Here is a 57671-nt window from a genome sequence, read left to right on the forward strand (position 1 = left end):
TTTTAATCGTCATGGACTAATTGCAGGTGCGACAGGCACAGGTAAAACAAAAACCATGCAAGTATTGTGCGAGCAATTATCACAAGCAGGGATCCCTTCACTTGTTATGGATATTAAAGGAGATGTATCAGGATTGGCTATGCCTGCTGTTACAAGTGAGTTTTTAAAAAGTCGTAGTCAGTTGTTAAATATACCCTTTGTACCAAAAGCTTATCCTGTTGAGTTATTTACTTTGAGTGAGAAACTTTTAGGCATTCAATTACGTACGACACTAATGGATTTCGGCGCACTTTTATTCGCACGACTTTTAGCGCTTAATGAAACCCAAGCTAGTATTATTACTGTTATTTTTGAATATGCAAAAGTAAATAATTTACCGTTTATTACTTTAAATGATTTCAAAGCTATTTTAAATTTTATTCAAACGGAAGAAGGGAAAGCTGACTTTAAAGCCCAATTTGGTAATGTTGCTAGTACATCGATTAATATTATTTTACGTAAAATTATTGATTTGGAGGCGCAAGGTATTCAGGAATTTTTTTCTAAGCCGGCTTTTAAAATAAACGATTTACTGCGCATTAACGCGCAAGGGGAAGGCATTATTTCTATTTTGCGTTTAATGACTATGCAGGAGAATCCTAAGCTATTCTCCACATTTATGATTAAGCTCTTAACAGACGTTTATCAAAAACTACCTGAAATTGGCGATCCACCGAAGCCTAAGTTAGTTTTATTTATTGATGAGGCGCATTTAATTTTTAACCAAGCTAATCAAACCTTATTACAGCTGCTAGAAACTACCGTCAAGTTAATCCGTTCCAAAGGAGTGGGTATTATCTTTTGCACCCAAACACCTAGTGATATTCCTGCCAGTATACTAAGTCAACTCGGTTTAAAAATTCAACATTCTTTACGGGCATTTACAGCAAAAGATAGACAAGCGATAAAATTAGTCGCACAAAATTTTCCACCCTCAGATTATTACAATATAGAAAATTTATTAACTTCCCTTGGCATAGGTGAGGCATTAGTAACAGCGCTTGATGATCGGGGCCAGCCAACACCTGTTGTACATTGTATGATGCGCCCGCCTGCATCACGTATGGGTTCTTTAACCAATCAGGAAGCTGACTCCATTATCATTAAATCTGAATTATTAGCTTATTATAAGGAGACTAAAAATGAAAAATCAGCAGCAGAAGTGTTAGCTAGTAAGCGAAATTCAGAACCCAGTAAAATGAATAAAAACAAGCAAGAAAAAGAACCGCCGTCAATCATCACGACGCTTGGTAAAAGCAGTTTATTTCGACAAATTGTGCGGCAGACTTTTCGTGAGCTAACTAGAGCACTTCTACGGGCAATGGGTTTAAAGAAATAATATTGTAATAGACTTCTAATCATTAATTTATATACGAATATCGAGAATCTCTAATTGCTTAAGTAGCAACGTTAAAGACTCAACTAAATTTGTATTAAGCGCTGCCAATGAATGTGGTTTTTCAGTTAAGCTTTGTTTACATTCTAACTCAACGCCTAAATAATCTTCTGCTGCATATTTTTTTCTGAGGCTTGTAGTAAAGCCATCACTATTACCTCGATATGGGTAATTTAGCCGTACTCGCAAATGTTGATGATTCTGTTTTAGTATTTGTTGCCATAGTCGAGCAAGCTTTTGCTCAGTAGGTCGTTTAGGATCATAAAGAAATCCAATATCAGTCGTTCTATTTACACCATTTAAACTTGGTGTAAAACTGTGAATAGATAAATGCCAGACTTGATATCCTTTAACGATAGCGTCTTGAATGCGCTCTTCAGCTGATTGGCGAAAAGGTAGGTAATAATTTTTTATTAAATATTCTTTTTCTTCGGTAGAAAATTGTTGTGATATTTCAGAAAAACAGGTTTTATGTTTAAGGCTACGATTACAATCAATCAATAAGCGACTCACGGTAGCAGAGATTAAGGGGTAATTAAATACATGGCTTAAGTGCTTAGCGATAGCGAAAGCGCCAATATCAAGGCCTCTATGGGTATCTAATAATAATTGATAATCTCTAAAATAATGCTCAAACGCTGACGGTACTGTATTGACTGCGTGTTCGCAGCTTAAAATAACTTTTATTTGTTTCACGTTGGATTAAATTGTTGATTTGTTAATAAACAATGACTAAGTTGGCGATAGATACTTGATAAAATAGTTTTATCAATGTTTGGTCCGCTAGCCTTTAATAAACGCTCACTCAAATTCCCTTGACTTAAAATATATTCTAAAACACGTTGACTTGTATCATCTAGATGATGACTAATTTGTTCAATAAGTCGTGACCATGCTTCATTGCAATTTTTAACAGGATTTTTTAACTGCCATTGTTTTATTAATTCTGGATCAGTGATCGGTACGGCCAATCCATGCACTATAGTTTGGTCAAATAGCGCCCGTAATTGTTGGGTAGGATAGGGGTTTTCTAAAAAATAATTTGAGTTTTGAATCCAGTTTTTAAGAATATAAAAAACGGCCTTTGCAATAGCAATATCCGCTTTGACACATTCTTGCGTATCTAAAATACGAATTTCAATCGCTTTACAATTAAATTTGGGAATTGCTGCCCTGGAGTTTAGCCACTCATGCTGAAGAATTCCTTCAGGATCAAAAGGGCGGATAGCTTTATACATAGGTTGTAAAACTTGTCGTTGGTACTCTGCTTCTGAACTTATAAATTCTGGAATAATATGGCCACTTATAGCGGGAATTTTAAGTTGATTTTTACCATAGAAATCGAGTCGCGTATCTAAAATATTAGTTATACCGCCTTCAAGGAAAGGTGAGCTTGCTGCTAAGGCAGGTAATAAAGGTAATAATATACGAATTGCATTATGTAGCTGATTAAACTCAGCATCATTAGCAAAAGGTAAGTTAAGATGCATACTTTGTAAATTTGACCAGCCATGGCCTTCGCAATTAAAGATAGTATCGAATTGTTGATAAAGTTCTTTTTTATCATGTGGCCAGCGTTTAGTTTCTTTAAAAGGATTCATCCATGGATGGGCGCCCGTAGGCAGCAACTGGAGATTGTATTTATCTAAAAGTTTACTTAGCTTCTCAACTGTCTTCTGAAAATAAGCTTCCAGAGGTTCAGATAGAGGGCGAGGACCATTATTTTTTAATTCAAGGACATGTAAAACCAATTCATTGCTAACTGCAATTTCACCTAAGCTGACTTCATTAACTATTTCACCAGCAAGTTCTTGCAAAATAAAATCACTTCTCGGCTGAATATTGAGTGAGGTTTTGTCAACTAACATATATTCAATTTCAATACCAATGACAGAAAAAATAGAATAATTAGACATAACCATGCTTCCTGCGAATTCGTTGAAGAAAAACATTCATAATTTGCTGATAAAGGGCTTCACCTAATATTTTATCTTCCCAACCGTAGTCAATATTAGGATTGTCATTAACTTCAATAACGTAATGTTTACCATTATAACTTTTCATATCAACGCCATATAAACCATCACCAATTAAGCGCGTTACTTTTAAAGCAGTCTTAATAATGGCTTCAGGCACCTCATGGATAGGAAAGGATTCAATCTTACCTTCGCGCGTTTCCTTTGTTGCTTCTTCCCAATTATAAATTTGCCAATGGTTTTTAGCCATATAGTAGCGACAAGCAAAAATAGGGCGGTTATCTAATATGCCAATACGCCAATCAAATTCGGTAGGGATAAAGGGTTGAATTAAGACGAGATCAGAGGTTTTGAAAAATTGTGATAAGGATTTTTGCAGTGATTTACTATCTTCAATTTTAATCACACCATGTGAAAAAGCCCCATCTGGTTTTTTTAATACACAAGGGAAATCAACTTCAGGAACATCTTTATCATATTTACTTAAAAAAAGTGTTTCTGGTGTTAAAATTTGATGGCTACGCATTAATTCCGCTAAATACACTTTATTACTACATTTAACAATGGACTGCGGATCATCAATAACGACCATATTTTGTTGATGAGCATAACGCGCCATACGATAAGTATAATGATTGACTGCGGTGGTAGCCCGAATAAATAAAGCATCATACTCAGCAATTGATTTACTATCGCTTTTCTCTATAAAGTCGACATTTAGCCCCATTTCTTCACCTGTATGGGCAAAAAATTCTAACGCTTTTTTATTAGAAGGTGCATTAAGCTCAGTAGGATCAATTAAAATAGCTAAATCATGATAGCGTTGTTTTTTGCGCCATTGATGAAAACGTTTTTTAGATAAATAACTTTCTGCGGCCTCCTTTAAAAATTGCATGTGGTGAGTAGGTACATCTGCTATTGATAAGGCTTGTAAGTGTTTAATTCGCCATTGTCTTTTCCTCTCCAGGGTAAAACGTAGCAAAGGAAGAGGAAAAAGACCGTGTAACTTTTTAGCAAGTAAGACATGCCTTTTAGCCATATTTTGGCCAAAATAAAGACTAAAAACAAATTCATCTGTCTTAATATCATGTAAACTATGTTCTATTTCATCATCAATTTCCTGAGAGATTAACTTAGATAAGCTATTACTTAATACATCCTGAATGCTATCAACGGACGGAATTACTTTATGATCGCGTGCATGAGCTAAAAGGGAAACATAATAGCCTATACTTTGATGATTATATGATTGGCAAAGGTTAATCACACGTGTAGCTTTACTTTGAGTATATTCCTCTTTAGACAAATAATCTCTTGCATGAACAATAGGTGCCAAGTGGCTTAAAAATTCCCAACTGGGAGGTTCATCCGTTACTACTATTGTTTGCATCCATTACCTCCTTAGGTTGAATGATCAATAAATTGGCATCATAGGTTAATACACCTAACATGATTGAATTTATTAAGCGATTGATACTTACTTTATAGTAATTATCTTGTGATAGCGGGTTTTCGCGATGAGGATCAGCGACAACTATTAATTTCTGTGACTCATCATAGCCGCATAAAACAACAAAATGGCCGGCAGGTGTGCCCCGAATATCATCATAAAGTCCTTGGCCATTTTTAGTGTAAATTTCTCGTGCGCTTCGATATAAATAGGTTACGCTTAACCCTGTTAAGATAGGTATTTGTTGATCAAAGTATTTTTTTAACAGCTGAAGATTTAATGTTTTAAAGCGTATTTCGCCGCCTAAGGCCATATAATCTAAATAGGAACGACTGGCCTGTAAAAAACGCTTTGTTCTTTTATATTTCATTTGAGTTTTAATTTTTCTTGCTAGTAACTCAGGGCAGCCATCCCCATTATTTTCGAACCAAGTAGGATCAAAAACATTAAGATTATTAACATATAAAGTGACCTTAAAGCCTTGCTGTAGAGCATGCTTGCCTATCATGGAAGCTAATGTACCCCCTGAAATTGAGCGCTCAACCGTTTTAACTGTCTGCTCTAAGGGTATATTTAAGTTATAGTAACGATAAATCGCATGTAGACTTGTAGGACCGCAAGACTCATCATCTGGCTGGTTGTGAATTGTTAAATCAATCATAGCTGTTTTAGACAATTTCCTTAATTTATTTAAGTTAGTCTTAAGACAATCTCTTGTCAAATAATGGTTTTCTTTACTAAAGCTTCGTCGTTTTATCGTAAAAAATTTATCTTAAGAAGCATATTTAAGGTAAATGTGTAACAAAAACTATTAGCGGAATAAATAATCCAAATGATAAGATAAGCATAGCAGGAAATAGTAGATAATTCTTTTCTCTCATGTTTTGCTTTAAACTAGACACTTCATGTCTAACGTTAGGCTTGCTCAAAAGATAGGCCATTATTAGTAACCCATAAAAATAAACAGAAAAGCACGTTAATTTATAGAAAATATCAGGTGGCATTTGATGAGCAGCAAGATAACCTATAGGAAAATTAACAAAAAGAAAGCTAATTATCCATAAGCTCATATCAAGTGTAATCGGGGGGCCCTGTTCGATAGATTCATATAAATCAACAAGCGGCATGATTAAAAGAGGAAAATAATAAAGCCAACCTAGAGGGCTCAAAACTAGCATGACAACTAAAGTTAAGCAAAATGAGCGATGGTTATTTCTATTTCGTTCTAAATAATTAAGTCTTTTAATATACCAAATTAAACCACTAATAAAAGTAATATAATAAATTAACTGAACTAACCACAAATCTGGATTCCTACTATACGGATCTACTAAAAAACGAAATAAAAAACCATAAATAGAAGCATTCCAGGAATCACCATACCAAAGTACCCGTCCTAATAAAGAAAAATAGTTATTATAAATTTGGATTCCATAGGTGAAAACCGGAATCAAATGGGCAGTAAGACAGGTCATAATCATTATAATCAAAACTCGATAGCGCTTTTCTTTCCAAGCAAAAATAAATAGTAAAGCAGGAAATAGTTTAAGCGAGGTAATAATTCCCCATAATAAACCAGCATAAACATCATTGTTTTGACGGTAAAAATTATATCCAATAACTATAAAAAATAATAATAAGCCGCCTATTTGCGCAAGATTAGTAGACATTATTGTGGGATAAAATGCGATATAAATAACTAAACAATAAAGCCAATTTTTTCGAAAAAGAGCAGGCTTAAGCGTTAACTTAAAGGAAAAGTAGGCACCTATTAATCCTAATATAAATATGCTTACTGACCAAAGTACTACGGCTTCTTTGTAATTAAGGAATGCTAATGGCCTAAGAATTTCCATGAAAAAGGGAGGATTTAAATTAATAGGTAGTTTTTCATTAGTAGATAAGAAAGTGGCACTTAAAGAAGTATAAGGGTTAGAATGATTATTATAAGCGAGAGCTGAAGCATAGAAAGAGACAAAGTCTAACCGTAAATCTAGCTTAAATAGGAAATAAAAAAGCAAGATATAAGTAATCATCACTAAGAAAATAAAAAAAGCTTTAGATAAGTTAGGGAATATTTGTAACTTTGTCATATTGTTAGATTATTAAAAGGTAATTTTACACTTTAAGCACTTTTATTGATAATTCAAGCTTAAAAGTTGCTACTAGTTCAGCTGCATGAAGATAATGCGTATAAGCTTGAACTTCGATAATTCTATTAATTCGCTCTTTAGTTTCTTCTGATTGTATAAGCATTTCTTTAACACTGTCACCCATCTGACAAACAAAATAAACAGTTGATTCTGGCCGCTTAATAAATTGAGCTTGAAATGACTTAAATACGAGCGATATTTTTTTCTTCATTTGGTTAGCATAGTAAAAGCCATATAAACCACCTGCTAAATCAGCGCCAACCGCAAGAGCACCAAAATACATTGAATTTAAATGATTTTTACTACGTCGTTTTAAGGGTAATTGAATAACTAAATTTTTATCATTAATTTCGATAATTTTAGGCTTTAAGTAGCCAATTAAAGGCACTTGAAAACGACCAAAATACCACAGAAAAAACTTAAAACGAGTTAAGATAGTCATGAAACAATATCCTTTTGAAAAAGACTAATAATTAAATGTTAAGATGATTCTTTACCAATTTCTAAATGCGAAATAACTTTTTTAACGCCACGAACTACAGTGGCGCGTTTAATGATCGCTACAATCGATTTCCTATGCTTCACTTGGCCGCTTAAGGTAACTACACCATTTGTGGTAGTTGCGTTGATCCCTACCAAAGGAATAGAATCATCATCTAATACTTTTGCTTTAAGAACGGCTGCTTCAACTTTAGCGGTAATATAAGTGTCTGTTAAAGCTGTATTAACTTGCTTAATGACTAAATCTTCTACGTCAATGGATTTAACGCCCTTGGTTGTATTAACTAATCGTAATGCTTTAATAAACGCCTCATTATTCTTAACATACCCTTTTAAAGTAACCGCGCCATCCTCTGTAGAGACCGAAATTTTAAGTGGATTTAAATCTTTATCTTTAGTGAACTTTGCAGTGATTTTAGTAGTTATTACTGAATCACTAATAGTTTGTTCGATTTCTTGTAGTTTAGTTTCGGCATAACTTACATTAAATGTAGCTATTAAGAGAAATAGAGTAAGGATTATGTTAGTGAAGAAACGCATAGTAATAGCTCAAAGCAAACAGAGTAGGATTATATCATTTTTAAAATTTTATTCCTAAAATTAATAATTTTAGGAACAATTATCTTCAATTTTATATCAGAAAGAATTGTTTAATAAATTTTTAAAATTAGCAATACATGTAGTTTTTTTAAATAAAGCTAATCATCTAATTTGGTAACATTAAGGCTTTGAATTAAATAAGGTGGATCTTTAGCAGGAATGACAATAACAGAAAAATAAATAGTTGTTTTTAACTCAGGAATATTAAACCCTTGGTTCACTCGCCAAAAAATGACATTTTCAAATCCTTGCTGAGCTATAAATTGTTTTGTATTAACTGCACTGGGATGGAGAGTAAGCTGATTATCTCTGATTGTATTAATCTTATCGCCCAGAAAACTATTTAAATTCTGCCAAGCCTCTGGTGTATAATGTGATTTTACTGAATTTAGCTGACTATCCATTGTTTTATAGTTAAGAGATAATGTATTTAAAAGGGTTTGTTTTGTCCAGGCTAAAACGTTGGCATTATCAGCAAAGCATAGCGCTGGTAGAAGAATAATTATTAAAATAAATTTGCAGATATACTTAGGCATTTAAATTTCCTATTAAACCCTTAACATCAGTAGTATAGCAATTACTGAGGTTTAATATTTATCCTTATTGATCAAATGATGATATAAACTCGCAAAACATTTAATAACAGGTATATAATTTGTAATTTTTTATAGCAGATGGCTAGTCTTATGCAGTCAATTAGTATTCGAGGCGCAAGAACACATAATTTAAAGAATGTTGACGTTAAAATACCGCGCAATCAGTTAACAGTTATAACCGGTCTATCTGGTTCAGGAAAATCATCACTTGCTTTTGATACATTATATGCTGAAGGACAGCGTCGTTATGTTGAGTCGCTCTCAGCTTATGCACGTCAATTTTTATCAGTGATGGAAAAGCCTGATGTAGATGCTATTGAAGGTTTATCGCCTGCTATCTCTATTGAGCAAAAGGCAACATCTCATAATCCGCGCTCAACAGTAGGTACCATTACAGAAATTTATGATTATTTGCGTTTACTTTTTGCCCGGGTGGGTGAACCTCGCTGCCCCATTCATCAACTTAGCTTACATGCACAAACTGTAAGTCAAATGGTTGATCAAGTTTTAGCATTACCAGCAGATAGTAAAGCGATGATTTTAGCACCTGTGGTACGTGAGCGGAAAGGAGAGCATTTACAATTACTACAGCAGCTACAAGCACAAGGTTATATTCGAGCGAGGATCGATGGCGAGATTTATGAATTAGATGACCCACCGAAGTTGTCTTTACGTCAGAAGCATACTATTGAAGTTGTTGTTGACCGTTTTAAAATTCGCCCGGATATTAAACAACGTCTTAGCGAATCCTTTGAAAATGCGCTTAACTTGGCCGAAGGTATAGCACTGGTTGTTTCCTTAGATAACAGCTTTACCGATCTTATTTTCTCATCAAAATTTGCCTGCTCGGAATGTGGTTATAGTTTAAGTGAATTAGAACCAAGGCTATTTTCTTTTAACAATCCTTTAGGAGCATGTTCAACTTGTGATGGCTTAGGCGTTAATCAATTTTTTGATCCTAACCGTGTGATACATGATGAAACAGCTAGCTTAGCATCTGGCGCTGTTCGAGGATGGGACAGAAAAACGACTTATTATTATTCTTTATTAGAATCGTTATCTCATCATTATCGATTTGATCTTGAAACGGCTTTTTGCGATTTGCCAGAAAAAATAAGAAATGTTGTTCTGCATGGTAGTGGTAAAGAAGAAATTGAGTTTCGCTATCAACGACCACGCGGCGGCTATTTTCTTAGACGTCATGCTTTTGAAGGAATTATTCCTAATATGCAACGTCGCTATCATGAGTCAGAATCATTAGCAACCCGAGAAGAATTAGCTAAGTATCTTGCTTCGCGACCTTGCCCTGCTTGTTTTGGTACTCGCTTACGCGAAGAAGCGAGACACGTTTTTATTGATGATAAAAATTTACCCGAGCTTTGTGCTTACTCTATCGATAAAGCTTATGAATTTTTCAAGAGCCTACATCTAACCGGTTATCGTGGTGAAATTGCTGATAAAATTAATAAAGAAATTGTTGAACGACTTGGATTTTTAGTTAATGTTGGCCTAGATTATCTCTCCCTTTCTCGCAGTGCTGAAACGCTTTCGGGTGGTGAAGCGCAGCGTATTCGTCTAGCTAGTCAAATTGGCTCAGGGTTAGTAGGAGTGATGTATATTTTAGATGAGCCTTCAATTGGATTACATCAACGAGACAATGATAGGCTGTTAAAAACCCTAATGCATTTGCGTAATCTAGGAAACACGATTATCGTTGTTGAGCATGATGAAGATGCGATTCGGGCAGCAGATTATGTACTTGATGTAGGTCCCGGTGCAGGTGTTCATGGTGGTGAAATTGTTGCTTCTGGAAGCCCAACGGAAATTATTAAAAACCCAACCTCCTTAACTGGAAAATATTTATCTGGCGTTGAGAGTATTGCAATTCCTGAGCAACGGAGAGTAATAGATGAATCTCGAATGCTGCACTTATCTGGTGTTAATTGCAATAATTTAAATAATATTAAGGTAAGTATACCGCTTGGTTTGGTAACCTGTATTACAGGTGTCTCTGGCTCCGGTAAATCAAGTTTAATTAATGACACTTTATATCCCATTGCAGCGAATAAATTGAATCGAGCTAATTTATTATGTAACGGGGCTTTGGAAAGTATTCAAGGCTTAGATTTATGTGACAAAGTAATTGATATCGATCAAAGTCCTATTGGCCGCACCCCGCGTTCTAACCCTGCTACTTACACAGGTGTATTTACGCCCATTCGTGAATTATTTTCCAATACACCAGAAGCACGGGCGCGTGGTTATCAACCTGGGCGTTTTAGTTTTAATGTGAAGGGTGGGCGCTGTGAAGCTTGTCAAGGTGATGGATTAATTAAAGTTGAAATGCATTTTTTACCTGATATTTATGTAGCTTGCGATGTGTGCAAAGGAAAACGATATAATCGTGAAACGTTAGAAATTGAATATAAAGGTAAAAATATTCATGAAGTGTTAGAAATGACAGTTGAAGAAGCAAGAGAGTTTTTTGACGCCATTCCGGTCCTAGCACGAAAATGTCAAACGTTAATTGATGTAGGCTTGTCTTATATTCATATTGGTCAAAGTGCAACAACTCTATCAGGTGGTGAAGCACAACGTATTAAGTTAGCTCGAGAATTATCTAAACGTGATACAGGCAAGACGCTTTATATACTTGATGAGCCGACTACGGGCTTACATTTTCATGATACAAAGCAGCTATTAGCCGTATTATTTCGACTGCGAGAACATGGCAATACGATTATCATCATTGAACATAACTTAGATGTGATTAAAACGGCAGACTGGATTATTGATCTAGGGCCTGAAGGTGGCAGTAAAGGTGGGCAGATTATTGCCACAGGTACGCCGGAAGCGGTTGCTGAGTGCAAAGTTTCTTATACGGGGCAATTTTTAAAACCGCTATTAGCTAAATAATTGCAGCGCGATTACTGACGTTGAGGTGCTGCCTTCCTTTTGTTACTAAGCTTAACTTTAGCACTTCTTAAAAGGCAGCACGTTAATTTCAATTAACAATAAATTTTAATTATTCTTTTTATAGGAGAATATGTTTCTGATAGTAGCTTTATTTTACAACTACCTTAGCTTGGTAAGAATCTAAGGTAGAGGAAGTAGGAGATTCCTTCGATTCTCGTTTGCCACCGAAAAAGGAGCCATCTGCAATTCTTGCATTAGCTTCTGTTTTATGAATTGCTCTAGCCATCTCTTTTGCTTCTAATGATAATCCACTTCTCTTTGCTTGATCCCATGCGCCATCTTTTTTATTAATACGATGAATATAAAGTAGCCCCGGTATGACACCAGCTATAATCCCAAGTATTGATAATAATACCATACCTGTTTGCTTCCAAACTTTTGGCTTGCCTTGTACCTCATTGGCAATTTTTTTTAAATTAGCATATTCTTTCTCAGTTGGATTAACGATAGCCTTATAAGTTTGTATTAAGATTCTTTTTGCATCTTGCTCAACAGTAGGATTTTTTTGTACAACTTCCGTAATTGTTTGATTTAATTCCTTAATTTGGTTTTGTAAAAGAAGAGCATGATCTTCGCTATATAACCAACCTTCATGATTTTCAGTCCACCGATGATAAATATTTATAAATATATCAGCTGAAATTAATTGCGATTTATTATAAGTACCGTGATAACGTATTAAATTAATTTCTTCTGAGAGTAAATTTAACTGCTCTAACATTTTATCAATAGTAGTGTTGTATGTTGGGCATTTTGATCTTAACATAATTCAACCTTTTTGATCTAAAAAATGGCGTAAAATACCATAATAGACCTTATTGATCAAATTTAACCTAATCCGAGAAATTTTCTTTAGAAATTTCGCTTAAGAAGATTTGATTTGGTTTCTCTTTCGTCTAGACAGGATCTAAGTTTTTTAATAAATCCTGACCACTTGTAGGATAGATTTCCGCTTACGCGGACGAGAGATGTATGATTTTGTCTTAAGTAAATTATAGCGTATAGTAAATTATTACTATCAAACAATTATTATAAAGTATGGCTATTTGATCTTTTGAGCCCAATGCTTATCGTTAAGTATAAGGATGCGCTGATGAGTTTAAAAAAATACCATGAAAAAAGGAATTTTAATAAAACGCCAGAGCCTAAAGGCAAAGTTCAGCATACTCAGAAAAGTCTTTTTATTATTCAAAAGCATGCTGCAAGCCATCTACATTATGATTTTCGTTTAGAATTAGAAGGGGTACTTAAAAGCTGGGCTGTCCCTAAAGGGCCTTGTCTTGACCCTAACGTAAAAAGGTTAGCGATGCAGGTTGAAGATCATCCTGTTGAATATGGCTCTTTTGAAGGTATCATACCAGCGGGTGAGTATGGTGGTGGGACAGTAATGCTTTGGGATAGAGGCAAATGGCACCCCTTAGACGATGATCCTGTAGCAGCATATGAAAAAGGCCATCTTCGCTTTGAATTAAATGCTGAAAAGTTAAAAGGACGCTGGGATTTAATTAAATCTTATAAAGATAAAAAAGTTTGGTTCTTAGTTAAATATAAAGATAAAGAGGTAAAATCTTTAGCAGAGTACGATATTACTGATGAAAAACCAAATAGCGTTTTAACAAGCCAAACTTTAGAAGAAATTAAGGAGAATTATACTCACAGCTGGGATAAACAAGGCCTAAAGAAAGCTCCAAAAATTAAAAAGTCAGACATTGCTAAACAATTAGCTTCTGTATTATCAGAAAATAAAGCTAAATCAATTTTCCCAGATATCATTTCACCTGAGCTTGCAACCTTAGTTGATGAAATACCAGAAGGCCCTAACTGGCTTCATGAAATTAAATTTGATGGTTATCGGATTATAGCTTTTAAGGATGGAAGCACTATTCGATTAATGTCGCGTAATAATAAGGATTGGACAGCTAACTTTCCTAATATTGTTACTGAGCTTAAAAAATTACCTGTAAAACGAACAATTTTTGATGGCGAAATTGTAGTACTTGATGAACAACATAAATCTAATTTTCAACTTTTACAAAATTCAGTTAAAGCCAATAAAAAAGTACCCTTTATTTACTATATTTTTGATTTAATCTATGTTGAAAAATCTGATTTAAGAGAACAGCCTCTCTTAGAACGAAAAACAACTTTAGCTAAAGTTTTGGAGTCGAGTAATAAAGAAGTTCTGCGTTTTAGCGAACACATTATTGACCAAGGTGAGGAAGTATTAAAGCAATCTTGTGCGTTAGCTTTAGAAGGCATTGTCTCAAAAAAGGTTAACTCACTTTATTTAGAAAAGCGGACAGAAGATTGGGTTAAAGTTAAATGTATTAAGCGGCAAGAGTTTGTAGTTGGCGGTTATACTTTACCTAAAGGTGCTCGTCATTATTTTGGTTCATTATTGGTAGGTTTTTACGACAAGCAAGGCCAATTACATTATTGTGGTAATGTAGGCACAGGCTTTACCCAAGCATCACTAAAGTCGGTTTTTAAGGAATTAGAAAAACATCGTACAACAAAAAATCCCTTTAACTCACGTCCTCCAGATGCTTCTAAAGCATTATGGGTAAACCCTATTTTAGTTGCAGAAGTTGAATTCACTGAATGGACTAACGATGAACGCTTGCGTCATCCTAGTTTCCAGGGCTTACGTTATGATAAAGACGCTCATTCTGTAAGAAAAGAAGTTGAAACACCCATTAAAGAGGTTAATCAATCAACTAAAAGTTCGAAAAAGAGATCAAAGAAAAAGCAAGATTTTGCTGGTTTAACTCATGCTGATAAAGTTATTTATACAGAAGATAAAATTACTAAAGGTGAACTATATAGTTATTATGATGAAATAAGTGAATATATTTTGCCTTACATAAAAAATCGTTTATTAACTTTAGTAAGATGTCCTGAGAAGTACTCAAAATGTTTTTATCAAAAACATCTTTATGCTAATAGGTCTCCATCACTTTATTCTTTAGCAGTGCAAGGAAAAACTGAGGTTGAGCAATATCTTTACTTAAAAGATAAAAAAGGATTATTAAGTTTAATCCAAATGGGTGTCTTAGAAATTCATCCCTGGGGAAGTCAAATAAAAAGCCTTGAATACCCTGATACTATCACTATTGATCTTGATCCTGCCCCAGATGTACTTTGGAAGGAAGTAGTGCAAGCTGCTTTAGAGATAAAAAAATATTTAGAGCAAATTCAATTAACCTGCTTTGTTAAAACAACGGGTGGTAAAGGTCTACATGTCGTTGTACCAATTTTACCCGAATATGATTGGGAAGAAGTAAAACAATTTACTGAAATTTTTGTACAGTTTTTAGAAAAGCTAAAACCTGAAGCCTATGTTAGTAAAATATCTAAAACGAAGCGTAAAGGAAAAATATTTATTGATTATTTACGTAATCAGCGTGGTGCCACAGCGATTAGCACCTATTCAACGCGAGCTCGCTTACATGCGCCAGTTGCAACACCGCTTGATTGGAATGAGCTAACAGACAACTTTAATGATACCTTTTATACAATACGTTCTTTGCCACATCGTTTAAAAGAATTAAAGACTGACCCATGGCAAGAGTTTAGAAAAATTAAACAATCATTAAACTTAGATGCTTTAAGAAGTTAATTCTTATTGCAAAAACTAGAAAGCTATTTAAGCAGCATTTTCATTTCATTACTATTAGGATTAAGTATTAATTTTATTGGTATATCTCCCATTGACGCCTTAATCTATACAGCTGTTTTTTATGGCATTACCGCGCCCATTTTAATCTTAATTGTTCTTCATATGGCAAATAATAAAAAGATAATGGGTAAGTTTGTAAATAGGCAGCTTTCAAATTTATTAGGCTTTAGTACTTTTTCTTTAATGTTTTTAGCAATCATTACTTTACTATATTTTCAATTTCCTTAGTCTACGCTTAATAAGAGTACTATAAATTCTAATTAATAGGATTTAAATAATGGAGAATAGATTAAGGGTAAGGGATTGCTTAATAGTTGGTGCTGGCCCTGCGGGGTTGACAGCTGCTATTTATTTAGCTCGTTTCCGTCGAAATATTGCTATTTTTGATTTTAACTATAGTAGGGCTTCCTTGATTCCCACTTCCCATAATTATCCCGGTTTTGTTAAAGGTATTTCGGGTAAAGAACTATTAGAACGGTTAAAACAACAATTACAAGTTTATAACGTTGCAGTGATTAGAGAGAAAATTGAGTCTATAGAACAAGCAGAAGGGGGCTTTATAGCAAGGAGTGCTAATCATGAAATTTTTAGTAGTCATGTTATACTTGCAACCGGCGTTAAGGATATAGAGCCTCAATTACCTTTTATTAATAACGCAATTCAGCAGGGATTAATTAGGCATTGCCCTATTTGTGATGCCTACGAAGTGATTAATCAGAAAATAGCTGTCATCGGTGAGGGAAAAGCAGGACTAGGAGAGGCTCGCTTTCTGCGACACTATACACCTTATATTACTTTACTTACTTTAGGACGACTACCCAAATGGAGCAGAAAGGAAGTTAAAGCCCTTAAAGAGGCCAATCTAATTATCAATCCATTACCGCTCATTAAAATTGAGCTTACGCTAAATACAGGAGCAACACTTTATTTTGCGGATGGTAAGCAAGAACATTATGATTGTCTTTACTCAGCGCTTGGGTGTATTAAGCATAAAGATCTAGCTATTATGCTAAATGCAAAAGAAAAAAAGGGTACTTTAGTTATTAATCGTAATTATGAAACCTCTGTTAAAGGGCTATTTGCTATAGGAGACTTAGTTTCTGATTTATATCAGATTTGTGTTGCTGAAAGTCAAGCAGCGGTAGCTGCCACAGCAATTCATCGCAGGTTAGCTAAACTTGATTAATTACTGCCTCATTAAATGAAAGCTAAATTAAAATTTTAATAAGATAATTTTAGGGTTAAAGAATTCTTAGCATTTTTATGTATTTACGTTAGGATAGAATTTTATGAAAACCATAAAAGAGATCGTTGATTTTCTTAAAGAAAATGATCTTACTCTAATAACAGCAGAATCATGTACTGCAGGCCAAATCCTTGCTTTACTAGGAAAAATTGAAGGGTGCGGTAGTTGCCTTGAAGCTGGTTTTGTTGTTTATTCTTGCCAAGCAAAAAAGAGGCTTTTAGGAGTTAAGCAAACCACTATTAAGAAATATACATTAACCAGCGAAGAAGTAGCTCTTGAAATGGCTAGGGGAGCCCTAAAAGACAGTAGAGCTAATATTGTTATTGCAACTACCGGTATTACAGGCGATGAGCCTATGGATGGTATTGCGCCAGGTACTGTTTGTTTCGCTTGGGGTATGCAAACTAAAAAAGGTCTGAAATTTGCTAGTGCAACAAAACGTTTTCAAGGAACTCGTGCTGCGGTACAGGTTAAGGCGGCTAAGTATGCCTTATTAAGCCTTCCAACTTATTATCACAAGCTAATTTCTTAATATGTTTAGAGATAAGACTTTAATCTCAAGATACGCAAAAGTAGGCGAGAGACCTGGATTCCCGCCTACGCGGGAATGACATAAACAGAGCGACTAATGTGTCATCTATCTTATCTATTTTGAAGTTAAAAAAGGTACGCTAACCTTGAATTCAAAATATATCTAAAAATCTCGCTGATACAATATAAACACTGTCATTCCCACGCAGGTGGGAACCTATCTAGAATGATTCGGTAAATTGAAAGTAAGTTGGGCTAAGCCTAGCACAGCCTAACCTAATTTTTGCTAGGGAGAAAGCCATTAAAATGTTTTAAATTTTTCACATAAATTTTTTGGTTTGCTACAGACACTGTGGCTTTTTTTGCTATACTGCGCGCAAATAATAAGCAAATGAAGAGCCTTATGTCTAAGAAAAAACTACATACTAATAGTCCTAAGCAGCAATTTAACAAGTTAACTCAACAATATCTGAGTTTAATGGATAACCTTACGCGTTGCACAAATGAACGCAGTATGAAGATACTTTTAAAACAACATATTAAAGTGGTGAAGAGAATTGGACAGGATCAACTAACTCAAGAAAATTTAATTCAAATACAGAACTTAGACTTTATTCTTCAAAAATTAAAAGAGTTTAAGGCAAAAGAGTTTGGTATTTCTATTGAGCAGGAAGCACTATCCCCTATTACAGAAGAAAAGCCTACTTTGGCATCATCGGTGCTAACTAAGACAGAAGATTTAAACGTAGAACCTGACGCTATAAAACAAAGTGAGCCAAATATGGCAGCAGCTAATTATAATGAAGGCTCTAACCATGCAGAAAATAACCCTGAAACATTACTTCAAACTAGTAGAATCAAGAACTTAACACTTAATATAGGCTTTAATCAGTCTCTGCCCATAGAGCAAAGACTGCAAAAACCAGAAAAGGCAAATTATGAAGAAATGCTTGCTTGGTTAAATAATCAGGGAGCAGTAGGTGAAGGATTAAGCCAAGTATTAACTCGCCTACATAAGGGAACACAACATCGTTGGAATCCCTATTGGCAAAATGCTAGTGACAAATTAAATAAAATCTTAGATGCTCTTAACAATTTAAGCCCATACGACTCTTTAGCTAATGAACTAGATGATAAAAACTCAGAACTTTATCAAGCAATTAATATGCCGCGTATTAAGAATCATTTTAGCTTATTTAGGCATGTTTGTGGTGTTAAGCCCAGTAAATCTTTACAAAAAATTGAAGCGTTAGATAACGATTTGCAAGGTTCACCCACGATTTAACTATTTCACCAAGCAAATACTGCAGTAATGCGGTATTTAAAAGGTTAGTAATTAATTAAGCTTTTTTACTTTCAACTAATCTATTGAATTTATAACAGCATATTTTATTATTTAATTATATTGATTTTTAGTTTGTTAGAGCCATAATTAGTAATAATTAAACCATTAGGAAGCACAGATGACTAAGTTTTTAATAGTGGTGTTAATCATCTTAGCCATATTGTTTTTTTGGGCTATTAGTATATATAACAGTCTAATTGCCTTAATTGAGGCGATTAATAATAATAAGCGCCAAATTGATATCCAATTAGATCGCCGTTTTAAAGTATTTCAATCGTTGATCGAAACCGTAAAAAAATACATGGATTACGAACAAACAACCCTAAAAGATGTTGTGGCATTACGTAATCAAGCGCAAGCTGCAAGAGCTGCTGGCGATGAAAAATCAAGAATTGCGGCTGAAAATGGAATTTCGCAAATTGCATCTGGCTTAAATGTAGTATTTGAACAATATCCAGATTTAAAAGCGAATCAAAATGTTATTCAATTGCAAGAAGAAATCGTTAATACTGAAAATAAACTTGCCTATGCAAAGCAAGCTTATAATGACAGTGTTGAACGTTATTATGCCAAGAAAAAATCATTTGTTGAGTCAATGATAGTCAATTTCTTTTCTGACAAGCTAGATAAGGAATTTGAATATTGGTCATTGCCTGAAGAGCAAATTAAGGCTAATGAAAATTATACTGTTAAATTTTAATTAAGTAGCAGCCATGTCACTTCGTGATTATGAAGCAAGCGTCGGTAACTGGCGGGCTCAATTACAGCGTAATGAACGTAAGACCCGCTTTGTTATTACTACATTTATTCTAATTTATTTAGTTGTTGGATTACTTGCTGATTGTGCAATTAATCTTTCAACTTATCCTAATGCGATGTTATCTCAAATTCTTATAGCTCTAGTGACTTTTCAAATTGTTCCTTGGGCTACTATTACTATGGTTATTGTTGCTGCGCTATCATTGTTAATTACCTATTCTATGTATGATCGTATTATGTTATTAGGTACAGAATATCGAGAAATAACGCCAGAAAATATCCAAAATTTACAGGAAAAACAACTTTATAATGTAGTAGAAGAAATGAAAGTAGCAGCTGGTCTTCAATACATGCCTAAGGTATATATTATTGAAGCAAATTATATGAATGCCTTTGCTAGCGGTTACAGTGAAAAGTCTGCCATGGTTGCTATTACTTGTGGTTTAATCGAAAAACTTGATCGAGCTGAATTACAAGCGGTTATGGCTCATGAGCTTAGTCATATACGTCATCATGATATTAAATTAACTTTAACAGTTACAGTGCTAAGCAATATTATGCTTATTGTCATTGATATGTTGTTTTATTCATTAATTTATCGTCCCAATAATGATAACCGTCGTCAAGGCAATAACGCAGGTAATGCTTTAGTCTTAGTTGTTATCTTGTTACGGTATGTATTACCTTTGATAACAGTCTTATTGACGCTCTTTTTAAGTCGTACACGGGAATACATGGCTGATTCAGGCTCCGTTGAGCTTATGCGTGATAATGAGCCAATGGCACGCGCTTTATTAAAAATAAGTGAAGATCATGTAAGCCACGCTGAAGAATATACAGAGGAGTATGGTAGAACGCCACATGAGCAGATAAGGCAAGCATCTTATTTGTTTGATCCATCTAGTATTGATCCTATTAAATCTTTAGCTAATGCGTTTTCTTCCCATCCCCAAATCGAACAGCGGCTGGCTGCGATAGGTTTTAGGCGCAGAAAGAGTGAATAAATGTTCATTGACCTCATTGCAAACTGCCATTGATGGTCAATTTCTGCGGGAAAGAACATTAAACCATTCTTGTACTTCATGACAGGGTATTTTTAGCCCTTTTTTCAAAAGACTTTGTCTCCCTCTTAATAGTTTGTCGCTGTTTATTAATTATATTTTTAAGTTTAGATAAAAAATTTTATTAGATTTTGGTTGCAACGTAATTACCTGATTATATATCATCTACTTTTAATTAATTGCAGCTAGCCTAATTTAGTTAATCAATTTAAATACAAGGATGCATTGTGAGCTTCAAAAGGTTTTTGATAATTATGGCTAATGCTTGTTTAGCCACAACTGTTTTTGCAGAAGATTTTGGTGATTTTACTGTTGACTGGACTAAGGTAATAACCTTAAGTGGTGGGCCTGCTTGGACAAGTCCAGGCCGTAGTCAAACTTATTATATTCCACCTGGCATTTCACCATTTATCCAGTATGTTCAATATCGAGCACGCGAAACGACTGAGACTATTACTACTGGAGAAATATTTTTTGCTCTACAAAGACCTGTAACACCTTGGTTGACAGGGCGCTTAGGTATTGCTTTTGCTGGCGCCACAGAAGTTGATTTATATGGGACTTTGGCAATAAATAATATACCGGAGGCGGCTTATAGCTATAAAATAAGCCATGGCCGTGCTGCGATAAGAGGTTTATTAGCTGCTTGCCCAACTTTTTGGGCGCAACCTTATATTAGTGGTAGTTTTGGCTATAGCTTTAATTCTTCTGACGCATTTAAAACAAATCCGCCTATTAATATTTATAACGTTAATGACGGTAGTCTTGCTCTTTTAAAATTTAATTCAACAACAAAAGGTTCTTTTGTCTACACAGTTGGGTTTGGCTTTAAAGTTAATGTTATGAAAAACTGGGAAGTTGGCCTTGGCTATGAATTAGCTGACTGGGGCCGAAGCCAGCTTGAAAAACCTACTTATTTGACATGGGCTTTTCCACCGCCAAAATTATCTAATGTTTATACACATCAATTGCAATTTAGCTTAAGTTATTTATACTGTTTATAAACTTAGTTAGATAAAATATTTTAATAATTTCCCAATGCTAGTGAGCTTATTAAGTGCTTTCATTACTAGCAAATTTTAGCGAAGCGAAACTTTAGATAAGTTATAATAGTTAACTTTTTCTAAAAAAACTAATTAAAATAAAAAAATATGAATAGCTAATCTGGTTTTCTTTGAGCTAAATTAATATTTAGATAAGGTGTCTCAAAGCAGTAAAGCCAAAAACACCTATCATATTAGCTATGAGTTATCATAAGAGAATCATAAAAGTAGATAATTAAAATTAGTGAGTTTTTACAAGAAGAAAATACACTTTTTATACCACTTTATCCCACTATTTATTATTTTTGAGCTTATTTAAAAATATTTGATAATCGAACAAATTTAAGCAGTTATATTATCAGATTTCCAATACCTAATATTATTTTAAGATTACATTTTAGTCTAAATTACTTAATATGCCCCAAATGGTTCATTTCTTAAGCATCACTTAATTTTTTTATGCGACAATTAGGAAAATTAAAACAACAGATGTTTAATTATGAAAAATATCTTAGGTCAATTTTTTAAATTAAAATCATTTAAAAGTGAGCAGCAAGCTGCTCTGAGTAAAATTAGGAAAGTCAAAGTAATTGCAATTAATATAAGTCATAAGGATCCAAAGTTTATATCTTATAAACTTGATAAAAAAGTCACTGATAAGATGGCATTGATCCTTGCAAAAATAAAAAGTGCTTATGAAATAGCATACAATTTAGATCCCGATAGCGAAATTTTAATTACTTGGCGTGAATATGGTCTGACAGATGCAAGTCGTTCTAAATCAATTAATAATGATGACAAAAAAGATTTCCTGGTAGAGATACAAAACCTGGTTAAAATTAACCCCACACTTTCAGTTTTAGTTGGGCCAACATTAATTCGAAAAGAACAAACATTAAAAGAAATCCCTAAGCTAAAAGCATATTATAATGAATTATCCTGGGTTGGTAGATTAGAGAGTCCTAATATTTCAAGCATGTGGGGTACAACTATTAATAAGCACTTCCAAGCTAATCAGAAAGTAATTGGAGATATGGTTGACGAGCAAAAATTTAGAGTAGTTAAAAACTCAGCATACTTTGTAAAAAAAGATTCTATTCAACCAATTGCAAAAAAAGCACCTTATAGAGAAATTGAACAACACACCGCGATTGATTTTAGTAAATGTTATGGTGATGACTTTTGTAAACCAGAGCCAGCTACAGTTTTTCGACCGGGAAAGGGTAGGTCTAAGAGTTCTTATTTTACCTTACCAAATGGCAAGCAAGCCCTTTTACAGATTTGCCGCGAACATATGTTAGGCGTAGTTGTACCATTTGATTGGCATAATAAAATAGTAGATGCTCATTTTGTCCTCTCTGCCTCGATTCCCCCACAACTAGATAAGATTCGGGGCAAACATGCGTTTTTTGTTGATAACGATTATTTTCCGCTGCACATTGTCAGCAATATAGCAGATTTGGCGGATGAAAGTATGGATTTATCGGTGTTAAGTTTATTTGATGATTCTAATACTTTAGTTAAAGTAAAAAGTTTTTGTCCAATCCAATTCTATTTAATTTCGTTTTTAGAAACTTTGCCTTACTTGGATTTCTCGTGTAAAAATTTTATTGAATTATTAAAGAACTATATAACACTTGAAACAATCTTTACCATGAGCAAATATGAAAATATTGTTAACTTAATTAATAAACACTATAAAGAATCATATAACTCGCCCGCAAAAAGAGTCATGTTATATGAAACGATGCTCAGAGTGGTTGAAGAATTACAAATTCGTTTTGGAAGTGAGTATCTTGATAAATTTTTGCCAAAAAATAATAAAGTGCCTTTAAATAAAAAAGAGTTAGTAATGACAACTCTTGAAGAAGCTCGTAAGTTACAGGATTTAGATTATCTAAGCATAACAGCTAAAATTGCCGGCATTGATTTAGACGAAAAAGATTTTAAAGGTTTATTTATATATGAACTTGGAGATTACCGTTTGTTAAGTAATGATATAGATCAGCCGTTAGATTTTGAGCAAACAGGAAATAGCGCTAATGTAGGTGATGTGGATATAGAGGAAACGAATGATGGTGCTCAATTAAGTGATATTGATAAGGATGATGTCTCTCAAGATTTATTAGGCTTAACTATTTAAACAGTTAAGAAGACAATAGTATAGTTTATATGAGCCCTTGTTAATTTAATAAGGGTTCACAATAATATCCAACGTATTTATAATTAAAGGTGAAGAATGCGCGGGATTTGCTGTAGACACTACCGCTGTAAATTCAAGATGTTTTTCAATTTCTGGTACGATAAAAGCTTGATGTACTCGCCAGCAACTAGCTTCACCACATTCTTCTGGTGCAACTATTTCAGCCGGTAAAATGGGCTCCGGTTGAAAAGTAATGGAAGGTCGTCCACGCAAATTATTTTCTAATGAGTTACCTATATACTGATTTAAAAAAATATCCATAGTACGCCACGCTCTATGCTTATAAAATCGACGTACATTTGTTGCTTCAGAAATTTTTTCATGATGGCCGGCTATAAGGGTATGCATTAAAGTTTGTTCTGTCCATTCGCTAATTTGGTCCGGCGTATAAGCGAGTAATCTTATCGGTATAATAACAGCAAGTAGGAGTATTAACTTTTTTAAGCACAGTTTGGCCATGATTAAGGTCCATCTTAATGTTAGTAGCAATTATAGCACCCAGGAAGCTTTATACTGCGTTGCAAGCTCGTTTGGCTTAATCATGTATTCCTAAATAATCTTTTGCCTCACTTCACTTGTCTTTTGCCTAAAACTTAATGAGTAACGCTATAGTACAAAGTAATTATTATTTATTGTTGGTCATAAATATGGATAAATCAATTAACACCTAATTTAATTTTAATTAATTAGGATATATTTATGATTTATCTTAAGCCTATATGTCTTATTTGCGATATTTGGCTGCGATATTAATCACTGTCAAATTTCTTTATAAATCTCACTATAAATACACTGATTTTATAGAAGATAATTATATTATGAGTTTAGTCTTATTAAGCACTAAATGTAGTTTATTGACCTTTTTCTGAATACCGCGACCAAGTCGCGGTACATAGGTGGGGAATAGATTACGGTATGTAGACTAAATTTGAAAGGCTAAATGTTGGTTTGAAATAATAACTACTGAGTAATTTATTAATCTCGTAAACCAACACCTTTCTTCAACAGAAATAAATTAAGAAAAGTTAATGCAATAATCATGGAACAAATAATACTCATTGAAAGATTAATATCTACTTCATCGTAGCCAATCATTGCATGCCGTAATGCATTAACCTTGTATAAAATGGGATTAAAATGTGAAAATTTTTCCCATATGGGAGATAGCATTTTTGTTGAGTAAAATACGCCACCAAGATAGGTCAATGGTGTTAAGACAAAGGTGGGAATAATCATAACATCATCAAAATTGCGAGCGATCATTGCATTAGTAAAGCCAGCTAGCGAAAAAAGCGCTGATACAAGTAGAATAACTAGTAGTGTTAGCGGTATGTTATTAATGCGCATAGTTACAAAAAAGCTTGCTACTAGAATGACTAATAAGGCGACCAGGAAGCCACGAATAATGCCACCTAATACATAACCAAGTAGAAGCAAACTATCGTGGATGGGGCTTACAAGAATTTCTTCAATACTTTTTTGAAAACGTAAACTAAATAAAGAGGTTGAAACATTACTATAGGCATTAGCAATAATGGACATCATCACTAAGCCTGGAGCAATAAAAGTAACATAATCTATGCCTTCAATAGGGCCAATGCGTTTGCCAATTAAACTGCCAAATATTAAAAAATAAAGTGCTGTAGTGATAACAGGTGGTAAAAATACTTGGCTTGATATGCGAAACATACGAACGACTTCACGTCTAACAATAGTATATAGGCCAATGAATTGTTGCTTAATGGTCATTATTAATTACATCCAGGAAAAGCTCTTCTAAACGATTAGTTTTATTTCTCAAACTATGAATTTTTATGCCTTGCCTACTTAGCTGCTCAAAAACATCATTTAAGCTTACACTATTATCTATGCGTAGTTCAAAGGTGTGAGTATCAATTAACTCTGGCTCAAAAGGAGGAAGATGGGGTAATACTTCAATTGGTGCCTGGGTTGTAAATATTAAGGTTTGATGATGTAAACTGGTTAACAATTTCTTCATAGATGTATTTTTAACAATTTCACCTTTATCAATAATTGCAATACTTTTACAAAGTTGCTCTGCCTCTTCTAAATAGTGAGTGGTTAAGATAATAGTTGTTCCTTTGTTATTTGTTTTAATAAAAAAGTCCCACATGCTACGTCTAATTTCTATATCTACCCCAGCTGTTGGCTCATCAAGGATTAAAACTTTGGGTTTATGAATAAGTGCTCGCGCTATCATAAGACGGCGTTTCATCCCTCCCGATAAGTGACGAGCAATTGTTTGCCTTTTCTCCCATAGACCTAGCTGCTCAAGTAATTCATTCACGCGTGGTTTTGCTTCCGTACGGGTAATGCCATAGAATCCTGCTTCATTAATTAGAATTTGTTCACATGTTTCAAAAATATTTAAGTTAAACTCTTGAGGAACTAAACCTAAACAAGATTTGGCCTGCGCTGGGTTTTTATCTAGATCATAGCCGCAAATATTAACCTTGCCGGATGTTTTAGTAAGAAGTGTCGTAATGACACCAATAGTTGTTGATTTACCTGCGCCATTAGCACCTAAGAGAGCGAAAAAATCACCTGATTTTACTACTAAATTAATTCCTTTTAATGCCTGAACACCGCTTTTATAAACTTTTCGCAATTCTTTAATTTCAAGATCATACATAAATTCTCATTATCAATAATTTTTATAATCGCAATTATAAACATGCCTTAAAAAATATCATAATTTAAGCGTATAATGATACTTCAAATGTATTGTATGAACCTTAGTTGCTTTGCTTCTAAAAATTAAATTCATTTAAAGAGTCACTTTCATCCTCCGATTCTTCTTCATTTGCTTTTCGAATAGCGGCAATTTTTGCTAATACGTTTGGATCAGCGAGTAACCCTAGATCACTGGAGTATTTTTTTTTTCTTGGTCCGGTGATATATGTTGCTGATTTTTTTTATTCTCTTCCCGCTTCTTAAGTGCATTTGCAAGTTCTGTTTGAAATGTTACCCCAGATGTAAACTTTGAAGATTTTTTAGGCTCTGATGTGTCTTTAGACGTAGTTAGTTTAGTATTATCTTCTTTAGTTTTAAATGGTTCAGGCGGCTCAGGGGGGGGAGGTATTAAGCTTTCAATAATTTTTGCTGCGCTACTATTAAATTCTAAAGTATCATTAGCAGTAGGTAGACTAGATGTATTAGCTACAGAATATGGTGCTTCTCTTTTCATTTCTTGTAGAGAAGATATATCGATAGTTAGAGAAGTAGGTTCAATAAGTGAATTTAAACTGGCGAGGTCACCTTTTATTTTTTCAATGATAGGTATTGCCGATGATAATTTTTCCCATTGTTTTTTTGAGGATTCTAATTTAGCAACCTGCTCTCTTAGGTGATTATTTTGATCTTTTAATACATTTTTCTCTTTTTGCAAATCTTGAATTTGATCTAAGAGCATTGTTTTTTCACTTTGATGGGCATTTTGTATATTGCCAAAAGCACGTTGTAATTCAGTTAATGCATTAATAGAATAACGAGCCTCAGGATTGACCTTAATTAACATGCCTTGCTCTGTAAGATAACTATTATAATTATTCGACTTATAGTACTTATCTATTAAAGAGCTAACTAAATTAGCAAAGATTGGATCTGTGGTTGAACAGCGAGTCGCTGTAATTGCTAGAACAGAGATCAAGCTCATATCATCGAATGAACCGCCATCTTTATCGCCATATGCAATAGCAGTTATAATACTTTCTATATTAGCTTTGATATTATCAAAGTGGCTATCCTTTCCATAAGAAAGTAGACCGCCTTTACCTTTTTGTTGGTAATCAATATTCAATTCGCTAAACAATTTAATGAAGGTTGGTGAAAGTGGCATTCCTAGCTCCTAAGAAACTCCCTTATTGCATTTAATACTAACCTTGAGCGTGCGTCAATTATACATTATGGAAATTACTAATATATTTTGCAGTTTAAATAGCTATATCACTAGTTCTTCTTTCGTTTTTAGCCAGCCAGTAATGCTCAGTCTATCCGCTGTGGTTGTAAGCACCTCATGAGGTAGATGGCTTAAAAAGCAGATCAAGCGATTCCAAGTTGGGGCAACTGAAGTAATCAATTTATTTTGCTCATCATAAAGAACTAATTGGCCACCGAAATTAGCTTGCCAATAAGGGTTTAGATAATAAATGAAGGAGACTTTCCTGCTTTTTTTATTTTGGAATTGATCAATGTGCTTGCGATAAAAAGTTCCCGCCTCGTAAAAAGCAAAATGAACTTCAAACTCACATAGCCCTAAATAAAGGGTTTCATTTAAGGTTGTTTTAATTTGAGTTATCATTTGCCAAAAGGGCTGAATATGAGGTGAACTTGCGTCTAGCCAATGGATTTTATCTGTTCGAATTGCATCATTATGACTGGTATTAGTTAGATTACCTATTTTAGCTGCTTGAAATTCCCTTTGCCTTATGATTTGTAACGCTTCATTTCTTAATAAATGAGCTTCCTCATTATCTAAAAAGTGGTCCCATATATAAAATCTCTGATCGCAAAGTTCATTTACCAAGAGGTTAACATCAATCATTATAGTTGTGGACTAATAAAAGTTCACATTTTAAACAATCATAATTACTTTACAAGTATTAATTAATTAATAAAAAGATTTATCGTCGACCAGGAATACAAGGCGCTTCTACAAACTCACCATTAATTTTTAAGACCATGTTTATACTACGACGATGGTAGCGGGAAAGGATATCAAAATTAGCTGGTGTAACATACCCATAGCTATTGCCACAATAAACTAGCGAAGTTGCACCTCGAGTTGGTTTAGGATAAATGCGAATATCACACTCCCAACGGAAACGTGTTAAGTCGCAATTAGCGAAGACTAAGTGTACAGGAAGAAAAATGAGTAGAAAAAAAATTTTTATTTTATGCATAGTATCCTCTTTGCTAATACAAAGTGTCGGCTTAATCTAGAAAATCTTTAACTCATTTGTCCCTTGCCCTAATGAATTAAAAAATATAATGCTAGGGGAGAAGTTAAATTATTTTTTAAGTATAAATTTTTGAGATAATTCTGTTCTTATTAAGTAATACTTGCTTTAATTAAAGAAATAACAGACAGGATGTTTGGGTTAATCCCCTGTGCTTCAAGCAAAGATTAAAGGAGGAATAGCTTGTCTACAGAACGCTTCTTAAGTGCACTTCATCAAGGTGATTACGTAGCTGCCCTGGATTGGCCTAGTTTTTTGCGTACCAAATACAGCCCCAATAAGACTTTAGATGCTGATGGCTTGTTAAGCGTAGCTATTTATGAACTTATTAACTCACCCTTTTCGCCTAGTGATTTAAAATATATAGAAATTTTATATGCCTTTTTAAACTCTTTTATCTTACCTGCAGAAAAAGAATATGCAGGTACCGTTATAATAAGCGCAGCAATACAATACTATGTCTATGCAGAAAAAGGTTTACTCAAATTTTTTAAAGGTAGCTTAGATGATCTAAGGGAATTTTTGAAAAATGAGCAATTAGCAGATAAGAAGTTAAGGGATAAGCCATTATCAGATGTGGAAATAATTGAAGTCTGGATGGGCTGCAAAAATCCTCTTTTTGATACTAAAGCAAATAATATTTATTTAGCCGAGAAAACATTATTTTTCGAGCAAAAGTTATTAGAACACGCTAATTTAATGAAGGAGGTCGAGCAGGGGATTTTACTTATCGATTATTATCAAGGAATTTGTTTAAAATATATTCAGCTATTATCTAACCTACCTGAAGAAGAAAAAACGATAAAAGTTGGTATGCGTATAGGCATCGCCCAATCAATGTATGATTATCTTTGTCAGCAGTTAATTTTTAAGCCAAATATAAAAAAAGAAATAGGATTGTATTTAGCTAAGATTCGGGATGAACAGGAAACAAGTTTAATACTTAAGCGGGAAGAAGTTTATCTTAAAAAAATAGAAGATAAAAATGCTTTCAAGCGCTTATATGATAATTCTAAATACTTCTTGGGTTTTTTTACGAAAAATGTCATTACAACGATATTTGATTTTAATATGGATAAAAAGAATAAACAGCAGCCTAACACCAACTCAACGCCTTAACTATTAATCTACGGAATTAATTAAATTAAAATTAGGGCATTCATGTTTTAATAAGCCTAATTTATAAGTAATTGCTTTAAGATCGCCCATATATCCACCATGGGTCGTTTTTCCTACAACACGATGACAAGGAATAAACAAGGTTAAAGGATTAGTTTTACACGCCTGCCCTATCGCGCGCGGGCTTGTTTGCAGCATTTTAGCTAATTCACCATAAGTGATTGTCCGACCTACAGGAATAACTAGAAGTGTATTCCATACACGTTGTTGATAGGTTGTTCCTTGCGGTTTTAAAGGTAACTGAAAGCGGTGCTGGCAATTATGAAAATAAGAACTAAGCTCAGATACAATTAATGAAGACAGTTTATTAACAGCTGAGCTTATAGTAGGTTGATTAGTAAAAATAGCTTGATAGATATAATGCTCATCAAACTCCAATTGAAGCCAGCCTACAGGGGTTTCAAACGAAGTAATAATGAGCATATAAATTAACTATCTTTTTTAGTAGCTAATTTTTCTTTAATACGAGCTGCACGACCAGCTAAGTCACGTAAATAATACAATTTAGCACGACGTACGTCACCGCGGCGTTTAACTATAATGCTATCAACGACAGGGCTATAAGTTTGGAAAACTCGCTCAACACCAACATTATGAGAAATTTTTCTGACAGTAAAAGCAGAATTTAAACCACGATTACGCTTAGCTATGACAACGCCTTCAAATGCTTGTAAACGCTCACGTGAACCTTCTTTCACTCTTACCTGAACTAAAACAGTATCACCGGGACTAAAGTCCGGAATATTTTTACCTTGCATTTGCTCAGCATTCAGTTGGTCAATAATATTAGTCATGAAGTAACTCCTCAAAATGGCGCTTCTAATAGGAATCGCCGTGTTCGCTTTTAAACTCGACAAGTAGCTGCTTGTCTAGATTACTCAATTCAATCGAATCTAATAATTCTGGCCGTTTTAGCCAAGTTTTTCCTAGCGCTTGTTTTCTGCGCCAACGTTCAATTTCATAATGATTTCCACTAAGTAAGACTGCAGGAACATTCATTCCATCTACCGTAGCAGGTCTTGTATAATGAGGATAATCAAGTAACCCATTCATAAATGAATCTTGTTCAGCTGATCCCGGATGGCCAAGGCTTCCTGGAAGTAGACGCAAGATAGCATCAATAAAAACCATGGCAGCTAACTCGCCACCGCTTAAAACAAAATCACCAATTGACCATTCTTCATCAACATGACGCTGAATGATCCGTTCATCTATTCCTTCATACCGCCCTGCAATAAATAGGAGCGGCGTTTTGTATTGAGCAACATCGTTTAACTCAGATTGACAGATTTTTTTACCTTGCGGACTTAAATAAATGGTTTTACATGCCGCTGGCATTTTTGCCTTTGCATGCAAGATTGCAGCATTTAAAGGCTCATACATCATCACCATGCCAGGACCACCACCATAAGGTTTATCATCTACTTGACGATAAGGTCTAAAAGACCAATCACGAGGATTGAAGCACTCAATCTTCGCTAACCCTTGCGTTATTGTTCTTCCTGGTATTCCATAGTCTAGTCCTGCAAATATTTCGGGCATTAAAGTAATGATGCCTAGATGCAATGTGTCAACCATGTTACCTACGCTTTATGCTCAATATTAGTTAACCACTTAATGTTCAACCTTATAAAGCATTATCAAATAAGGCATATTTTATCATGATTTAGACAGCAATTTTATCTAAACCATGTTAATTACGCTAATTAGTGGATTTTAAATCCTAAAAATCAATATCCCAATCAGCTACAATACACTGCTCTTTGAGATTAACATCTACTATAAACCGGCCAAGTAGGTAAGGAATTAAATATTGCTTATTTTCATTTCCTTGTACTACCAAAACATCATTAGAGCCTGTAGGTAATATACCGACAACTGTGCCAAAACGGCTACCTTGCTGGTTAATAACTTCTAGCCCTACAAGTTCATGCCAGTAGAATTCCCCTGACTCAAGTTTTGGCAGTTGCTCTTTATGAACTCTAATGTCACAGTTTGTTAAGTTCATTGCTAATTCACGTTCACTAAATCCCTCTACTTTAACTAAAAGGTTTTTAGTGGTAACTTCAGTATCTAATAGCTTTATAGGCTGCCATACTTTATTAATATAAGTATGCCATCCTTGATAATTAAGGATATTAGTATGGGGCTCAGTATAAGAATTAATTGAAATATAACCCTTAATTCCATGAACCCTACCAAAGCGTCCTACAATAACCCATTCATCAGCCACTTTATTCAGTAGTGCCAGTCTTTTTATATTCTTTAATTAAAGCGCGAACTCGATCAGATAACTGCGCACCTTGGCTCTGCCATTGGGTCACTTTTTCCATATCTAGATGTAAGCGAACTTCTTGACCACGTGCTACGGGGTTAAAGTAACCTACGCGCTCAATGTAGTTTCCATCCCTACGTTTACGGCTATCTGTAACAACCATGTGATAAAAAGGGCGCTTTTTTGCACCTGCTCTTGATAAACGTATAACGACCATTATATTCCTCTTTAAGAGTGTTACGGTAAAAATGCCGTGTATTGTACGAAAATTAACTCAGTAAGGGAAGTCTTCCGGATAATTATTTAAATTCATCCGGTAGCATCCCTTTTAAACCCGGAAATCCCTTTATTCCGCGCATCATCTGTTTAAGCCCCCCGGGCTTTGTAAACTTTTTCATCATTTTTTGCATTTGTTCATACTGCTTTAAAAGCCGATTAACATCTTGAATTTGGGTACCTGAACCTAATGCGATTCTTTTTTTCCTTGAGCCTACAATAATTTTTGGTATGCGACGCTCCTTAGGTGTCATAGAATTAATAATCGCAATGGTTTGCTTCATTGCCTTATCATTAACTTGATTAATTGCTTGTTGCGGGAGTTGGCCAATACCAGGTAATTTACTCATCATCCCAGTTATACCGCCCATATTATTCATTTGTAGGAGCTGCTCTCTAAAATCTTCTAAGTCAAATCCTTTTCCTTTTTTGATTTTCTTAGCTAATTTTTCGCTCGCTTTTTTATCAGCTTTACGTTCAACTTCCTCAATTAAAGTTAAAATATCACCCATGCCAAGAATACGAGAGGCAATACGATCAGGATGAAAGGGTTCCAACGCATCTATTTTCTCACCACTACCTAAGAATTTAATAGGCTGTCCAGTGATTGATTTGACAGATAAGGCAGCACCGCCACGCGCATCACCGTCTGTTTTTGTTAGAATAACACCTGTTAAAGATAGGGCCTCATGAAATGCTTTGGCTGTCGTTGCTGCATCTTGACCTGTCATGCTATCAACTACAAATAAGGTTTCAATCGGTGTAACGGCTTGATGTATAGATTTAATTTCATCCATCATGTCAGCGTCAATATGTAGCCGGCCTGCCGTATCTACAATAAGCACGTCCATATATTGCTTTTTAGCATTATCTAAGGCTTGTTTAGCGATATTTACAGGATTTTCATGGGTAGCTGCAGGATGAAAAGGTACATTAAGTTGATTTGCTAGCAATTCTAATTGCTCAATAGCTGCTGGACGATAAACGTCTAAACTTACTAGCATCACTTTTTTATCAGCTTGTTCTTTTAAATATTTGGCTAACTTAGCGGCACTAGTCGTTTTACCAGAACCTTGTAAGCCGGCCATAAGAAACACAGCTGGTGGTTGGGTTTTAAAATTAAGATCAACGCGCTCATCGCCTAAAAAATGAACTAATTCATCATTAACTATCTTAACTAACGCTTGTTCCGGCTTTAAGTTAAGATCAACTTCTTGACCAAGTACTTTGCCTCTTACTTGTTCAATAAATTGTTTTACGACAGGTAAAGCAACGTCAGCCTCAAGTAATGATAAACGTATTTCACGTAACGCTTGTTGAGTATTTTCATCAGTAAAACGACTTTGGCCACTAAGTGATTTAAAAGTACGCGTCAGTCGCTCGGTTAAATTTTCAAACATGATGTTATCCAGGCGAAAAAGAATAATTGTAGCACGCTAGGATGTGTCTGCAATGATTGCGTGCAACAATACCTACATACTCACTTTAAATTTCTTTAAAGAATGTGGTATATAAAATAATTGATAGTAAAAAAATTAGATAATAATCTAGCTTAGACAAAGGTCTCCAGCTAATATGCCATTATAAAATTTAATTTAAAGGAAGTTAGTGGATCTCTCCTTAATTATATTATTTTTGATTTTAATTATCTTAATTGGTGTTTCTGCTTTTTTTTCAGGCTCTGAAATAGGGATGATGTCTTTAAATCGTTATCGCCTGCGTCACCTAGCTAAAAATAAGAACAAACAGGCAATTCGCGTAAGTAAGTTGTTATCACGTCCTGAAAAATTACTTGGTGTTATTCTAATTGGTAGTACTTTAGCGAATATTGTTGCCTCCATGGTAGCAACTCTAATTGGCCAACAGTTATATGGCAATGCAGGTGTTGCCATCGCTACTATTTTACTAACCCTAGTTATTTTAGTCATTTCAGAGATGCTGCCTAAAACGCTTGCTGCTTTGTATCCCCAGCAGATTGCTTTTGCTGCATCTTTTTTATTAGCAAACTTGCAAAAATTGATGTCGCCTTTAATCCATGTTGTCAGTTGGATTACAAATAGTTTGTTAAAGTTATTTGGCTTCTCTATGGATCAAGCTCAACGTGAAGCTTTAACGGCAGATGAATTACGTTCTGTTGTTAATGAGGCCGAAGGCTTATTGCCGCTAGGGCATAAAAGTATGTTGATTGGCTTGCTTGATTTAGAAAAAGCAACGGTAGAAGATATTATGATTCCTAAAGCAGATATTGTGGGTATTGATTTAAATAAATCGTGGCATGAAATACTTGATCAACTTGAAACAGCGCAACATACTCGCTTACCCCTTTATAAAGAAAGTATTGATCAGCTCATTGGTATCGTTCATGTACGAAGTATTCTTAATTTAAGTTTAGAAGAGCGCTTAGATAAAGAAACATTGGTGAAAATAGCTGATGTACCTTATTTTATTCCTGAAGAAACGCCATTAAGTACACAGATACTCAATTTTCAAAAAGTAAAAAAGCGCAGCTCTTTTGTTGTTGATGAATATGGCGACTTACAAGGATTAGTTACCTTAGAAGATATACTTGAAGAAGTAGTGGGCGAGTTTACAACCGATATTGCCACCTTGGGTAAAGATATTATTGAGCAAGATGATGGAACAGTTATCGTTGATGCAAGTATTACACTTAGGCAATTAAAGCGCTTGTTAGGTTGGCAATTACCTGCGCTTGGCCCACGCACATTAAGTGGACTTATTATAGAGTATTTAGGATATATTCCACCGGCTGATTGCTGTTTGCAAATAGAAGCCTATCAAATAGAAATTTTAAAAGTTAGTGATAATATGATTAAAACGGTCCGAATGAAAAAAATTAATGCGAAGAAAAATAAAAATTATATTTAATCATTTGGAATGTACATCCGTTAATTTATTTTCTTACGAAATAGTTTTGTTATATTTAACAAGCAGTAATTTCTAAAAGCGTTATCAAAGCAAGTTGATTGTAGTTGGCCGTTAAGATTAATGAGGATTTGGGTAAAGACTAAGTCTCTACTCTTTAAACGATGTATAATAGCTTTGTTATCCGTATCATACTTAGGAACTTTAAATGAGTAGTGCGCTTTTATTTTTTTATTGTTAATTTTGATTTATTATGTTTACTCTCGTTTAAATAAAGATAATTTTAATGAAAATTTAATTTGATAATGCCAAAAAAGTTACGATATTTAATGAAAATGAATCGTAATTTTTTAATTAGAAAGTTAAGCTATTGAAATTGATGAGCCAATAACTGCGAACTAAAGTTTATTGATTGCAAATTTAATACAACTTGGTAACGTGGTCTTAATAAATAACAAAGGAATGTTATGAAAAAAATTGCGCTATTTACTACTACTTTATTTATTACTGGAGCTGTCTCTGCCTCAACTGCAGTTAATAGCTGGTATATTAGCGCCTTTGGTGGCTATACCTACTTACCTTCTAATATAAAAACACTCTATTATGGACACTTGTTCTCTGATGTGCATTATCTTAATGGCTATAACGTTGGTGGTAGCATTGGATATCAATGCAATCCTCTTCGTTATGAATTTCAATATACTTACCTAAGTGCAGATAATGATCGCTATAGAGTAGATCATAAAAAAGAATTGAATATTGATGGCGGTACTAAAGCAAATGTCTTGATGACAAATCTTTATTATGATTTTCCTGAAATGTTGACTTCAATTACTCCCTTTCTTGGAGCAGGTATAGGTTATGCCTTTATGCATGCTACCTTAAACAGCACAAGCCGTTATGCGCTACCTCATTTCAACATAAATGTAAACTCTTTTGCTTATCAGGGCATGGGAGGGTTGAGTTATAGTTTTACAGAAAATTTTGCAATCAATGCAGCATATCGTTATTTGGCCACAACTAATACTGGTAGGTGGGGCAAAACGCTTCAAGCACAAATGGGTAATGTTGCAGCAGTGTATCGTTTTTGATACATGCAGTTATATAGTTATTAATTTCTACTGAAATTTTAATTGTAGTTGAAGTAATCATAGAAAAAACTATGCTTAATAAAATTCGGGTATTGATATTTTTTACTCTGGGATTATTAACTTTGTTATTTTTATTTGTGTTATGATTTATGTGCTTATAGCTCTACTATTCTAATGAAATACATGATGAGATTCTTAAAACGTGTTCGATTAGCTCAAGAGTTCTTCTCAAGTCCACCAGACCCAAAAAATATTTTTTATGCAGGAAAGATAGCCGTTAATCGCAAGGCTGATTCTTTTTCTATAAAGTCTTTATCTACTTTAAAAGAACTATTAGTAGAAGAGAAAGATGATGTTTTTCGCTTTTTAGTAGATATAACAGGTAAGTTATGGTTCGCTTATGAAACTCGCCCCTATAATAGCGCACCGAAACATTTTCAAATGACAGGGGATCCTTTAGAGACTGCATGTTGCTTAACCGCCGGAAATATAAAATTTAAAAATAAAAAAGGAGCTGTCTTAAAAAACATCAGTCATCGCAGCGGCGACTTTTATCCTTCATTTTTGTCACTACGTTGGCTACTAGCAATACTTATTATTAATGAAGAATCACTTCCTTTTAAGCTGTCTAAGATTATTGTTATAAAAGAGCTAAAGAATGAGAAAATTTATAAACATATATGGCGTATAAAAAGAGTTAGAAAATGGGTAGATAGTTTTCGTCACAATGAAACACTTATAAATCAATTACGTCAGCCAAAACTAAGTAGTAAAATAGTGCGTTATGAAGCAATAAATTACTGCACGGAAGCCTTACAGAGCGCTATGCCATAATTGTTTCTTCATTACCCTGATTTATTATAGATGCTTTAACTAGAAGCACTCGTTGATGCTTAAAAAATGAATTTAATTTACTCTCCATTTTAGTATCTTTAGAACAACTAAACTATAATAATCTTTTTAAATTCTAAAAAATTTTGTAACCTCCAATGTCAATGTAAATTAGTACCTACCCATTATTTTTTATATGCGACAACAATAGGAAATATTTTTGCCTTATCGTTTTTAAACTTACTTTTTTTAAAGCCAGCAGTTTTTAACTAAAACTTCGTTATAGAACAGTAGAGAATTTACAATGCAACCATAAGCGTTGACAATTGAGCTTTGAATTGACTTAGAGATATCTAACACCATGGAGTAAAATACATAGTATTACAATTAGATTGATTTAATGAAGCAAGAAAGGCCAATCTTAACGATGATATTTTAGTTGCTTACATTTATTGTTATTATATTTTGTTGTATTTATTTTAACAGCATGCTTGCTTATTATATAATCTGTGCCTTATCAAAACTTTAATATACTAAGGTATTATTAAGGAGTATTTTTGCTTTCTTATTTTTTCTTCAAAAATATAAATGTTTTAGATTGCGCAAAATCAAAAGATCCCAAAATAATTATTAGTGTGCTTAATAAATTAAAGGAAAATCGTAAATTAGCTGAGTTATCTTATAAAGTGGATAATGAGGGTAATAATTTTTTACATTTAGCAATATTAAATTATAAGGCTATTGGTTTTGAGCACTTCAAAACAATAATTGATATTTTAGGTGAGGATATATTAGTCGATTTGCTACACGTTTCTAATAATGATATTTATGCACCTATGGAGATAGCAGATAAGATTTCTGACGAGAGTAAGCGTGCACCACTTCTACGTTTATTATTGCCCTTTGCCATAAAAAGCTCTAATAAATATCTAAGCAATAAAGAAGAATTGGAAAAGATAAGCTCCAATAAATTAAACACAAAATTAGATGAAAATTTGAAAAAGGCTGATGATGCTATCAATTATAGTAATAGTATTATTCATAGCTCATCTACTCATCCATATAGTAATTCACTTGATGATGGTGACAATAAGAATATTGAAAAGAAAGTTTATCAATCTAGAAAAAAGCTTTTTCTTAACGGTTTACAATTGATTAGTAAGCATCTTCCGATTATTGAAGCATCTCAAGTTGGAAATTGTGAAGAATTTGCCATCCTTACAGCAAAATTTTTAACCTCTACAATGCCTAATTATTCTTTTACGACTCTCCATTATAATTCACATGTTTTCCAAGTTTATGGCTTGAGTGAAAATTATAATATTAATAAGCCACAGACTTGGGGACCTAATGCTGCATTAACCTATAATGGAGAATTTATTGATAAACCGAACCAAGATTTTTCTTGGGTAAATTTTAATAAAGATGGGGCATTTTATAGTTTTTATGGGCAAAAACAGCAGCTGCTAGATAAACCTATTGATACTTGGGACGAGGAAACTACATTAATTGAAATGGGGGTCCCCCCATATTCAATTGAAAAAGTTGGTTTTGAAAATGGAGATCATGTTTTTACAATAATCGACAGGAATAGAAACAGTGACATCAATCAACCTAGTACCTATGGTTCTCAGGCGGTGATTGTGGATGGCTGGGCTAAGAAGCGCTATCCAGCAACCAAAGCAAATGAAAACTTAAAAGACTACTACAAAATTGTTTTAGATGGAAGGACCTATAAATTTATTAAATCATATAATGAGAAATATCACAAAATATCAATCAATGCCATGTATCTTGAGAAAGATTTTCAAATGATATGGGGCGATCCTGATAAACCTCGAAGTGATATTAGAAAACCAATTTCTCTTAATCAGGAAATGAAAAAAAGTATTGATGATAGTTCTTTTGATAAAAAAGAAAACCTAGATAATAAAACTGAAAGTGAGAAATATAAATCAAAAGCTATTAAACCTAAATATATTGTAGCAGCTGGGAGCGATTTAATTCAAACATCAACTAGTCTCCTAGAGACTCTAGATTCAATAATTGAATTATCAAAAGCCCCCGATTCTAGCGAGCCTATAACTTCAAACCAAGTAGAGATAAATAGTAGTATCGCTCAAGTTACTAATCCATTTAAATTTTGGCAACAACCTTCTGAACAAGCAGCAGAAGAGTTATCAATTTTCTCTCATAAATTTTAAATATCATATGTTTTAAGGTAGGAATAGCAAGATTGAATTAAGATAAATCAGGAGGTTATCGCTATATTATTTCATTTAAATGAAAAGGTTTTTTTGCTTTTAGAGTTCCTAAAAATGAACGCGATAATATCTCAAGACTAAAAAGGCTTTAAAGGTTTATTTGAGAGAGTTTTCAATTAAGAATAGGTATTAGCTTTAATTAAAGAATTTAATTTTTTTGTTTGTGCCGTGGCTATTTTTAACTTAACCAAATAATAAATTCCCGGTAGCACAAATAAAGTGAAAAAAGTGCCACATAAAAGGCCACCAATTAAAATAATACCGATTGCATGTCTTGATTCAGCACCCGCGGCATGAGACAAGATTAAAGGAATAGTGCCAAATATCATCGCACCTGTTGTCATTAAAATGGGCCTAAAACGTAGCTTACATGCTTTTTGAATAGCTTCTATTAAACCTAATCCTTGCATACGTAATTGATTAGCAAATTCAACAATTAAGATGCCATGCTTACTAATTAAACCAATGAGGGTTATTAATCCTACTTGCGAATAGATATTAAGCGATTGCCCAAATAACCAAGCAAAAAATAAAGCACCAGAACTGGCTAAAGGCACGGTAAATAAAATAATGAGCGGGTCTATAAAATTCTCAAATTGAATTGCTAAAATTGCATAAATAAAGACTAAAGCCAGTAGTAGCAAGTAGAGCATGGTGTGTGATGTTTCTGTATAGGTTTTAGCTATACCTGTCCAAGTTAATTTATACTGCGCTGGCAGCTCATGTTTAGCTATATTCCAAAGTTTAGTCATCGATTGTGAAATCGATTGACCGGGCCGCAAACTAACGTGCAAAGTGGTTGAGCGCATTTGTTTAAAGTGTTCAAGCGTTGCAGGTTGCGCTTTAGTGTTCATTTTAGTAATAGCGCCTAAAGAGATACGTTTACCTGCAGAGGTTGTAAGATAAAGCTCGTCTAAGGCCCATGGTGACTTTGACCCTTGTACAGTAAGATTATAACTAATACTGTCTTTTTGAAATTTAATTGATTGATCGCCGCTAAAAAAAACTTCAATTGTTTTTGCAATTTGGGCTGCAGACAGGCCAAGCTTAGCGATAGCATTATTATCAACATCAATTTGATAACCTGGCGAATCAAGTCGTAAATCATAATAGGAAGACTCAAAGTCTTTGGTGCTATCTAAATATTTTTTTAATTTTTCTAAATGATTAAATAAGTGGCGATAATTATCCGTTGTCGAAATCACCAAGTTAAGCTCTGAAGCACTACCCGCATTATCATTGCCAGGTAAGCCTGTATCCCAGCTCCATACGGAGGGATCAATAGAAGGAAATTGAGAAAATTTAGGCTTTAATTCAGTTGTAATTTGTTCAGCAGAACGATGCCGCTCATTATGAGGCTTTAAGGGAATAACAACATTAGCTCCCCAATCACCGATAAAGGTGAGTTTATTATTAGCTTCTGGAAGTAAATTTGTTTTGTTTTCTATATTAGAAATTTTTTTATCTAAATCATCAATTGCTTCGCCTGCTACTGGAGGAATGTAAACACCAATTAATCCTCTATCTTCGCGTGGCGCAGTTTCACTGGGTAGTAATTTATAAAATACAATTGAGAGACCAATGAATAAAAATGCAGCTAACAACGACAGGTATTTTCGCTGTAATACCCAACTTAATTGCCTTATATATTTTTCACTTAGACCTGTTAGGAAGACATCAACTTGGGGTAAATAAGGTTGATTATTTTTATTAATTAATTTGGCACACATTAAAGGCGTTAAGGTGAGCGCCACAATGCCTGAGACCAGCACACTTCCTGCTAAAGCGACTGCAAATTCTATAAAAAGTTGACCTAGTAAGCCATTAATAAAGGCAATAGGCATATACACACTTGCTAAAGTAAACGTCATAGCAATAATAGCGAAACCTATTTCTTTAGCACCTTTTAAGGCGGCCTCTAGTGGACTTAGCTTATTTTCAATATGTCGCCAAATATTTTCTAAAGCAATAATAGCATCATCAACGACTAAACCAATAGCTAATACCATCGCTAAAAGGGTCATTAAATTAATGGAAAAGCCAACTAACTTTAGGAAAATTAATGAGCCTAATAACGAGATTGGAATAGTAATTAAAGGAATAATTGTTGCCCGTAAATTACGTAAAAAAAGAAAAACGATGACTAAAACAAGAATAATTGCTTCACCAAGAGAGGATTTAATATTATGCAAAGATGCTTTAATAAAATCCGATTGATCAATTATTATTTTTGCTTCCATGCCGGCAGGTAAATTAGCTTGCACGGCTTTTAATTCTTGGCGAACAAGACGAGATACTTCAAGAGGATTTGCATCATTTGCACGTGTAAGGGACAGGACTAAACCACTGTGTCCATTAACACGAACACGCATTTTATGAGTGTCAGTTGCTAACTTTATGTCAGCAATTGATTTCAATAAAACAGGGTGTTGTTTATGAGGTTTAATTAATAAATTTTCATAATCTTTAATTGTTTTTAATTCAGAGCTTAAGGTGCTAGGCACTCTATTTTGAAAATTGCCAGCTGGTAGAGAGACCTGGCTATTGTTAAGTGCATTAAGTACTTCATCAACATTAATGCCGAATAAATATAATTTTTTAGGATCAAGCGTTACTTCATATGTATAAGGTTGACCCCATACTTCAACCGCAGCTACGCCAGGAATACTACGAAATACATTTTTTAAACGTAAATGAGCAAAATGGGTAAGTTGACCAAAATCTAAAGAAGTAGAATCAAGCGCTATGCCGATAAAGGGTAAACCATTTGCTTTTACTTTTCGTTCAACTAGAGGTGTTTTAACTTCAGTAGGTAGCAAGGCTTTAGCCAAATTTACAGCGTCTTGGGTACTGTTGTAAGCTTTATCCATTGGGATACTACTACGAAAATTTAGCGTAATATATGCATAGCCAGCATTAGATTCAGAAGTAATAGTCTCTAGACCCTCAATGCCAGCGAGTCTATCTTCTAATATATTAGTAACAGTATTTTCTACTAAATTAGGACTAGCGTTAGGATAAGTAGCCGTTACTGTAATAATGGGAAAACTAATATTAGGATATTCTCTTACAGGTAGATTTTGAAAACAAAGTAACCCGACCACAATAATTAAACAATTAAAAATGATTGTAGTGACAGGATGTTTAATAAAATAATCAGTTATTTTCATTCTTACTCAAGCATGGTAAATGGCAACTTTTAAGCCGGGATATAATCGTTCTAGCCCTTTAACAACAAGTTGTTGTCCAAACTTTAAACCAGAAGTAACTTCAATTTGCGATTTATTTTTAATACCTGTTGTTACTGGAACTAATTCAATGACATTGTCTTTGACAATATAAACATGAGGTTTACTATTACGTAGAAAAATCGCCTGTTCAGGAACAACAATAGTATCTTTCTTTCCTTTAAGCACTAATTCAACTTCGGTGCTTGCTCCAATTAAGCAATCTTTACAAGAAATAGTGACATCAGCTGGACACATATGGCTATCTTCATCAATCATTTTTTGTAAATGTGAAAGCTTATAAGGCATGTTAAAGATACGCACCAATTGCCCTTCATAAAAAGCAGATGTGTTTGTACAGGGAATGTCAAAATCTACGACTAAAGTAGAAGGATCGTAAATAGTTACTATGGAGTCACCTGTATTAACTTGAGTCCCTTCTTTCTTTTTATAAGCGCCAACAATACCATCAAATGGCGCATAAAAACGTAAGGTATCTAACTCAATTTTTGCTTTAGATAATTCTTTTTGTGCATCTAACCAAGTTTGTTTTTTTTCTTCTACTTCTTTAGAGCTCACATATCCTGTTTTTAGAAGGCTAAGAAGTCGCTCATATTGATTTTTAGCGATAGTTACTGAGCCTTGCGTAAGTTCTAAATTATTTTCAATGTCGGGGTTATTAATTTGAGCAATTAAATCACCTTTACGTACTTTATGACCCGTAGGAATGAGTGTATCTAAAGTGCCATGATTTTTGGCAATTAAGAGAGTAACATGTTTAGGATTAATAGTACCTAAAAGGTGGACAGTTTCTTCTATTTCTGCTTTTCCTAAAAGATTTACTTCTACAAGTTTGGGTTGATCTAAACCACGGGTTACCTTTTTCTTGTAAGAATAAATAGATATTACTATCGTAATCGTTATTAAAAGGATAAAAAAGATTAACCATTTTTTTTTATTAAGGGTCATATTTTTACTCAATTTTGGAATAAGAATTTGGTCCTTCTTTCATTGTGAAAACCTGCGCTGTAAAAAGATATCCACCATTACGAATGGTCTTAATTAATGCTGGTTTTTTTGTATCTGTTTCAATCTTCTGCCTTAAACGACTTATTTGCACATCAATCCGTCTGTCAAATGGGTTTAAATCGCTACTTTTAGTCACTTGCAATAAAAATTCTCTACCTAGAATTTGTTGTGGTTGCCGAACAAAAGCTAATAACAAATCATATTCGCCAGCGCTTAATTGTAATTCTTGTTGATTAGTGTCAAAAACCTGCCGAGAAGCAGGATATAGTCGCCAATTCTCGAAGGCTAAAACCTCCCTTTCTTGATCATCTTCTGTTAGGGAGCGCTGTACACGCCTTTTAATTGCGCCAATTCTTGCGTGAAGTTCACGAGCAAGTATGGGTTTAATTAAGAAATCATCAGCACCTTCTTCAAGCATTTGAACACACAATGTTTCATCTTTTTCATCATTTAAAACAATAAGAGGAACAGCCCATTGATAAAACGCATTAATAGTTGATAGTTTTATTTCCGTTAACATACTACTATGGATTAAAAAAGCAGCAGGTTTTTCTACAATAGTATCTAAATCGGGCACACTTTTATAATGCAAAATTTGATAATCATATTTATGAAAATATTCTTCAACTTGAATATCTTTTGGGGCATCGTCAATAATTATGATGTATTTTCGATGCAATAACATTGAGCCTCTCCATTAATCAAAATAAACTAAAAATACATTTTTATTGTAGTATAGCGTTTTACACTAGGTTTCATACTAGGTTACAAGCGTGCTCAGCTCATTCTTGTACTCTTATCTGAAATTTAGTGGAAAACGCTATAAATTTTTTGCTTATTAAAAGAATTTTTGGGCTAAATTACCATTAAATAAGTTTTGCTACAAACCTTTGGTAAAAAATTACGATTTTTATACAAAAATTAGCCTAAAATAAATAATTTTTGTAATTAAATACGTATTATATGTAATAAATAAAAACCTTCTTTATTTAAAATTTAAGTGTCTTTGCATCATTATTTTTTCTTCGTCTTGAGCAATTTGTGCTTTTAGATCAGGAATAGCTCCTAATGTCTCATGTAATTGCCCCTGTAAAACAGGAATATTACCTGTTCCTAAAACAGGTGCTCCTATTTCATTATCAGCATTATCAAGAATACGATTAGCTGTTTTTTTACCTAAAATTTCTATTAATAGTTCAATGGATAATTTTTTTTGCGCTACTAAAGATGCTAAGAAATTTTTAAAAGGTTGCGGTGAATATTTGGTCATTGTTTAATCTCTCTGATTATATATTGATTATAAACAGGAGTATACCAAATTTAAAGTATGATTAACGACTATAATTAGGTAAATGGCTAGAAAATAATAGAAGCTCTTAGGCATAGATGAGTGTAGTTACTTTATTATCATCTTAGAGTATGCTCATTTTAGGTCGTTATTAAATTACATAGCTAGTCCGGCTTCCATAATAAATGCTTGGAGGATAAAGGATGAAAAATGATAAACAAGCATTATTCTCTTGGTTGTTTGATGAGGTTTATCAGGCTAAAGCCGCTCTTAAATATGATATTAAGCAAACTGAAATTCGCTTTCAAAAAGAAATTATGCAGAACTGGCAAGATACGCCCTTGCAAAAGCAATCAGCTTTAGAATTCTGCGTCGCATTAATTAAGTTATATACAGAATTATTAGCAATTTTCAGAGCAAATACAGCAATTGACGTAACTAGGATGTCTTGTACATATGAAAGTGACCCTATGAATTGTTACCTAAAAATTCAGCAATTAAGGCAAAATTTATTTGGGACGTTATCTTTACAAGAAGAAGCTGTATTTATTAGCGAATTACTCTTCTTGTATAAGAATTTAAAATCATTATTAATTGAGCAACTAGAAAGTGGAAAAGATACTTACCTGCCTAAAAGTATTTATTTAAAAAAGTTAATTCAAGCTGCTACCGCGGAAGAGTGGTTGTTAGCCTTAGTTGAATTTGCTAATGAGATAAAAGGAGACATTATATGTTTTCAAAACCAGTTAGCTAATTTGACTAAACAAGAATTATTAACACTTCAGCAAAAATTAATGAAGCAAGAATTTATTGCATTAAATAACAGTATTTTCTTTTTTAAAATTAATCCTGGTTATTTATATACAGAGGCTATTCACCCAGAAAAATTAATTTCTATAAAGGCAAGATTAAAATTTTTATATAATTTAATTGAGCTTCTACAATTTTTTTCTAGTCAATTATTAAAACAGCGTGGGTTGCAAGCTGAATATGATTATTTATTTCATGGTGATGAAATTTCGCCTGGCATTAATATAGATGTAGGTAGTAAAGAACGAGGTTTAATTGTAAAAGCGCTTAAATCATGGCGATTAAATTATGCAAATTTACGTATGGATGCTTCTGAAAGTCATTTAGGAGAGATATTCCGTGCTTATAAATTTTGGTTTAATCCAGTTAGCCTTATTGATTCAATAATGAATTTTTATGCAAAAGTCACTAGTAATAAAACAAATATAGAAGAAGGAAAAAATCTATTTTTAAAACAGTTAAATTTAATTTATCACCAATTAACTACTACAGAATGTTTAGATTTATATGGTTATTTTTCTAATAAAGATACTAATTATTTAATGCGTACGCTGCTTGCTAGTTATCACGGGCATGAGCTTTTATCTAAATCATTATCTTCATTAGAAAAAGAAGCTATATTCAATGTGTATACAATTTTATATATGGTTATGGACAGTTTGCGTGAGGAACTTAAGAGTCGGTATATTGTGACTAAACCTTATAACCATAATATTGAAAATAAAACACTAACTCCCGGGCGACGAAATTTGCAGGCACTACAACGTGTAATTAATATTTACTGTGAGCAGGCATTAGTAAGAACAGAATCCATTGAGCAATTATTTGCGCTATTAGAAAATGAATTCTAACTTAAAAGATTTGTAGGAAGCTCGTAAATTCTACGTTATTCCTAAAAATCCTATGTCATCCCGCGCAGGCGGGGAGCTGCGTTCACGTTTGAAGTGCAACATTTTATTAGAAAAAATTTCAGCTGGAGTTTTATATCCTAAACACTTTCTAGGGGTCAAGTTATACATGGCTTCATAGTATAAAAGAGTTGTATGATCTAACGTTTCTAGATCTGTTTTTCTTGGTAAAAAGGTTCGCAGTCTGCCAATAGCATTTTCAATGCCTCCTTTTCACGTGGCGGGGTTGTATTAGTTGCAAAAAAACCTTGTGTTACTCGTTTTGTAGGTGCACTGGCATGCCTAGAGTTGTTAGAGTTAGGATTTCGGTGCTGAGCTGTTGTTGTCGAAGGAAGTCGTACTGGTTTGATGCGAAAAATTTAAATAAGAATAAGTTGGTTGTGGAGGTAAGCTGTAACATAAAGTGTTTGATATGGGCAGATATAAGGGAGTAGGAGGAGCAAACATGGAGAATAGGAGCATATAGGTATATCATAATAAAAGCTTGATCATAATAAGGCATTTCTGGTTGATAACTAAGGGTATAATAAGATTGCCTATAATTTATAGAGCAAAGAATGTTAATGGCGATGACTTAGCATGGTTAAGGTAAGCTACTGAGCTTGCGCTTGAGTAGCTTGCAGAATAAGTTTCAGAGGAGGGCTGTAGATTATATCTTGGGTATTTAGAGGCACGGGAGGCATAGTATGAATCAATTGTTGTCCATACGTTTTGATTTGGTCGCTTGCTTGGGAGGCTAATTGTAGTACTTTGAGTTGTAGGTTAAGTTTGATTTTCACTAGTACTATGTAGTTCGCCAAGTAAATTATCAATGTCAACATCATTTATATCAGTATTAACTGCACTTAAAGCATACTTGTCCATGAGATTATCGATTAAACCGCTTACATCCTGGTCAGTTTTATCTGGAACCATGTCAGATGGGAGCGAACCATAAGCCCTTGTTTATAGTTTAAGATTACGAGCTGGGTTATTGTAAACACTTTATGTCCAACTCCATCGATTATTACATACTGCTTCCTTTGACTAAATTTACCTTTTGTAAAATACGTATCTATGATGGTTCTCTTATTAATTGGCTCACCATTTTCAAAATTATGCAAAAATTTTAGTAAAAAAGTAATCGAGTTAACTTCGGCTTAATAAAATTGTTCTAAAATAATACAATATTTGATTAATTATAATTTTATGCCTTATTTTTCACAATTCTATTATCTAGATAAAAGAGAGGGTTTCTCATATAGCCGGAGACCACAAGGCCGTTTAAATGTTAATCGATTAGTTAGAAATAAAGGTGCATGGAAAAAGAGCAATTTCTCCTATCATATGAAACAAAAGGTGCTTGTTATTGCTGATTGGACTTTAGTAGGCCTATCAGATAGAGAAACGGATATCTTGCTGATACGTTTGGGTCAGTTAATTAAAGATGGGTTTCCCCTTTATTTATGGCAAGATGGTAAGGTTATACAGTTAACCTTAGAAACCCTCTCTAACTTAAGAAATAAAAACGTTCGAGAGAAAATCACACCTACATGGCCAGATAAGGTGAGTCAAGCTGCAATTGAACAACATCGTCTAACAAAATCTCAAGTACATATCCTAGATGATTACTGGATTAATAACGTTTTAAATGGCTCAATTAATGAGAATCGTAAACTGTCTTTACGTAGTTTTTTTGCAATGAAACAAAAATGGCCAACCCTATTGCCATTCATTCAAAAAGCCGAGCCACCGTTTAAAGAATTTATTATAGATATTTTGTCTCCAGATGTGATGGAAACTGTAAAAGAGCACATGCGTTTAGAAGTAATTCTCAGTTCACTATTAAGTATAAATATATCTCCAAATTTATTAATTTTTATAGATCTTCTTAAAAAATTATTAAATTTAAATGATGATATAATATTAACTCTAGAAATTAAAGAATTAACCCTAGATAGCGCTCAGACTAAAGCGTTAATTGAGACCGGCCGAATTTCTTATGACGGCGTGGATGTATTAACTTGCAAGCAACTAAACACAGTAGAATCTTTAAATTGCTCTTATAGCGAAGAAGTAAATGCAGAGGATTTGCAAAAGTTGTTTGCTAGTATGCCTAACCTTAAAACGATTAATTTTAATTTAAATATAAAAGATAATTTTAAACCGCCTATTAAGCTAAAGCAGCTTGAAGTTCTCGATGTAAGCAATAGTACCATTAGCCCTGATAGTCTACAGCAATTATTACTTGCTACTCAAACACTTAAATCCCTTAATTTATCTTCCTGCCCTGTCAAACTTAGAGAGGTTATCAGAAATAAAGACGGTAAGTTTATAGACGATATTAATTTTGATTGCTTGGAATCGCTTGATGTTAGTAATACGCCTGTTACTTCTATCCTTTTAAATGAGATATTAAGCAAGACAAAAACCCTTAAAATATTGAATTTATCTTCTTGTAAAAGGGCTATCCTGAATTTTTCAAAAGAAATTAACTTTCAATATCTTGAAAGACTTGATTTAAGTAATAGTGAAATTACTAATAAAAATTTGCAAGATATTCTTACGCAAGCAAAAGGCCTTAAATCATTAAATATCTCTAAGAGACTCTCTAACCTTAATGAAGTTGATAACATACTTGAACTGCCAAAGCTTGAAGAGCTTAATGTAAGTCAAAGCTCTATTGCAGACCATGATTTACAAAATATTTTAATAAAAGCACGTCATATTAAATCACTAAATTTACAGGCATGTAATCATTTATCAGGCGATTTCACTGAACATCTTGATTTTACTAGCCTTGAAAAATTTAATGCTAATGAAACAAGAATCGGTGTAGGTTCCTTGCGTGAAATCTTATTGCAGGCTAAAACCCTTAAAAGCTTAGAATTAAGTGCTTATTCAAACTTGCCAGAAATTCTAGCTGATATTAAATTCTCATGTCTTAAAAAACTTAACTTATCTTCCATTTATAATGTAGGGCGAGTTTTAAATCATATTCTAACCACAGCAAACGTACTTGAAGAGCTAGATTTACATAATTGTCAAATTGATGGGTTATTACAATTATATAATTTACCAAACCTTAAAAAAATTGACTTATCCAATAGTAATATTAATTTAGTAAACCTGAAAGCTTTGTTACGAGCGGCACCACATCTACAACTACTTAATATTAAAGATTGTAGAGATCTAATTGTTGACGATGAGCTAAAAGATTTAATGAAAAACATTTATGTCATAGGTAATTTAGTTCAAAATTCGAAGCCTCATACCTCAGGTAATTCTTTAAGAGACTCTTTCTTCAACTTTAAAAAAAATAAAAAAGATTCTTCAGCAGATGAACAGCCATTACATACTCCTAACGCTACGCAAAAAGTAGATGCTGATACAAAATTAGGTTCAAAGAAAGAATATAAAATTAATCGGACGTTTTATCCATTAAGCTTGCAGGCAAAAATGCCTGATGCAAGGTTATACCGGAAGGAAACATTTAATCATCTAAATATTAATAATAAGCCTTGTAGCTTAGCAGATGCTTTTACGTTAGGTAATCAGACAACAGTTGATTTAACCCCTGTTTTTATTAGCCAATTAAAAACAGAATCTAGTCTAATCGAGCAAGGCAATTTGCTGGCTGCTAACAATAAACAAAGTCATGTTTACTTTGGTAAACAAGGTTTTACTTGCACAGGTGAATGGCAGGCTCTTGACTCCTTAAGTGCCCAAGAGCTTATGACGCATTATTATATTGACCCTTCTGATGTGGATGTCAGTATTCAATATTCTAAACGGGATAACCTGTATTACCTGCGTGGGCCTAAAGGACAACCGATTAAAATATCTTTCATACTTGAAGTACCTAAGCCAGATCTAAAAGTGGATATACCTTCTGATATTAAGGATCTGGTTACAAAATATAGTAGATTTAAGGGTGGTAAACTTGAACTAAAAAAAGCACAAAATACCGGGCAAGATTACTTAGATTACATTAACACTCAAGAAAAAGGCGCTTGTCGTCATCGAGCGGTTGCATTTAAAGCACAGATGCAGGAAATTCATCCTGAGATTCCAGTACGCATTGTTGGAAATGATTGTCATAATTTTGTTGAGCTATATATACAAAATCAATGGGTAAGCTTCGATCTTGGCGGATATCCTGCTAAGTTAACTATTAAGGATACTTATAAGCCAACATTGATATCTAAATCGGAAACTGGCCCAATATCAGTAGTTTCTAACCCCAAACCTATCTCTCAGGTTGGTTTGTTAAATCCGAATTACATTAAATATTTGTCTACTTGGGAAAGAGAAAGGTCGACATTTGCGACAATCCCTGCATATTGTTTACATCTAGTTGATTCAAGTGAGGTACAAAAACGCTTAATTGAGTTTACTAGTTCAGCAGACGTCCAGGCTATGAGACTGAGCTTACAAAGTCATTGTAAAAATACATCTCGACCTTGTTTCTACATTAACTCGCCAGATGATTTAATTTGCTCTGAGAATTTTGTTGCGCGAGAAGGAAATCAAGGTATTTTAAAAAAAGGACCCGGTGGACCATTGCATGATTTTTTACAAGCTCACTTAACGACTAAACCACCACCCGTACTTATAGTTAACTATGATAACTTTGATACGGATGACATTATACGGTTTAATAGTTTATTAGATAAAGAGCGCTCTGCTGATGGTACAAAACTGCCGACGGAAACCATCATAGTTGGTTTGTTAAATGTTAATAAACCTGACTGTTATCAAGGAGCTGATTTTTATTCTCGTTTTGATCAAGTCGAAGCTGATTGTGTTAAACCGGATGAGTTAAGTGCTCATTTGCAGTCCATTTTACCTGTATCCACTCCGAATGGTGAAACAGCTAATATTAACACATCAAGCGATATTGAAATTATTAATCTTTACAATGCGCCTGATTGGGAAGAGCAGTTGCTGGGATATTGGGAATTACGAGGTGATAACCTTTATTTTATTGAAGGAAAACTTCATAAAGCATTAGAAAAAGGGTTACCCATTGAAATTCAAAATGGCCCTTGGGATGACGATGAATTTAAGCGATTTTGGCAACAGGCATTCATACTAAAACACATTGAGTATGCTGGAGGCAAACTTGAGTTAAATGAAAACTTAAAAATATTAACCAGCCAAGGTTATTTGTGGAATACATTAACGTCCAATATTAAGAATCTCGATAACAAGCTTAGTGTGAAGGCAGAAACATTAAATCCAAGCCTATTAAGTGATTTCTTCACTACCTATCACTGTCAAGACAATACACTTATCATGCAAGCAGGGCTACTGAATGACTATGCCAATCGGACACTTGAAGTTAATGTTACACGTGATTTAACAGAAGATGAATGGGCTCGGTTTTTAACGGTCTGTCAAGAAAAACAAATTACACTTTCTATTCATCTAGCACCTACAGTAAGTTTACCACCTGCTATTGCTAAAGATTCTAAATTAACTGAAAAACAATCATCGATAAATTGGGATGATAGTTTAGCCACCAATACTACTTTGATTGTTAGTACCGACCTTACCACAACCTTACAATCAACTTCTTTAGTTGATGATTCATGGTTAGTTATTGATGTGTCAGAATGTGAGCCACAGGACTTACTAGAAAATATAGAAAGTAATTTTGATGAGCAGACTAAAAGCTTTATTTTTGACAAAAAGAAGTGCGCGCTATTAAACGCGTTAGATGAAAATAAGAAAATCATTTTAAAAGGGCATTTTTCGGATGAATTAAAAGATGCTTTAGCACCTTTACTGATAAAAAGGCAGAATACTGAAAACGTTAAGGGTAAGTTAGTTATATTATCTAATGAGAATTGCTTTCCATATCTTGAAACTAAAAATCATATAGTAACTGTGGAAGCTAAATATGAAGCCCTGATAAAAATATTTAATGCAAAAGAGATTGGTAAACTCAATCAAGATTTACTTCATAAAGAATCATTCAATCAACTTAAAGCGCGTTTAAATCATCTTCGTCAATATCCTGATGCAGATTCAAGTGACAGGAATTGGCAAGGGCTGCAAGGGATTACTGGCGGTATAAAATTAAAAGATTTTAATGCTCAAGAAAGTGCGATTATTACCGAGGAATTTAATAAAAAACGTCTTGAAGCAGTCACAGAGATTCTTGATAAAAATCCGTTTGTATTTATAACTGGCTTAACGGGAGTTGGTAAATCAACATTTGTTAAGGAAAATTTTTCACCACCTTCAGCATCTTTGCATCATGGTGAAAGTAAGATTTTAGCTTGGGCAACTGATAAAACTTCTCAAAAGAAAATACTTTTTATAGATGAGGCTAATTTAAGTAGCCGACAGTGGAGTGAGTTTGAAGGGTTAATGCGGGACCCGCCAGGGATTTTAATTGATGGAGTTTATTATCCGTTAACTAAAGAACATAAAGTAATTTTTGCTGGTAATCCTGTTAATTATGGTGATGAGCGGCAATTAGCACCATTATTTAAAGAGTATGGTAATGCGCTTGTTTTTGACCCTTTACCACAAGAATTTATCTATGAAAAAATACTAAAACCTGTTTTTGCTGAAAGCTTACTTAATGAGCATGTAGAAGTTATTAGTCATTCTTTATTAAAAGTTTACCGACTTTTATGTGATTACTCTCGCGATGAAGTCTTAATATCGCCACGTGATATACAAATGATGGCACTTTTGGTTTTATCTTATGTACAACGTCATCACCCTTTGAGCACAGAAAACATAATTAATGTTGCAAAATATTATGCTTATCAAGTGGCTGTTAAGAATGTACCCACTTTATTTCAGGAAGATTTTGATAAAAAGTGCAAAGACTTCAACGATCTATCTGATCGTTTAGCAGAACTAGTAAACGATGATTATTTAGTGACGGCTTCTCGAAAGCATATTTATCAGGAGCTTAATGATTTATTAGCTTTGCGTGAATATCGACAAACCAAAGGAGTGAATGAAGAACAGCTCTATGGGGGGGTAGGAGGAATCGTTTTAGAAGGTGAACCAGGTATTGGCAAAAGCGAATTAGTTTTATCTTTATTACTAAGTAATGGTTATAAAGAAGTGCATATTAATAAGGATAATATAGAAGAGTCACAGGATAATGATATAAAAGAGCAACCTTTAGCTGAATGTCCAGGCAAGATTTTTTATCGGATGCCGGTGAGTTTTTCCTTTGAACAGAAAAAAGAACTTCTCAACCGCGCTTTCAATGAAGGGGCTGTTGTTATTATTGATGAAATTAATAGTTCTCCCATGATGGAGCGGACACTTAACCACTTATTAATGGGATTTAATGAACATAATAAAAGGCCGGCATTTCCTGGATTTATGATTATCGGCACTCAAAATCCAGTTACCATGGCTGGTCGTAAGGCGCCAAGCACAGCACTGGCTAGGCGATTGATTAAAAGTTGTTTACCACCTTATCCATCAGATGAAATGAATGAAATTCTAAGCAGAAAAATGATTCAATCAGAAAAAGTAACCCAATTAGTTAAAGCATATGAATATAATAGGGAAAAAGCCATTCAAGAAAACTTAAAACCCCCGCCAATATTTAGAGATCTCTTAAGAGTGGCTGATTAAATTATTGAGATTGATGCAAAGAAAAGGGTCAATTTAGAAGAAAAGATGTTAGATACAGCAACACAAGGTGTAAATAGTAAGGAAAAAACTAGAAAGGTTAGTCAACCAAAAACCCAAATTTCTAATCGCTATTTAATCGAACAGAAAATTATTCAGGCATTGTCTAGTTTGTTTTCAAATAAACCAGAGGCAGTGCGCCAAGTATTAATTGAGCAAGCTGATGCTTATATGAAGTGGCAAAATAACAAAAGTGAGTCAAGCCGATATAATCTAGGCCTGTTTACGCGTTTACGTCATACCAAGTTAGGGGTAAGTCGGGCTAAAGGATTTAAAACAGCGCTTAAGGCACCTGATAATGTTGTTAAAGTATTTAAAGGCCATCTTTTCAATTGTTCGACTATACATAATCATTCATTGGATACTTTTTTAATTGAAGGAATAGCCCAGCTTTGCCTTATGGATTTAAATTTGGGAAGTACATCGGAATGCTTAACCAAAGAAAATCGCGGCTTGATTAGAGATATTCTTCGGAATTTACTTAACATAATGGATGAATCTCAACAAAAAGAGATTCATCCTTCTATTAGGCCTACTTCTATCCATTCCGAATAAGGATTTAACTTTGGCTGTTATAAATTAATATCTATCAGTTAGTCCATATTTAAGCTCTAATTATTAAATCTTTAAATTAATGCTGTTGTACATAAGGATAATTTCCTAAATCTTTTTGGTAAAATTGACGTAGTTCTTTTAGCATCTCTAAGGCAGGAGACTTCTTAGCAAAATCACTGTTTAAATCATCCGTCCAATAGCCAGTTTTCAACTGTAAAATAACAGGTATATAGTAGTTATCATTTGGATATAGGGCAAAAAGCCAATTATCTTTAATTATGCCGAATTGTTTCATCGCATTAATTTTTACAAATTTATCTTTCCGAATTTCTAAATAAGTGGTTATTGGATTAACTTGATAAAGCTCTCGTACATACTTAATTACTTTATCTGGCGCAGGCGCTAGATTAGGTAGCATACCGCTTTCGAGCATAATAGCTCGGTGGGGCGGTGGAAGGGCCTTGCCTAAAATAGTATTTAATAAAGAAATGCCATCTGGCTTTTCTTTTAAATTCAGATTAAAAAAGTTAGCAATAGTCGGTGCAATATCAATCAATGCCACTTGTATGGGAATTATTGTAGGAATAGTAATGAGCTTATTATGCTCAACAATTTTAAACCCAAGAATACAATGATGTTGGCCCGGACTTAATAAATCAGTGCCATGCCCTGAGCTTCTTTGTAACTTTGTATCTGTTTTTTTCTCTATATAATCAATAAATTGACTATCACTTTTTCCTTGATAGAGTCGTGGGTCAGTTTCTCGTGAGCCTTGGTTATATAAAACTTCACCATGATCACTTAATAAAATGATAAAACTATTCGTTAAAGCCCCATTTTGCTGCAGAAATTTAAGTAACCTTCCTACTTGTTGATCAACCTGGTTTACAGCTGCTTTATATAAAATTTCACGATTATTAACTTCAAATTCATCTTGCACAAGCTTGGGTGATGAGATGGCCCAAGCATATGGCCAATGTGGTAGCGTAAAATGAACAGCTAAGAACATTGGTTTAGTATTATTTTGGGTAACTAAAGTCTGCTCTAATTCTAAGCTAAAAGTTCTAGGATAATAAGCAAAGTGGCCAGCACGATTTGCATAGTTATAAGGAAACAACCATTTAGTTAAACGAAAATTAATTAATAAATTGCTTAAAGGCAGGTCATAAAATGAACCTATTAGGGTTTCATTTACGCCAATACGAGGCCCTATGATTTTATCAAAGCCAAATTCTTTTCCTAAATTATTAAATCGTCTATCATCGGTAGCAAATAAGGTCTGATAGCCTGCTTGCCGTAAGTTCCAGGCAAAGCTAGCCATATATTTAATGCTATCTATAGGATATAGGTTCTCACGTGCATGATGATGCAAAGGATAAAGGCCAGTTAGTATAGTAGTCCAGGCCGCGTACGTACGTCCTAAGGGGCTTATTGTTTCAGAAAAATAGACACTTTCGTGCAAGAATTTATATAGGTTTGGTGTAGATTGCTTACTAATTTGATTTGGATTTAATGAATCTATACCAATAATAATAAGATTAGGCCGTTTGTTAGTTAAATTCGTTTGCTTTGGTGAAATTTGGGAAAAGCCAAACAAAAAGATAATGATTGCTAGTAAGGCGCCCCACCAAGGATATTTATAAAGAAACTGAATTAAAGCGATAAAGCTAAGAATAGTAAGAACAATTAAGCTACCAACCATTAATATATTCAAAAAGCTAGCTGGAAATTCTGGTAAAAAAATCCGACTAAATTTACTCAAAGGAAAAAAATAACAATTAAGGGTAATTAAAGCGGTAAGGGTTAACGTATAAATAATGATTTCCCAATTTTCAATTATTTTTTTGTTAGAAGAAGAGCGAGCAACGCCCCATAATAAGCTTGTTTGCAATAATGATAAAAAGACATAAAGAAGTAATTGAATAAATAAAACTGCTAATAATTCGATATAAACCGTAAGAGGGTAGATAACTGCCTGAATAAAACTACTGCTCTTTTTAAAAATGAAAAGAAATTGTAGGAAAATAAAAACCAGATTATAAATAAAAAAATCATTTAAATGCTTTTTAAATTGAAATGGCTTAGTCACGAGTAGTTGTAATTGTAGTGTTTAAATGCCAGTTATAAACGTAACCATCTATGCTATTAATATGTTTTAGCTGGTTACATAAAGGCTCTTTAGCAAATTGCTGTAAATGTTTAAGTATATCCTGAGTATTGCCACCAAAATCTTCTGCGAACCACTCATATAATTTAGATACAATGAGTGCGCCCTCAATAACCTGCACACCACGTAATGAATTAATATAATTAGAAGCGGCAAAATTCAGTTGATTATCTATTAATGAACCTTGATAAGCACTTTTGCTTAAATTTGCTGCCCCAATTGAGCCATTATTAAGTGCGTATAAAATTCTAGGGTCATTCCATATAGGACGTATGATACGATTTTGAATGTCGTCGAGTGATAAAGGTACATTATTAACAGTAATTAATTTTGCTCCCCAGGGTCCTATACTAAACAAGCCAGGCGAAATATTAATTTCTTCAATACTACTAACGGGATAATAGCTTGCCACTGTTTGGACTATTAACGCATTATAGAGATTAATCCAATAAGCAAGCTGTTCATTGCGATTATAATTACTGATATTAATATGGCTTAATTCACTAATATAATGCTTAAGTAAATTTAAATCCGTGTCAGTTAAGTGTGGGTAGTCTACTAAATTGATTCCTTCTTCATTAGTCATGACTCTTTTATTAAGAAAAGTCTGCCACTCATCATGCTTGATTGTTATTGTTGATAATGGGTTAAAAGCCTGCCAAATACTCCATAAATTTTTAGTCGTAGCAGCAAGCGTTGTAT

At 33.8% G+C, this 57671-nt stretch carries 46 protein-coding genes and 1 pseudogene (2 of these 47 running past the window's edge); 18 read left to right on the forward strand and 29 right to left on the reverse strand.

Features of this window, described 5'->3' with window-relative positions:
• A protein-coding gene (locus DYH30_RS01910) for a helicase HerA-like domain-containing protein (protein WP_115330009.1) crosses the window boundary here: on the forward strand, nucleotides 1–1378 show its 3' portion. Its footprint begins 131 nt before the window's first position; the window shows 1378 of its 1509 coding nt (coding positions 132–1509); its start codon lies beyond the left edge, outside the window; it ends in the stop codon at nucleotides 1376–1378.
• Between the two features lie 27 nt (nucleotides 1379–1405).
• Here DYH30_RS01910 and DYH30_RS01915 read toward each other — a convergent pair whose 3' ends face one another.
• The 8 genes from DYH30_RS01915 to DYH30_RS01950 all read right to left on the reverse strand — a co-directional run bounded on the left by DYH30_RS01915 (nucleotide 1406) and on the right by DYH30_RS01950 (nucleotide 8651).
• Nucleotides 1406–2131 (reverse strand): N-formylglutamate amidohydrolase, encoded by a 726-nt coding sequence (locus DYH30_RS01915; protein ID WP_115330011.1) that lies wholly within the window; start codon nucleotides 2129–2131, stop codon nucleotides 1406–1408.
• On the reverse strand, nucleotides 2128–3351 hold the full coding sequence (locus DYH30_RS01920; RefSeq protein WP_165482183.1) for a glutamate-cysteine ligase family protein: 1224 nt from the start codon (nucleotides 3349–3351) through the stop codon (nucleotides 2128–2130). The genes DYH30_RS01915 and DYH30_RS01920 overlap by 4 nt, the downstream gene beginning before the upstream one ends.
• Nucleotides 3344–4801 carry a RimK family protein gene (locus DYH30_RS01925; protein ID WP_115330016.1) on the reverse strand — a complete coding sequence of 486 codons (1458 nt, stop codon included), beginning with the start codon at nucleotides 4799–4801 and terminating at the stop codon, nucleotides 3344–3346. Before DYH30_RS01925 ends, DYH30_RS01920 begins: the two co-directional genes overlap by 8 nt.
• Complete coding sequence (locus DYH30_RS01930; RefSeq protein WP_115330018.1) at nucleotides 4776–5522, reverse strand: C39 family peptidase; 747 nt, start codon at nucleotides 5520–5522, stop codon at nucleotides 4776–4778. Before DYH30_RS01930 ends, DYH30_RS01925 begins: the two co-directional genes overlap by 26 nt.
• Nucleotides 5523–5646: 124 nt before the next feature.
• Entirely contained in the window at nucleotides 5647–6954 is a 1308-nt protein-coding gene (locus tag DYH30_RS01935) for a glycosyltransferase family 87 protein (protein WP_115330020.1), read from the reverse strand.
• A 25-nt stretch (nucleotides 6955–6979) separates the two neighbouring features.
• A complete protein-coding gene (locus DYH30_RS01940) occupies nucleotides 6980–7456 on the reverse strand; it encodes a DUF4442 domain-containing protein (protein ID WP_115330022.1) in 477 nt (158 codons plus the stop codon).
• Nucleotides 7457–7494: 38 nt separating this feature from the next.
• Nucleotides 7495–8055: a BON domain-containing protein gene (locus tag DYH30_RS01945; RefSeq protein WP_115330024.1), complete on the reverse strand. Its 561-nt coding sequence runs from the start codon at nucleotides 8053–8055 to the stop codon at nucleotides 7495–7497.
• A gap of 158 nt (nucleotides 8056–8213) precedes the next feature.
• Entirely contained in the window at nucleotides 8214–8651 is a 438-nt protein-coding gene (locus DYH30_RS01950; RefSeq protein ID WP_115330026.1) for a DotI/IcmL/TraM family protein, read from the reverse strand.
• Nucleotides 8652–8801: 150 nt separating this feature from the next.
• Here DYH30_RS01950 and uvrA point away from each other — a divergent pair, with 150 nt between their 5' ends.
• Nucleotides 8802–11627, forward strand: coding sequence for an excinuclease ABC subunit UvrA (gene uvrA, locus DYH30_RS01955; protein WP_115330027.1), 2826 nt, complete (start codon nucleotides 8802–8804; stop codon nucleotides 11625–11627).
• A gap of 148 nt (nucleotides 11628–11775) precedes the next feature.
• Here the strand turns inward: uvrA and DYH30_RS01960 are convergent, their stop codons facing one another.
• The gene (locus DYH30_RS01960; RefSeq protein ID WP_115330028.1) at nucleotides 11776–12453 is read right to left on the reverse strand and encodes a hypothetical protein; all 678 of its coding nucleotides are present in this window, start codon (nucleotides 12451–12453) and stop codon (nucleotides 11776–11778) included.
• 327 nt (nucleotides 12454–12780) lie between these two features.
• Between DYH30_RS01960 and ligD the strand changes: the two genes are divergently transcribed.
• From ligD to DYH30_RS02005, 8 genes are all read left to right on the forward strand, one after another.
• Nucleotides 12781–15306, forward strand: a complete 2526-nt coding sequence (gene ligD, locus DYH30_RS01965) for a DNA ligase D (protein WP_115330029.1) — start codon at nucleotides 12781–12783, stop codon at nucleotides 15304–15306.
• Nucleotides 15307–15643: 337 nt separating this feature from the next.
• Nucleotides 15644–16552, forward strand: a complete 909-nt coding sequence (locus DYH30_RS01975) for an NAD(P)/FAD-dependent oxidoreductase (protein ID WP_115330031.1) — start codon at nucleotides 15644–15646, stop codon at nucleotides 16550–16552.
• A gap of 103 nt (nucleotides 16553–16655) precedes the next feature.
• Complete coding sequence (locus DYH30_RS01980; protein WP_115330032.1) at nucleotides 16656–17144, forward strand: CinA family protein; 489 nt, start codon at nucleotides 16656–16658, stop codon at nucleotides 17142–17144.
• A gap of 402 nt (nucleotides 17145–17546) precedes the next feature.
• Nucleotides 17547–18428, forward strand: coding sequence for a hypothetical protein (locus tag DYH30_RS01985; RefSeq protein ID WP_115330033.1), 882 nt, complete (start codon nucleotides 17547–17549; stop codon nucleotides 18426–18428).
• 178 nt (nucleotides 18429–18606) lie between these two features.
• Complete coding sequence (locus tag DYH30_RS01990; protein ID WP_115330035.1) at nucleotides 18607–19188, forward strand: LemA family protein; 582 nt, start codon at nucleotides 18607–18609, stop codon at nucleotides 19186–19188.
• 13 nt (nucleotides 19189–19201) lie between these two features.
• Nucleotides 19202–20251 carry a zinc metalloprotease HtpX gene (htpX, locus tag DYH30_RS01995; protein ID WP_115330037.1) on the forward strand — a complete coding sequence of 350 codons (1050 nt, stop codon included), beginning with the start codon at nucleotides 19202–19204 and terminating at the stop codon, nucleotides 20249–20251.
• Between the two features lie 311 nt (nucleotides 20252–20562).
• Nucleotides 20563–21312: an outer membrane beta-barrel protein gene (locus tag DYH30_RS02000; RefSeq protein WP_115330040.1), complete on the forward strand. Its 750-nt coding sequence runs from the start codon at nucleotides 20563–20565 to the stop codon at nucleotides 21310–21312.
• Nucleotides 21313–21850: 538 nt separating this feature from the next.
• Complete coding sequence (locus DYH30_RS02005; protein ID WP_115330041.1) at nucleotides 21851–23494, forward strand: hypothetical protein; 1644 nt, start codon at nucleotides 21851–21853, stop codon at nucleotides 23492–23494.
• Nucleotides 23495–23539: 45 nt separating this feature from the next.
• Here DYH30_RS02005 and DYH30_RS02010 read toward each other — a convergent pair whose 3' ends face one another.
• From DYH30_RS02010 to DYH30_RS02035, 6 genes are all read right to left on the reverse strand, one after another.
• Nucleotides 23540–24013 (reverse strand): hypothetical protein, encoded by a 474-nt coding sequence (locus tag DYH30_RS02010; protein WP_115330042.1) that lies wholly within the window; start codon nucleotides 24011–24013, stop codon nucleotides 23540–23542.
• A 516-nt stretch (nucleotides 24014–24529) separates the two neighbouring features.
• Nucleotides 24530–25303, reverse strand: coding sequence for an ABC transporter permease (locus tag DYH30_RS02015; protein WP_115330043.1), 774 nt, complete (start codon nucleotides 25301–25303; stop codon nucleotides 24530–24532).
• The gene (locus DYH30_RS02020) at nucleotides 25293–26207 is read right to left on the reverse strand and encodes an ABC transporter ATP-binding protein (RefSeq protein ID WP_115330044.1); all 915 of its coding nucleotides are present in this window, start codon (nucleotides 26205–26207) and stop codon (nucleotides 25293–25295) included. Before DYH30_RS02020 ends, DYH30_RS02015 begins: the two co-directional genes overlap by 11 nt.
• A 225-nt stretch (nucleotides 26208–26432) precedes the next feature.
• On the reverse strand, nucleotides 26433–27413 hold the full coding sequence (locus DYH30_RS02025) for a hypothetical protein (RefSeq protein ID WP_115330046.1): 981 nt from the start codon (nucleotides 27411–27413) through the stop codon (nucleotides 26433–26435).
• Between the two features lie 102 nt (nucleotides 27414–27515).
• Entirely contained in the window at nucleotides 27516–28118 is a 603-nt protein-coding gene (locus DYH30_RS02030; protein ID WP_115330048.1) for a 2OG-Fe(II) oxygenase, read from the reverse strand.
• Nucleotides 28119–28197: 79 nt separating this feature from the next.
• Nucleotides 28198–28476 carry a hypothetical protein gene (locus DYH30_RS02035; protein WP_115330050.1) on the reverse strand — a complete coding sequence of 93 codons (279 nt, stop codon included), beginning with the start codon at nucleotides 28474–28476 and terminating at the stop codon, nucleotides 28198–28200.
• A 240-nt stretch (nucleotides 28477–28716) separates the two neighbouring features.
• Between DYH30_RS02035 and DYH30_RS02040 the strand changes: the two genes are divergently transcribed.
• On the forward strand, nucleotides 28717–29652 hold the full coding sequence (locus tag DYH30_RS02040) for a hypothetical protein (protein ID WP_115330052.1): 936 nt from the start codon (nucleotides 28717–28719) through the stop codon (nucleotides 29650–29652).
• 3 nt (nucleotides 29653–29655) lie between these two features.
• Here DYH30_RS02040 and DYH30_RS02045 read toward each other — a convergent pair whose 3' ends face one another.
• From DYH30_RS02045 to ffh, 6 genes are all read right to left on the reverse strand, one after another.
• Nucleotides 29656–30135 (reverse strand): methylated-DNA--[protein]-cysteine S-methyltransferase, encoded by a 480-nt coding sequence (locus tag DYH30_RS02045; RefSeq protein ID WP_115330054.1) that lies wholly within the window; start codon nucleotides 30133–30135, stop codon nucleotides 29656–29658.
• Nucleotides 30136–30140: 5 nt separating this feature from the next.
• Nucleotides 30141–30506: a 50S ribosomal protein L19 gene (rplS, locus tag DYH30_RS02050; RefSeq protein WP_115330056.1), complete on the reverse strand. Its 366-nt coding sequence runs from the start codon at nucleotides 30504–30506 to the stop codon at nucleotides 30141–30143.
• A 25-nt stretch (nucleotides 30507–30531) separates the two neighbouring features.
• Complete coding sequence (gene trmD, locus DYH30_RS02055) at nucleotides 30532–31290, reverse strand: tRNA (guanosine(37)-N1)-methyltransferase TrmD (RefSeq protein ID WP_115330059.1); 759 nt, start codon at nucleotides 31288–31290, stop codon at nucleotides 30532–30534.
• Nucleotides 31291–31435: 145 nt separating this feature from the next.
• On the reverse strand, nucleotides 31436–31954 hold the full coding sequence (gene rimM, locus DYH30_RS02060) for a ribosome maturation factor RimM (protein ID WP_115330060.1): 519 nt from the start codon (nucleotides 31952–31954) through the stop codon (nucleotides 31436–31438).
• On the reverse strand, nucleotides 31947–32204 hold the full coding sequence (rpsP, locus tag DYH30_RS02065; RefSeq protein WP_115330063.1) for a 30S ribosomal protein S16: 258 nt from the start codon (nucleotides 32202–32204) through the stop codon (nucleotides 31947–31949). The genes rimM and rpsP overlap by 8 nt, the downstream gene beginning before the upstream one ends.
• An 82-nt stretch (nucleotides 32205–32286) precedes the next feature.
• Complete coding sequence (ffh, locus tag DYH30_RS02070; RefSeq protein WP_115330064.1) at nucleotides 32287–33663, reverse strand: signal recognition particle protein; 1377 nt, start codon at nucleotides 33661–33663, stop codon at nucleotides 32287–32289.
• Between the two features lie 208 nt (nucleotides 33664–33871).
• On the opposite strand from ffh, the gene DYH30_RS02075 reads away from it, so the two are divergent.
• From DYH30_RS02075 to DYH30_RS02090, 4 genes are all read left to right on the forward strand, one after another.
• The gene (locus tag DYH30_RS02075; protein ID WP_115330065.1) at nucleotides 33872–35149 is read left to right on the forward strand and encodes an HlyC/CorC family transporter; all 1278 of its coding nucleotides are present in this window, start codon (nucleotides 33872–33874) and stop codon (nucleotides 35147–35149) included.
• A gap of 464 nt (nucleotides 35150–35613) precedes the next feature.
• A complete protein-coding gene (locus DYH30_RS02080; protein ID WP_115330066.1) occupies nucleotides 35614–36237 on the forward strand; it encodes an outer membrane protein in 624 nt (207 codons plus the stop codon).
• 183 nt (nucleotides 36238–36420) lie between these two features.
• Nucleotides 36421–37071, forward strand: a complete 651-nt coding sequence (locus DYH30_RS02085) for a hypothetical protein (RefSeq protein WP_115330067.1) — start codon at nucleotides 36421–36423, stop codon at nucleotides 37069–37071.
• Nucleotides 37072–37625: 554 nt separating this feature from the next.
• Nucleotides 37626–39272, forward strand: coding sequence for a hypothetical protein (locus tag DYH30_RS02090; protein WP_115330068.1), 1647 nt, complete (start codon nucleotides 37626–37628; stop codon nucleotides 39270–39272).
• Between the two features lie 176 nt (nucleotides 39273–39448).
• Here the strand turns inward: DYH30_RS02090 and DYH30_RS02095 are convergent, their stop codons facing one another.
• The 4 genes from DYH30_RS02095 to DYH30_RS02110 all read right to left on the reverse strand — a co-directional run bounded on the left by DYH30_RS02095 (nucleotide 39449) and on the right by DYH30_RS02110 (nucleotide 44858).
• Nucleotides 39449–42502: an efflux RND transporter permease subunit gene (locus DYH30_RS02095; protein WP_115330069.1), complete on the reverse strand. Its 3054-nt coding sequence runs from the start codon at nucleotides 42500–42502 to the stop codon at nucleotides 39449–39451.
• A 6-nt stretch (nucleotides 42503–42508) separates the two neighbouring features.
• Nucleotides 42509–43528 (reverse strand): efflux RND transporter periplasmic adaptor subunit, encoded by a 1020-nt coding sequence (locus tag DYH30_RS02100; protein WP_115330070.1) that lies wholly within the window; start codon nucleotides 43526–43528, stop codon nucleotides 42509–42511.
• 4 nt (nucleotides 43529–43532) lie between these two features.
• On the reverse strand, nucleotides 43533–44273 hold the full coding sequence (locus DYH30_RS02105) for a response regulator transcription factor (RefSeq protein ID WP_115330071.1): 741 nt from the start codon (nucleotides 44271–44273) through the stop codon (nucleotides 43533–43535).
• A 300-nt stretch (nucleotides 44274–44573) separates the two neighbouring features.
• On the reverse strand, nucleotides 44574–44858 hold the full coding sequence (locus DYH30_RS02110; RefSeq protein WP_115330072.1) for a hypothetical protein: 285 nt from the start codon (nucleotides 44856–44858) through the stop codon (nucleotides 44574–44576).
• A 221-nt stretch (nucleotides 44859–45079) separates the two neighbouring features.
• On the opposite strand from DYH30_RS02110, the gene DYH30_RS02115 reads away from it, so the two are divergent.
• Entirely contained in the window at nucleotides 45080–46537 is a 1458-nt protein-coding gene (locus DYH30_RS02115) for a hypothetical protein (RefSeq protein ID WP_115330073.1), read from the forward strand.
• A 30-nt stretch (nucleotides 46538–46567) separates the two neighbouring features.
• Here DYH30_RS02115 and DYH30_RS18675 read toward each other — a convergent pair.
• Both DYH30_RS18675 and DYH30_RS17885 read right to left on the reverse strand, forming a co-directional pair.
• A pseudogene (locus DYH30_RS18675) lies at nucleotides 46568–46807 on the reverse strand (hypothetical protein); the annotation flags it as partial.
• A 549-nt stretch (nucleotides 46808–47356) separates the two neighbouring features.
• Nucleotides 47357–47509 (reverse strand): hypothetical protein, encoded by a 153-nt coding sequence (locus DYH30_RS17885; protein ID WP_160116137.1) that lies wholly within the window; start codon nucleotides 47507–47509, stop codon nucleotides 47357–47359.
• A 273-nt stretch (nucleotides 47510–47782) separates the two neighbouring features.
• Here DYH30_RS17885 and DYH30_RS02125 point away from each other — a divergent pair, with 273 nt between their 5' ends.
• Nucleotides 47783–54190: a hypothetical protein gene (locus DYH30_RS02125; RefSeq protein ID WP_131740730.1), complete on the forward strand. Its 6408-nt coding sequence runs from the start codon at nucleotides 47783–47785 to the stop codon at nucleotides 54188–54190.
• A gap of 45 nt (nucleotides 54191–54235) precedes the next feature.
• On the forward strand, nucleotides 54236–54802 hold the full coding sequence (locus tag DYH30_RS02130; protein WP_115330076.1) for a hypothetical protein: 567 nt from the start codon (nucleotides 54236–54238) through the stop codon (nucleotides 54800–54802).
• A gap of 76 nt (nucleotides 54803–54878) precedes the next feature.
• Here the strand turns inward: DYH30_RS02130 and DYH30_RS02135 are convergent, their stop codons facing one another.
• Nucleotides 54879–56891 carry a sulfatase-like hydrolase/transferase gene (locus tag DYH30_RS02135; RefSeq protein WP_115330077.1) on the reverse strand — a complete coding sequence of 671 codons (2013 nt, stop codon included), beginning with the start codon at nucleotides 56889–56891 and terminating at the stop codon, nucleotides 54879–54881.
• Nucleotides 56884–57671, reverse strand: the 3' portion of a protein-coding gene (locus tag DYH30_RS02140) for a DUF547 domain-containing protein (protein ID WP_115330078.1). 61 nt of this gene lie beyond the right edge of the window; the window shows 788 of its 849 coding nt (coding positions 62–849); its start codon lies beyond the right edge, outside the window; the stop codon is at nucleotides 56884–56886. Before DYH30_RS02140 ends, DYH30_RS02135 begins: the two co-directional genes overlap by 8 nt.

This window comes from Legionella busanensis (assembly GCF_900461525.1).
Taxonomy (GTDB): Bacteria; Pseudomonadota; Gammaproteobacteria; order Legionellales; family Legionellaceae; genus Legionella_C; species Legionella_C busanensis.

What these genes read in the sequence shown, in the direction of transcription:
- DYH30_RS02005 (WP_115330041.1), top strand. Translation starts at nt 21,851, where the DNA reads ATGAAAAATATCTTAGGTCAATTTTTTAAATTAAAATCATTTAAAAGT.
- DYH30_RS02010 (WP_115330042.1), bottom strand. Translation starts at nt 24,013, where the DNA reads ATGGCCAAACTGTGCTTAAAAAAGTTAATACTCCTACTTGCTGTTATT.
- DYH30_RS02085 (WP_115330067.1), top strand. Translation starts at nt 36,421, where the DNA reads ATGATGAGATTCTTAAAACGTGTTCGATTAGCTCAAGAGTTCTTCTCA.
- DYH30_RS02095 (WP_115330069.1), bottom strand. Translation starts at nt 42,502, where the DNA reads ATGAAAATAACTGATTATTTTATTAAACATCCTGTCACTACAATCATT.
- DYH30_RS01945 (WP_115330024.1), bottom strand. Translation starts at nt 8,055, where the DNA reads ATGCGTTTCTTCACTAACATAATCCTTACTCTATTTCTCTTAATAGCT.
- DYH30_RS02100 (WP_115330070.1), bottom strand. Translation starts at nt 43,528, where the DNA reads ATGACCCTTAATAAAAAAAAATGGTTAATCTTTTTTATCCTTTTAATA.
- DYH30_RS02105 (WP_115330071.1), bottom strand. Translation starts at nt 44,273, where the DNA reads ATGTTATTGCATCGAAAATACATCATAATTATTGACGATGCCCCAAAA.
- DYH30_RS01935 (WP_115330020.1), bottom strand. Translation starts at nt 6,954, where the DNA reads ATGACAAAGTTACAAATATTCCCTAACTTATCTAAAGCTTTTTTTATT.
- DYH30_RS01975 (WP_115330031.1), top strand. Translation starts at nt 15,644, where the DNA reads ATGGAGAATAGATTAAGGGTAAGGGATTGCTTAATAGTTGGTGCTGGC.
- trmD (WP_115330059.1), bottom strand. Translation starts at nt 31,290, where the DNA reads ATGGTTGACACATTGCATCTAGGCATCATTACTTTAATGCCCGAAATA.
- rpsP (WP_115330063.1), bottom strand. Translation starts at nt 32,204, where the DNA reads ATGGTCGTTATACGTTTATCAAGAGCAGGTGCAAAAAAGCGCCCTTTT.
- DYH30_RS01960 (WP_115330028.1), bottom strand. Translation starts at nt 12,453, where the DNA reads ATGTTAAGATCAAAATGCCCAACATACAACACTACTATTGATAAAATG.
- DYH30_RS02000 (WP_115330040.1), top strand. Translation starts at nt 20,563, where the DNA reads ATGGCTAATGCTTGTTTAGCCACAACTGTTTTTGCAGAAGATTTTGGT.
- DYH30_RS01985 (WP_115330033.1), top strand. Translation starts at nt 17,547, where the DNA reads ATGTCTAAGAAAAAACTACATACTAATAGTCCTAAGCAGCAATTTAAC.
- DYH30_RS02035 (WP_115330050.1), bottom strand. Translation starts at nt 28,476, where the DNA reads ATGCATAAAATAAAAATTTTTTTTCTACTCATTTTTCTTCCTGTACAC.
- DYH30_RS17885 (WP_160116137.1), bottom strand. Translation starts at nt 47,509, where the DNA reads ATGGTTCCAGATAAAACTGACCAGGATGTAAGCGGTTTAATCGATAAT.
- DYH30_RS01950 (WP_115330026.1), bottom strand. Translation starts at nt 8,651, where the DNA reads ATGCCTAAGTATATCTGCAAATTTATTTTAATAATTATTCTTCTACCA.
- DYH30_RS02110 (WP_115330072.1), bottom strand. Translation starts at nt 44,858, where the DNA reads ATGACCAAATATTCACCGCAACCTTTTAAAAATTTCTTAGCATCTTTA.
- DYH30_RS02015 (WP_115330043.1), bottom strand. Translation starts at nt 25,303, where the DNA reads ATGACCATTAAGCAACAATTCATTGGCCTATATACTATTGTTAGACGT.
- DYH30_RS02045 (WP_115330054.1), bottom strand. Translation starts at nt 30,135, where the DNA reads ATGCTCATTATTACTTCGTTTGAAACCCCTGTAGGCTGGCTTCAATTG.
- DYH30_RS02025 (WP_115330046.1), bottom strand. Translation starts at nt 27,413, where the DNA reads ATGCCACTTTCACCAACCTTCATTAAATTGTTTAGCGAATTGAATATT.
- DYH30_RS02020 (WP_115330044.1), bottom strand. Translation starts at nt 26,207, where the DNA reads ATGTATGATCTTGAAATTAAAGAATTGCGAAAAGTTTATAAAAGCGGT.
- DYH30_RS01980 (WP_115330032.1), top strand. Translation starts at nt 16,656, where the DNA reads ATGAAAACCATAAAAGAGATCGTTGATTTTCTTAAAGAAAATGATCTT.
- ffh (WP_115330064.1), bottom strand. Translation starts at nt 33,663, where the DNA reads ATGTTTGAAAATTTAACCGAGCGACTGACGCGTACTTTTAAATCACTT.
- DYH30_RS02080 (WP_115330066.1), top strand. Translation starts at nt 35,614, where the DNA reads ATGAAAAAAATTGCGCTATTTACTACTACTTTATTTATTACTGGAGCT.
- rplS (WP_115330056.1), bottom strand. Translation starts at nt 30,506, where the DNA reads ATGACTAATATTATTGACCAACTGAATGCTGAGCAAATGCAAGGTAAA.
- DYH30_RS02030 (WP_115330048.1), bottom strand. Translation starts at nt 28,118, where the DNA reads ATGATTGATGTTAACCTCTTGGTAAATGAACTTTGCGATCAGAGATTT.
- DYH30_RS02115 (WP_115330073.1), top strand. Translation starts at nt 45,080, where the DNA reads ATGAAAAATGATAAACAAGCATTATTCTCTTGGTTGTTTGATGAGGTT.
- DYH30_RS01990 (WP_115330035.1), top strand. Translation starts at nt 18,607, where the DNA reads ATGACTAAGTTTTTAATAGTGGTGTTAATCATCTTAGCCATATTGTTT.
- htpX (WP_115330037.1), top strand. Translation starts at nt 19,202, where the DNA reads ATGTCACTTCGTGATTATGAAGCAAGCGTCGGTAACTGGCGGGCTCAA.
- DYH30_RS01930 (WP_115330018.1), bottom strand. Translation starts at nt 5,522, where the DNA reads ATGATTGATTTAACAATTCACAACCAGCCAGATGATGAGTCTTGCGGT.
- DYH30_RS01925 (WP_115330016.1), bottom strand. Translation starts at nt 4,801, where the DNA reads ATGCAAACAATAGTAGTAACGGATGAACCTCCCAGTTGGGAATTTTTA.
- uvrA (WP_115330027.1), top strand. Translation starts at nt 8,802, where the DNA reads ATGCAGTCAATTAGTATTCGAGGCGCAAGAACACATAATTTAAAGAAT.
- DYH30_RS02130 (WP_115330076.1), top strand. Translation starts at nt 54,236, where the DNA reads ATGTTAGATACAGCAACACAAGGTGTAAATAGTAAGGAAAAAACTAGA.
- DYH30_RS01920 (WP_165482183.1), bottom strand. Translation starts at nt 3,351, where the DNA reads ATGTCTAATTATTCTATTTTTTCTGTCATTGGTATTGAAATTGAATAT.
- DYH30_RS02125 (WP_131740730.1), top strand. Translation starts at nt 47,783, where the DNA reads ATGCCTTATTTTTCACAATTCTATTATCTAGATAAAAGAGAGGGTTTC.
- ligD (WP_115330029.1), top strand. Translation starts at nt 12,781, where the DNA reads ATGAGTTTAAAAAAATACCATGAAAAAAGGAATTTTAATAAAACGCCA.
- DYH30_RS01940 (WP_115330022.1), bottom strand. Translation starts at nt 7,456, where the DNA reads ATGACTATCTTAACTCGTTTTAAGTTTTTTCTGTGGTATTTTGGTCGT.